Source organism: Pseudomonas sp. NFPP24 (assembly GCF_900112095.1).
Taxonomy (GTDB): Bacteria; Pseudomonadota; Gammaproteobacteria; order Pseudomonadales; family Pseudomonadaceae; genus Aquipseudomonas; species Aquipseudomonas extremorientalis.
Genome location: NZ_FOKD01000003.1, coordinates 55,337 through 110,074, shown reverse-complemented (window position 1 = coordinate 110,074; position 54,738 = coordinate 55,337). Strand labels below are relative to the sequence as shown.

At 61.4% G+C, this 54,738-nt stretch carries 58 protein-coding genes and 1 tRNA gene (2 of these 59 only partly in view); 36 read left to right on the top strand and 23 right to left on the bottom strand.

Features of this window, described 5'->3' with window-relative positions:
- The 4 genes in view from BM026_RS07325 to cysG are tightly spaced (at most 16 nt apart) and all read left to right on the top strand, a layout consistent with a single transcriptional unit that may run on beyond the window.
- Positions 1-902: the 3' portion of a replication-associated recombination protein A gene (locus tag BM026_RS07325; RefSeq protein WP_071491889.1), read on the top strand. It extends 421 nt beyond the left edge of the window; the window shows 902 of its 1,323 coding nt (coding positions 422-1,323); its start codon lies off the left edge, out of view; it ends in the stop codon at positions 900-902.
- Positions 902-1,276 (top strand): fluoride efflux transporter CrcB, encoded by a 375-nt coding sequence (gene crcB, locus BM026_RS07320; RefSeq protein ID WP_071491888.1) that lies wholly within the window; start codon positions 902-904, stop codon positions 1,274-1,276. The genes BM026_RS07325 and crcB overlap by 1 nt, the downstream gene beginning before the upstream one ends.
- 16 nt (positions 1,277-1,292) lie before the next feature.
- Positions 1,293-2,573, top strand: a complete 1,281-nt coding sequence (gene serS / locus BM026_RS07315; RefSeq protein ID WP_093527840.1) for a serine--tRNA ligase — start codon at positions 1,293-1,295, stop codon at positions 2,571-2,573.
- Positions 2,574-3,968, top strand: a complete 1,395-nt coding sequence (gene cysG / locus BM026_RS07310; protein ID WP_093527837.1) for a siroheme synthase CysG — start codon at positions 2,574-2,576, stop codon at positions 3,966-3,968.
- A 105-nt stretch (positions 3,969-4,073) separates the two neighbouring features.
- On the opposite strand, the gene BM026_RS07305 is transcribed toward cysG, so the two are convergent.
- The 6 genes from BM026_RS07305 to tusD all read right to left on the bottom strand — a co-directional run bounded on the left by BM026_RS07305 (position 4,074) and on the right by tusD (position 7,510).
- Positions 4,074-5,069 (bottom strand): glutathione S-transferase family protein, encoded by a 996-nt coding sequence (locus tag BM026_RS07305; protein WP_092245104.1) that lies wholly within the window; start codon positions 5,067-5,069, stop codon positions 4,074-4,076.
- 88 nt (positions 5,070-5,157) lie between these two features.
- Positions 5,158-6,159 (bottom strand): glycosyl transferase family protein, encoded by a 1,002-nt coding sequence (locus BM026_RS07300; RefSeq protein WP_093527834.1) that lies wholly within the window; start codon positions 6,157-6,159, stop codon positions 5,158-5,160.
- On the bottom strand, positions 6,156-6,491 hold the full coding sequence (locus BM026_RS07295) for a TusE/DsrC/DsvC family sulfur relay protein (protein ID WP_093123803.1): 336 nt from the start codon (positions 6,489-6,491) through the stop codon (positions 6,156-6,158). Before BM026_RS07295 ends, BM026_RS07300 begins: the two co-directional genes overlap by 4 nt.
- Positions 6,488-6,766 (bottom strand): sulfurtransferase complex subunit TusB, encoded by a 279-nt coding sequence (gene tusB, locus BM026_RS07290; RefSeq protein ID WP_071491882.1) that lies wholly within the window; start codon positions 6,764-6,766, stop codon positions 6,488-6,490. Before tusB ends, BM026_RS07295 begins: the two co-directional genes overlap by 4 nt.
- Entirely contained in the window at positions 6,766-7,116 is a 351-nt protein-coding gene (tusC, locus tag BM026_RS07285) for a sulfurtransferase complex subunit TusC (RefSeq protein WP_071491881.1), read from the bottom strand. Before tusC ends, tusB begins: the two co-directional genes overlap by 1 nt.
- A 1-nt stretch (position 7,117) precedes the next feature.
- A complete protein-coding gene (gene tusD / locus BM026_RS07280) occupies positions 7,118-7,510 on the bottom strand; it encodes a sulfurtransferase complex subunit TusD (RefSeq protein WP_071491880.1) in 393 nt (130 codons plus the stop codon).
- 157 nt (positions 7,511-7,667) lie between these two features.
- On the opposite strand from tusD, the gene BM026_RS07275 reads away from it, so the two are divergent.
- Positions 7,668-8,831 carry a CaiB/BaiF CoA transferase family protein gene (locus tag BM026_RS07275; protein WP_093527831.1) on the top strand — a complete coding sequence of 388 codons (1,164 nt, stop codon included), beginning with the start codon at positions 7,668-7,670 and terminating at the stop codon, positions 8,829-8,831.
- 91 nt (positions 8,832-8,922) lie between these two features.
- Here BM026_RS07275 and BM026_RS07270 read toward each other — a convergent pair whose 3' ends face one another.
- Positions 8,923-9,417, bottom strand: coding sequence for a SprT family zinc-dependent metalloprotease (locus tag BM026_RS07270; protein WP_071492040.1), 495 nt, complete (start codon positions 9,415-9,417; stop codon positions 8,923-8,925).
- A gap of 127 nt (positions 9,418-9,544) precedes the next feature.
- The gene (locus tag BM026_RS07265) at positions 9,545-10,147 is read right to left on the bottom strand and encodes a Yip1 family protein (protein ID WP_058425452.1); all 603 of its coding nucleotides are present in this window, start codon (positions 10,145-10,147) and stop codon (positions 9,545-9,547) included.
- 270 nt (positions 10,148-10,417) lie between these two features.
- On the opposite strand from BM026_RS07265, the gene ttcA reads away from it, so the two are divergent.
- A complete protein-coding gene (gene ttcA / locus BM026_RS07260; RefSeq protein ID WP_058425451.1) occupies positions 10,418-11,242 on the top strand; it encodes a tRNA 2-thiocytidine(32) synthetase TtcA in 825 nt (274 codons plus the stop codon).
- A 67-nt stretch (positions 11,243-11,309) separates the two neighbouring features.
- On the top strand, positions 11,310-11,981 hold the full coding sequence (locus BM026_RS07255) for a DNA-3-methyladenine glycosylase I (protein WP_071491878.1): 672 nt from the start codon (positions 11,310-11,312) through the stop codon (positions 11,979-11,981).
- 94 nt (positions 11,982-12,075) lie between these two features.
- On the opposite strand, the gene BM026_RS07250 is transcribed toward BM026_RS07255, so the two are convergent.
- The 3 genes from BM026_RS07250 to arsC are packed head-to-tail and all read right to left on the bottom strand — an operon-like array spanning position 12,076 to position 13,431.
- Positions 12,076-12,483, bottom strand: coding sequence for a DUF2069 domain-containing protein (locus tag BM026_RS07250; protein WP_093527828.1), 408 nt, complete (start codon positions 12,481-12,483; stop codon positions 12,076-12,078).
- Complete coding sequence (gene wrbA, locus BM026_RS07245) at positions 12,467-13,081, bottom strand: NAD(P)H:quinone oxidoreductase (protein ID WP_071491876.1); 615 nt, start codon at positions 13,079-13,081, stop codon at positions 12,467-12,469. Before wrbA ends, BM026_RS07250 begins: the two co-directional genes overlap by 17 nt.
- On the bottom strand, positions 13,078-13,431 hold the full coding sequence (arsC, locus tag BM026_RS07240) for an arsenate reductase (glutaredoxin) (RefSeq protein WP_092245120.1): 354 nt from the start codon (positions 13,429-13,431) through the stop codon (positions 13,078-13,080). Before arsC ends, wrbA begins: the two co-directional genes overlap by 4 nt.
- A gap of 115 nt (positions 13,432-13,546) precedes the next feature.
- Here arsC and BM026_RS07235 point away from each other — a divergent pair, with 115 nt between their 5' ends.
- On the top strand, positions 13,547-14,008 hold the full coding sequence (locus BM026_RS07235; RefSeq protein WP_071491874.1) for a TlpA disulfide reductase family protein: 462 nt from the start codon (positions 13,547-13,549) through the stop codon (positions 14,006-14,008).
- Positions 14,009-14,148: 140 nt separating this feature from the next.
- Here BM026_RS07235 and BM026_RS07230 read toward each other — a convergent pair whose 3' ends face one another.
- From BM026_RS07230 to BM026_RS07215, 4 genes are all read right to left on the bottom strand, one after another.
- On the bottom strand, positions 14,149-14,553 hold the full coding sequence (locus BM026_RS07230; RefSeq protein WP_071491873.1) for an META domain-containing protein: 405 nt from the start codon (positions 14,551-14,553) through the stop codon (positions 14,149-14,151).
- A complete protein-coding gene (locus BM026_RS07225) occupies positions 14,550-14,990 on the bottom strand; it encodes a hypothetical protein (protein ID WP_071491872.1) in 441 nt (146 codons plus the stop codon). The genes BM026_RS07230 and BM026_RS07225 overlap by 4 nt, the downstream gene beginning before the upstream one ends.
- Before the next feature lie 71 nt (positions 14,991-15,061).
- The gene (locus BM026_RS07220) at positions 15,062-16,051 is read right to left on the bottom strand and encodes a 2-hydroxyacid dehydrogenase (protein WP_093527825.1); all 990 of its coding nucleotides are present in this window, start codon (positions 16,049-16,051) and stop codon (positions 15,062-15,064) included.
- A gap of 153 nt (positions 16,052-16,204) precedes the next feature.
- Positions 16,205-18,958 carry a response regulator gene (locus BM026_RS07215; protein WP_093527823.1) on the bottom strand — a complete coding sequence of 918 codons (2,754 nt, stop codon included), beginning with the start codon at positions 18,956-18,958 and terminating at the stop codon, positions 16,205-16,207.
- Between the two features lie 205 nt (positions 18,959-19,163).
- Between BM026_RS07215 and BM026_RS07210 the strand changes: the two genes are divergently transcribed.
- The gene (locus BM026_RS07210) at positions 19,164-19,892 is read left to right on the top strand and encodes a response regulator transcription factor (protein WP_093527820.1); all 729 of its coding nucleotides are present in this window, start codon (positions 19,164-19,166) and stop codon (positions 19,890-19,892) included.
- Positions 19,879-21,249 (top strand): sensor histidine kinase, encoded by a 1,371-nt coding sequence (locus BM026_RS07205; protein ID WP_093527817.1) that lies wholly within the window; start codon positions 19,879-19,881, stop codon positions 21,247-21,249. The genes BM026_RS07210 and BM026_RS07205 overlap by 14 nt, the downstream gene beginning before the upstream one ends.
- On the opposite strand, the gene BM026_RS07200 is transcribed toward BM026_RS07205, so the two are convergent.
- The gene (locus BM026_RS07200; RefSeq protein WP_092245135.1) at positions 21,246-21,761 is read right to left on the bottom strand and encodes a DUF2062 domain-containing protein; all 516 of its coding nucleotides are present in this window, start codon (positions 21,759-21,761) and stop codon (positions 21,246-21,248) included. The genes BM026_RS07205 and BM026_RS07200 overlap by 4 nt on opposite strands.
- Before the next feature lie 135 nt (positions 21,762-21,896).
- Here BM026_RS07200 and BM026_RS07195 point away from each other — a divergent pair, with 135 nt between their 5' ends.
- The 8 genes from BM026_RS07195 to murB all read left to right on the top strand — a co-directional run bounded on the left by BM026_RS07195 (position 21,897) and on the right by murB (position 28,728).
- Entirely contained in the window at positions 21,897-24,122 is a 2,226-nt protein-coding gene (locus tag BM026_RS07195; protein ID WP_256575501.1) for a DNA internalization-related competence protein ComEC/Rec2, read from the top strand.
- Between the two features lie 84 nt (positions 24,123-24,206).
- Positions 24,207-24,842, top strand: coding sequence for a MotA/TolQ/ExbB proton channel family protein (locus tag BM026_RS07190; RefSeq protein ID WP_058425437.1), 636 nt, complete (start codon positions 24,207-24,209; stop codon positions 24,840-24,842).
- The gene (locus tag BM026_RS07185) at positions 24,839-25,267 is read left to right on the top strand and encodes an ExbD/TolR family protein (protein WP_058425436.1); all 429 of its coding nucleotides are present in this window, start codon (positions 24,839-24,841) and stop codon (positions 25,265-25,267) included. The genes BM026_RS07190 and BM026_RS07185 overlap by 4 nt, the downstream gene beginning before the upstream one ends.
- Complete coding sequence (gene lpxK, locus BM026_RS07180) at positions 25,267-26,277, top strand: tetraacyldisaccharide 4'-kinase (protein ID WP_093527811.1); 1,011 nt, start codon at positions 25,267-25,269, stop codon at positions 26,275-26,277. The genes BM026_RS07185 and lpxK overlap by 1 nt, the downstream gene beginning before the upstream one ends.
- Positions 26,278-26,301: 24 nt before the next feature.
- Positions 26,302-26,487: a Trm112 family protein gene (locus tag BM026_RS07175; RefSeq protein WP_003174668.1), complete on the top strand. Its 186-nt coding sequence runs from the start codon at positions 26,302-26,304 to the stop codon at positions 26,485-26,487.
- Positions 26,484-27,248, top strand: coding sequence for a 3-deoxy-manno-octulosonate cytidylyltransferase (kdsB, locus tag BM026_RS07170; RefSeq protein ID WP_093527808.1), 765 nt, complete (start codon positions 26,484-26,486; stop codon positions 27,246-27,248). Before BM026_RS07175 ends, kdsB begins: the two co-directional genes overlap by 4 nt.
- Positions 27,248-27,712, top strand: a complete 465-nt coding sequence (locus BM026_RS07165) for a low molecular weight protein-tyrosine-phosphatase (RefSeq protein WP_071491863.1) — start codon at positions 27,248-27,250, stop codon at positions 27,710-27,712. The genes kdsB and BM026_RS07165 overlap by 1 nt, the downstream gene beginning before the upstream one ends.
- Positions 27,709-28,728, top strand: coding sequence for a UDP-N-acetylmuramate dehydrogenase (gene murB, locus BM026_RS07160; RefSeq protein ID WP_092245147.1), 1,020 nt, complete (start codon positions 27,709-27,711; stop codon positions 28,726-28,728). Before BM026_RS07165 ends, murB begins: the two co-directional genes overlap by 4 nt.
- 62 nt (positions 28,729-28,790) lie before the next feature.
- On the opposite strand, the gene BM026_RS07155 is transcribed toward murB, so the two are convergent.
- Entirely contained in the window at positions 28,791-29,462 is a 672-nt protein-coding gene (locus tag BM026_RS07155; RefSeq protein WP_093123758.1) for a Bax inhibitor-1/YccA family protein, read from the bottom strand.
- Between the two features lie 152 nt (positions 29,463-29,614).
- On the opposite strand from BM026_RS07155, the gene BM026_RS07150 reads away from it, so the two are divergent.
- The 8 genes from BM026_RS07150 to BM026_RS07115 all read left to right on the top strand — a co-directional run bounded on the left by BM026_RS07150 (position 29,615) and on the right by BM026_RS07115 (position 37,461).
- Positions 29,615-29,705, top strand: a tRNA-Ser gene (locus BM026_RS07150).
- A 929-nt stretch (positions 29,706-30,634) separates the two neighbouring features.
- Complete coding sequence (locus BM026_RS29325) at positions 30,635-31,201, top strand: hypothetical protein (protein WP_256575500.1); 567 nt, start codon at positions 30,635-30,637, stop codon at positions 31,199-31,201.
- A 510-nt stretch (positions 31,202-31,711) separates the two neighbouring features.
- Positions 31,712-32,029, top strand: a complete 318-nt coding sequence (locus BM026_RS07140; protein ID WP_170856081.1) for a hypothetical protein — start codon at positions 31,712-31,714, stop codon at positions 32,027-32,029.
- Between the two features lie 421 nt (positions 32,030-32,450).
- Positions 32,451-33,200 (top strand): hypothetical protein, encoded by a 750-nt coding sequence (locus BM026_RS07135; protein ID WP_093527805.1) that lies wholly within the window; start codon positions 32,451-32,453, stop codon positions 33,198-33,200.
- Positions 33,201-33,336: 136 nt separating this feature from the next.
- Positions 33,337-33,606, top strand: a complete 270-nt coding sequence (locus tag BM026_RS07130) for a hypothetical protein (protein ID WP_092245155.1) — start codon at positions 33,337-33,339, stop codon at positions 33,604-33,606.
- A gap of 190 nt (positions 33,607-33,796) precedes the next feature.
- Positions 33,797-35,908: a TonB-dependent receptor family protein gene (locus tag BM026_RS07125; protein ID WP_093527802.1), complete on the top strand. Its 2,112-nt coding sequence runs from the start codon at positions 33,797-33,799 to the stop codon at positions 35,906-35,908.
- Between the two features lie 81 nt (positions 35,909-35,989).
- Positions 35,990-36,532 (top strand): sigma-70 family RNA polymerase sigma factor, encoded by a 543-nt coding sequence (locus tag BM026_RS07120; RefSeq protein WP_071491793.1) that lies wholly within the window; start codon positions 35,990-35,992, stop codon positions 36,530-36,532.
- Positions 36,529-37,461 carry a FecR family protein gene (locus tag BM026_RS07115; protein WP_092245161.1) on the top strand — a complete coding sequence of 311 codons (933 nt, stop codon included), beginning with the start codon at positions 36,529-36,531 and terminating at the stop codon, positions 37,459-37,461. The genes BM026_RS07120 and BM026_RS07115 overlap by 4 nt, the downstream gene beginning before the upstream one ends.
- Here BM026_RS07115 and BM026_RS07110 read toward each other — a convergent pair.
- Positions 37,458-39,275 (bottom strand): sigma-54-dependent Fis family transcriptional regulator, encoded by a 1,818-nt coding sequence (locus tag BM026_RS07110; RefSeq protein WP_092245164.1) that lies wholly within the window; start codon positions 39,273-39,275, stop codon positions 37,458-37,460. The genes BM026_RS07115 and BM026_RS07110 overlap by 4 nt on opposite strands.
- 255 nt (positions 39,276-39,530) lie before the next feature.
- Here BM026_RS07110 and BM026_RS07105 point away from each other — a divergent pair, with 255 nt between their 5' ends.
- Genes BM026_RS07105 through BM026_RS07080 form a run of 6 tightly spaced genes read left to right on the top strand, consistent with a single transcriptional unit; the run spans position 39,531 to position 45,454 of the window.
- Positions 39,531-40,625 carry an ABC transporter ATP-binding protein gene (locus BM026_RS07105; RefSeq protein WP_071491790.1) on the top strand — a complete coding sequence of 365 codons (1,095 nt, stop codon included), beginning with the start codon at positions 39,531-39,533 and terminating at the stop codon, positions 40,623-40,625.
- Positions 40,625-41,722 (top strand): ABC transporter ATP-binding protein, encoded by a 1,098-nt coding sequence (locus BM026_RS07100; protein WP_093123738.1) that lies wholly within the window; start codon positions 40,625-40,627, stop codon positions 41,720-41,722. The genes BM026_RS07105 and BM026_RS07100 overlap by 1 nt, the downstream gene beginning before the upstream one ends.
- Positions 41,719-42,585 carry a carbohydrate ABC transporter permease gene (locus tag BM026_RS07095; RefSeq protein WP_010209674.1) on the top strand — a complete coding sequence of 289 codons (867 nt, stop codon included), beginning with the start codon at positions 41,719-41,721 and terminating at the stop codon, positions 42,583-42,585. Before BM026_RS07100 ends, BM026_RS07095 begins: the two co-directional genes overlap by 4 nt.
- A 10-nt stretch (positions 42,586-42,595) precedes the next feature.
- Entirely contained in the window at positions 42,596-43,396 is an 801-nt protein-coding gene (locus BM026_RS07090) for a carbohydrate ABC transporter permease (protein ID WP_071491788.1), read from the top strand.
- A gap of 10 nt (positions 43,397-43,406) precedes the next feature.
- Positions 43,407-43,679 carry a DUF2160 domain-containing protein gene (locus BM026_RS07085; protein WP_003232363.1) on the top strand — a complete coding sequence of 91 codons (273 nt, stop codon included), beginning with the start codon at positions 43,407-43,409 and terminating at the stop codon, positions 43,677-43,679.
- 32 nt (positions 43,680-43,711) lie between these two features.
- Positions 43,712-45,454, top strand: a complete 1,743-nt coding sequence (locus tag BM026_RS07080) for an ABC transporter substrate-binding protein (RefSeq protein ID WP_093512735.1) — start codon at positions 43,712-43,714, stop codon at positions 45,452-45,454.
- A 45-nt stretch (positions 45,455-45,499) separates the two neighbouring features.
- Here BM026_RS07080 and BM026_RS07075 read toward each other — a convergent pair whose 3' ends face one another.
- From BM026_RS07075 to BM026_RS07065, 3 genes are read right to left on the bottom strand one after another with little or no spacing between them, the layout of a single operon-like run.
- Positions 45,500-46,366, bottom strand: a complete 867-nt coding sequence (locus BM026_RS07075; RefSeq protein WP_093512733.1) for an alpha/beta fold hydrolase — start codon at positions 46,364-46,366, stop codon at positions 45,500-45,502.
- Entirely contained in the window at positions 46,363-47,244 is an 882-nt protein-coding gene (locus tag BM026_RS07070; RefSeq protein WP_092245173.1) for a class I SAM-dependent methyltransferase, read from the bottom strand. The genes BM026_RS07075 and BM026_RS07070 overlap by 4 nt, the downstream gene beginning before the upstream one ends.
- Complete coding sequence (locus BM026_RS07065) at positions 47,241-48,482, bottom strand: YcaO-like family protein (protein WP_093512731.1); 1,242 nt, start codon at positions 48,480-48,482, stop codon at positions 47,241-47,243. The genes BM026_RS07070 and BM026_RS07065 overlap by 4 nt, the downstream gene beginning before the upstream one ends.
- 901 nt (positions 48,483-49,383) lie before the next feature.
- On the opposite strand from BM026_RS07065, the gene BM026_RS07060 reads away from it, so the two are divergent.
- The 3 genes from BM026_RS07060 to BM026_RS07050 are packed head-to-tail and all read left to right on the top strand — an operon-like array spanning position 49,384 to position 52,842.
- Entirely contained in the window at positions 49,384-50,763 is a 1,380-nt protein-coding gene (locus BM026_RS07060; protein WP_093527799.1) for an iron-containing redox enzyme family protein, read from the top strand.
- 10 nt (positions 50,764-50,773) lie between these two features.
- Entirely contained in the window at positions 50,774-51,718 is a 945-nt protein-coding gene (locus tag BM026_RS07055; protein WP_092245182.1) for a methyltransferase, read from the top strand.
- A gap of 5 nt (positions 51,719-51,723) precedes the next feature.
- Positions 51,724-52,842, top strand: coding sequence for a carboxylate-amine ligase (locus BM026_RS07050; RefSeq protein WP_093512727.1), 1,119 nt, complete (start codon positions 51,724-51,726; stop codon positions 52,840-52,842).
- 16 nt (positions 52,843-52,858) lie between these two features.
- Here the strand turns inward: BM026_RS07050 and BM026_RS07045 are convergent, their stop codons facing one another.
- Positions 52,859-53,287 (bottom strand): hypothetical protein, encoded by a 429-nt coding sequence (locus BM026_RS07045; RefSeq protein ID WP_093123719.1) that lies wholly within the window; start codon positions 53,285-53,287, stop codon positions 52,859-52,861.
- Positions 53,288-53,450: 163 nt separating this feature from the next.
- On the opposite strand from BM026_RS07045, the gene BM026_RS07040 reads away from it, so the two are divergent.
- A complete protein-coding gene (locus BM026_RS07040) occupies positions 53,451-54,452 on the top strand; it encodes an ABC transporter substrate-binding protein (RefSeq protein ID WP_093527796.1) in 1,002 nt (333 codons plus the stop codon).
- A gap of 23 nt (positions 54,453-54,475) precedes the next feature.
- Here BM026_RS07040 and BM026_RS07035 read toward each other — a convergent pair whose 3' ends face one another.
- A protein-coding gene (locus tag BM026_RS07035) for an MFS transporter (protein ID WP_093123709.1) crosses the window boundary here: on the bottom strand, positions 54,476-54,738 show its 3' end. 988 nt of this gene lie beyond the right edge of the window; the window shows 263 of its 1,251 coding nt (coding positions 989-1,251); its start codon lies off the right edge, out of view; the stop codon is at positions 54,476-54,478.

Genomic DNA, 54,738 nt, shown 5'->3' with positions numbered 1-54,738 from the left:
AAAACCCTTCGTTCGAGCTTAACAACGCCTTGCTGTCGCGGGCGCGGGTCTATGTGCTCAAAAGCCTGGACGAGGCGGCGATGCAGAAGCTGCTGCAGCGCGCCTTGAACGAAGACAAGGGCTTGGGCAAGCGCCAACTGAGCGTGAGCGAAGAGGGCTTCAAGATCCTGCTGACGGCCGCCGATGGCGATGGTCGTCGTTTCCTCAACCTGTTGGAAAACGCCTCCGACCTGGCCGAAGACGGCGGTGAGATTGGCGTCGACCTTCTGCAAAGCTTGCTCGGCGATACGCGCCGCCGCTTCGATAAGGGCGGCGAGGCCTTCTACGACCAGATTTCGGCGCTGCATAAATCCGTGCGCGGTTCCAACCCGGATGGCGCGCTCTACTGGTTCGCACGCATGATCGACGGCGGTTGCGACCCGCTCTACCTCGCTCGCCGCGTGGTGCGCATGGCCAGCGAAGACATCGGCAACGCCGACCCGCGCGCACTGAGCCTGTGCCTGGCGGCATGGGACGTACAGGAACGCCTCGGTAGCCCGGAAGGCGAGTTGGCGGTGGCCCAGGCCATCACCTACCTGGCCTGTGCGCCAAAAAGCAACGCGGTGTACATGGGCTTCAAGTCCGCACTGCGTGCCGCCGCCGAATATGGCTCCCTCGAAGTGCCGATGCACTTGCGCAACGCGCCGACCAAGCTGATGAAGCAGCTGGGTTATGGCGATGAATACCGTTACGCCCACGATGAGCCGGATGCCTACGCGGCCGGTGAAGACTATTTTCCCGATGAGCTTGAACCGTTGCCGCTCTATCAGCCGGTGCCCCGTGGCCTGGAGCTGAAGATCGGCGAAAAGCTCAATCACCTCGCGCAACTCGATCGACTCAGCCCCAGACAGCGGAGAAAGTAGTGTTCAAGACGATTCTTGCCGTGTCCGCAGCCGGCATCGCTGGTACATTATTGCGTTTCGCCACCGGCACCTGGGTCAGCGCCAACTGGCCCAGGCATTTTTACGCGGCGACCCTGGCGGTCAACCTGGTGGGCTGCCTGATCATCGGGCTGTTGTACGGCTGGTTCCTGTTGCGCCCGGAAGTACCGATTGAAATTCGCGCCGGCTTGATTGTCGGCTTTGTAGGCGGTCTGACGACCTTTTCATCCTTTTCACTGGATACGTTGCGCCTGCTGGAAAGCGGGCAGGCCCTGATAGCCTTCGGGTACCTGGGCATCAGCGTATTCGGCGGGCTGCTCGCTACCTGGGCCGGCCTGTCCTTGACCAAACTTTGATAAACGAGAGACCGACATGCTCGATTCCAAACTGTTACGTAGCAACCTTCAGGACGTAGCGGACCGCCTGGCATCCCGTGGCTTTGCCTTGGATGTTGCGCGCATCGAAGCGCTGGAAGAACAGCGCAAGACCGTCCAGACCCGCACCGAAGCACTGCAGGCTGAGCGTAATGCGCGTTCCAAATCCATCGGTCAGGCCAAGCAGCGTGGCGAAGACATCGCACCGTTGATGGCGGATGTCGAGCGCATGGGCACCGAGCTGTCCGAGGCTAAAGTCGAGCTGGAAAAAATCCAGTCCGAGCTGGATTCGATCCTGCTGGGCATCCCCAACATCCCCCACGAATCGGTGCCGATCGGCGCAGACGAAGACGGCAACGTCGAAGTGCGTCGCTGGGGCACGCCGAAGGCCTTTGATTTCGAGATCAAGGACCACGTCGCCCTGGGCGAACTGAGTGGTGGCCTGGATTTCGAAACTGCCGCCAAGATGTCCGGCGCGCGCTTCTCCCTGTTGCGCGGCCCGGTTGCACGCCTGCACCGCGCCCTGGCGCAGTTCATGATCAACCTGCACACCGGCGAGCACGGTTACGAAGAGGCCTACACCCCGTACCTGGTGCAGGCGCCGGCGCTGATGGGCACCAGCCAGCTGCCGAAATTCGAAGAAGACCTGTTCAAGATCAGCCGCGACGGCGAAGCCGACCTGTACCTGATTCCGACCGCCGAAGTGTCGCTGACCAATATCGTCTCCGGCGAGATCCTCGACGCCAGGCAACTGCCGATCAAGTTCGTCGCCCACAGCCCGTGCTTTCGCAGTGAAGCCGGCGCATCGGGCCGCGACACCCGCGGCATGATCCGCCAGCACCAGTTCGACAAGGTCGAGATGGTGCAGATCGTCGAGCCGTCGACCTCGATGGACGCCCTGGAAGGCCTGACCGCCAACGCTGAGCGCGTCCTGCAACTGCTGGAACTGCCGTACCGCGTGCTGGCCCTGTGCACCGGTGACATGGGTTTCAGCGCCGTGAAGACCTACGACCTCGAAGTGTGGGTGCCGAGCCAGGACAAGTACCGCGAGATTTCGTCGTGCTCCAACTGCGGTGATTTCCAGGCCCGTCGCATGCAGGCGCGTTTCCGCAACCCGGAAACCGGCAAGCCGGAGCTGGTGCACACCCTCAACGGTTCCGGCCTGGCCGTAGGCCGTACCCTGGTGGCGGTGCTGGAAAACTACCAGCAGGCTGACGGTTCGATCCGCGTACCGGAAGTGCTCAAGCCTTACATGGCGGGCGTTGAGGTCATTCGCTAAATGGAATTTCTGCCGCTGTTTCATAACCTGCGCGGCAGTCGTGTGCTGGTCGTCGGTGGCGGGGAGATTGCCTTGCGCAAATCCCGGCTGCTGGCCGACGCCGGGGCGGTGCTGCGGGTGGTTGCTCCCCAGATCGAAAACCAGTTGCGTGAACTGGTACTGGGCAGTGGCGGGGAACTGATTCTGCGCGGTTATCAGGAGGCTGACCTCGACAGTTGCACCCTGATCATTGCGGCAACCGACGACGAGCCGCTGAACGCGCAAGTGTCCAGCGATGCCAAGCGCCGTTGCGTACCGGTCAACGTGGTCGATGCGCCTGCCTTGTGCAGCGTGATCTTCCCGGCGATCGTCGACCGTTCGCCCTTGGTGATCGCCGTGTCCAGCGGTGGCGACGCGCCGGTGCTGGCGCGCTTGATCCGCGCCAAGCTGGAAACCTGGATTCCGTCCACTTACGGGCAACTGGCCGGGCTGGCGGCGCGTTTTCGTGCCCAGGTCAAAGGCTTGTATCCGGATGTGCAGCAGCGGCGTGCGTTCTGGGAAGAAGTGTTCCAAGGCCCGATTGCCGACCGCCAGTTGGCCGGTCAGGGCGATGAGGCCGAGCGCTTGCTGATCGAGAAGGTCAACGGCGCGCCGCCTTATGCGCCGGGCGAGGTTTATCTGGTGGGTGCGGGTCCGGGTGATCCCGACCTGCTGACCTTCCGTGCCCTGCGCCTGATGCAGCAAGCCGATGTGGTGTTGTACGACCGCCTGGTGGCGCCCGCGATCCTCGAACTGTGCCGCCGGGATGCCGAGCGTATCTACGTCGGCAAGCGTCGCGCCGACCACGCCGTGCCACAAGACCAGATCAACCAGCAACTGGTGGACCTGGCCAAGCAGGGCAAGCGGGTGTTGCGCCTCAAGGGGGGCGATCCGTTCATCTTTGGTCGTGGTGGCGAAGAGATCGAGGAACTGGCCGCCCATGGCATTCCGTTCCAGGTGGTGCCGGGAATCACGGCAGCCAGCGGTTGCGCGGCATATGCCGGAATTCCGCTGACCCATCGCGACTATGCGCAGTCGGTGCGCTTTATCACCGGGCATTTGAAGGACGGAACCTCGGACCTGCCCTGGCATGACCTGGTGGGCCCCTCGCAGACCCTGGTGTTCTACATGGGCTTGATCGGCTTGCCGATCATCTGTGATCAGTTGATCAAGCACGGGCGTGCGGCGGATACCCCGGCGGCCTTGATCCAGCAGGGCACCACGTCCAACCAGCGCGTGTTCACCGGCACCCTGGCCGACTTGCCACGGATGGTGGCGGAGCATGAAGTGCATGCGCCGACACTGGTGATCGTCGGCGAAGTGGTGGTGTTGCGCGAGAAGCTGAAGTGGTTTGAAGGCGCACAGTCGCAGGTCTGAGCCTTGAAAGCATCGGGGGCAAGCCCCCTCCCACATTGGACTGCATTCCTGTGTGGGAGGGGGCTTGCCCCCGATGAGGCCCTAAAAGCCAGCCAATACGTCGGATCAGTTCCACACGCCTTTGCCAATCAATTGCTTCCGATCGTGCGGTTCATCAAACCCCTGCGACGGCCCCTTCGGCACAATCCCCGTCGGGTTGATCGTGCGATGGCTGGCATAGTAATGCCCCTTGATGTGTTCGAAATCGACCGTCTCGGCCACCCCCGGCCACTGGTACATCTCCCTCAACCAATTCGACAGGTTCGGGTAATCCGCAATCCTGCGCAAATTGCATTTGAAATGGCTGTAGTACACCGCATCAAAGCGAATCAGCGTGGTGAACAGCCGCACATCTGCCTCGGTCAGGTATTCACCGGCCAGGTAGCGATGATCGCTCAAGTGTTGTTCCAGATGACCCAGCTCGGCGAACACATCATCAAACGCACTTTCATACGCTTGCTGTGAGGTGGCGAAGCCTGCGCGGTACACGCCGTTGTTCACCGCCGGGTAAATGCGTTCGTTCAACGCGTCAATGGTCGTGCGCAGCGGCTGGGGGTAGAAGTCCAGGGTGTTGCCGGTCAATTCATTGAAGGCGTCGTTGAACATGCGGATGATCTCCGCCGATTCATTGCTGACGATGCGCTTGAGCTTTTTGTCCCACAGCACCGGCACGGTGACGCGTCCGGTGTAATCGGCGGTATCGGCGGTATAGCGCTGGTGCATGAAGTCGAAATCATCCAGCTTGTCGCCGGTGGAGCCGTGGGCCTTGTCGAAGGTCCAGCCGTTTTCCAGCATCAACCAGCTGACCACGGACACGTCGATCAGGCTTTCCAGGCCCTTGAGCTTGCGCAGGATCAGCGTGCGGTGAGCCCAGGGGCAGGCCAGGGAGACATAGAGGTGGTAGCGGCCGGCCTCGGCTGTGAAGCCGCCTTCGCCACTCGGGCCTGGCGCGCCGTCGGCGGTGACCCAGTGGCGGCGTTGCGCCTGTTCGCGCTGGAACGCGCCGTCCGCGCTACTTTCGTACCACTGGTCTTTCCAGTGCCCTTCGATCAGCAAACCCATGACTGGCTCCTTGGCTAATAAGCGTTGGAGCCCAGTCTAAAGGGATGAGTTCGAACTAAAAGCGCAAAGACCGGGGGTTAATCATCGATTAAATCGATTTGTCCCGTGCGATCCAGTATTGCCGGGCCAGTTCAAAGGCCTGCTCCCGTGGGTGACCCAGGCCACGCAAGGCCAGGGCCATGGTGGCGATCAGTGCCAATTGCGGGTAGCTGTCCTCGATGTCGCCGCGCCACACGGCTTTCAAGTGCTCGGGGTCGAGGGTGGCCGGCTTGACGTGGCGTTGGGCGGAGAGGGCGGGCCATTCTTCGTCCCAGCTTTCGCCGCCGGTGGTGCCGTACAGATGGCTGAGGGTGTCGGGGTTGATCTCGACCTCGCCGCCATCGCCCTTGACCACAATCACATTGTCGCCGAGCAGACCGCTGGCATCGCGGTGCACGCCTTGGTAACCGGGATGGAAAATGCTTTGCAGCCCCAATCGCGCATTCAGCGGATTGAGCAGGCGCGCCAGGGAATGGATGGGCGAGCGCAAGCCAAGGGTGTTGCGCAGGTCGATCATGCGTTGCAACTGCGGCGCCCAGTCACCCAGCGGGATAAAGGTCAGGTTGCCTTTTGCATAGGCAGCCTCGACCTGCTGCCAGTTGCGGCACAAGGGAATCTGCAAACCCCCCAGCAATTGCTCGGTATACAGCCGTCCCGCCGTGTGGGCGCCGCCGCCGTGCATGAGGATGCGCACGCCGTTTTGCGCCAAGCACTTGGCCGCCAGCAGGTACCACGGCAGGTGGCGTTTCTTGCCGGCGTAGGTCGGCCAGTCGACATCCACGTTCAGTGCCGGGGCATCCAGGCGTTCGCGCACGGCTTCGGTGAAACCGGCCAGTTCTTCCGGGCTTTCTTCCTTGTGGCGCAGCAGCATCAGGAAGGCGCCGAGCTGGGTGTCCTCGACTTTTTCGTCGAGCAGCATGCCCATGGCTTCGCGGGCCTCCTCACGGGTGAGGTTGCGCGCACCGCGCTTGCCTTTGCCCAGGATGCGCACGAATGGTGCAAACGGGTGCTCGGCAGGGGTTTGAAGAGTCAGCGGGGCAAAGTCGGTCATAAGCAATTCGTCGGCCTGGGCAGGCCCGCCAGCTTGGCGGCGAGTTTGGCGGGAGTGCCGTTGAACAGTTTGTTGAGGTGCAGGCTGTTGCCTTTTTCCGGGCCCAGCTTCAAGGCGGTGTACTTGATCAGCGGGCGCGTGGCCGGGGACAGCTGGAATTCGCTGTAGAACTGGCGCAAGAGCGTGAGGATTTCCCAATGGTCCGCGGTCAACGCCAGGGGTTCGGCGGCGGCCAGGGCGTTGGCGACTTCCTCGGACCAGGCGTTCAGGTCGACCAGATAGCCGTCCTTGTCCAGTTCCAGGGTGCGTGTGCCTACGGTCAGGGTGTTCATAGCCAGCTGTTGACCTTGTCGTAGTCGAGCGACAACTGCACGAAACCCGGGTAATCGACGCTGTCGGCCCAGTCCGGCAAGGGCAGGTTGCGCGCCTGCATGTCTTCGGCCAGCACAAACACCTTCACGCCTTTGGTTTGCAGCGCCGCGTTGTGCAGCCCATAGGCGCCGTCGCCGCAGAGCAGGATGGCATCATTAACGCCACAGATACGCAGGCAGCTGTCCAGGCGGCTATCGGTAAACGGGGAGTGGGAAACCACATGTAGAGTCGACATCAGAGGGTTATCACCTGGTCGTAACGGTCAATCAACTGGGAGATCGCAGCGCTGTCCAACGGCTGTGCGCTGGCGGGTGTCGTGAGGCCGCGTTCGGCCAGGCTATGATGGCAGGCGAATACCTCGTCGATACCGAACAGGCCCAGCGCCTGCAGGTTGGCGCCGAGGTCCTTCTGCTGCACGGCCTTGGCGTCCTGATGTGGTGCCAGTTGGAACACGCCGTCGTCGAGGAACAGCAGGCCGATGGGCAGATCGAAGGCACCGCCAGCCAGCACGATGTCCAGTGCTTCGCGTGCGCCCGGGCCAGACCAAGGTGCCTGGCGGCTGATCACCAATAGGGATTTGGACATGTCACGGCCCTCCAAAACAGATCAGGCGATCGGCGGCCTGGGCGGCGTCGTGCAATTGCCCCAGGCCCGACAGCTCCCACGGCGCATCGAGGTTGACCGCACTGCGTTGATAACGCATGGCTTCCTCCTCGTTGAGCACGCCGCGACGCAAGGCGGCGGCGATGCACACCACGCTGTCGAGTTGGTGCGCGCTGACAAACTCACGCCATTGGCGAGCGATGTCCTGCTCATCCTGGGGCACAACAACCGAATTGGACGCGCTGTACACGCCGTCCTGGTAGAAAAACAGCCGCACAATCTCATGCCCGCCGGCCAGTGCCGCCCGGGCAAACAGCAGGGCGCGGCGCGAGGAGGGCGCGTGGGCGGCACAAAACACTGCAATCGCAAACTTCATGGAACACTCTGCAAGCAAACGTGGGCCAATGATAAAGCCGCCGCCGCGAAAAAGCCCGCCGTGATCAAAACGGTCACTGTCGGTGACCGTTCCGGCGATTGCCGACCGGCGCAAGGCTGCCTAGTCTGTGGGCATTCAAAACCGAAATGGAGTGCCCATGTCAGGTCCCTTGGCGTCCCTCAAAGTGCTGGATTTTTCCACCTTGCTGCCTGGCCCGTTTGCGTCGCTGATGCTGGCAGACATGGGCGCCGAGGTGCTGCGTATCGATTCACCCACGCGCATGGACCTGTTGCGCGTACTGCCACCCCACGACCAGGGCACGTCGGCCAGCCACGCCTACCTCAACCGCAACAAGCGCAGCCTGGCGCTGGACCTCAAGCAGGCCGAGGCGCTGGAGATCGTACGGGCGCTGGTCAAGGAATACGACATCCTGCTTGAACAATTCCGCCCTGGGGTGATGGAGCGACTGGGGTTGGGGTATGAGGCATTGAAGGCGATCAACCCCCGGCTGATTTATGTATCGATCACCGGTTATGGCCAGACTGGCCCGTATAGGGACCGCGCCGGGCACGACATCAATTACCTGGCGTTGGCCGGGGTGGCCAGCTACACCGGGCGCCGGGACAGCGGCCCGTTGCCACTGGGCGTACAACTGGCGGATGTGGGCGGCGGGTCGCTGCATGCGGTAGTGGGGCTGCTCGCAGCGGTCATCGCCCGGCAGCAGAGCGGGGTAGGCCAGTACCTGGATGTGAGCATGACCGACTGCTCGTTCAGCCTGAACGCCATGGCGGGTGCGGGCTTCCTGGCGTGCGATGTCGAGCCTGAACGCGAAAGCCATGTGCTGAACGGTGGCAGTTTTTACGATTATTACCGCTCGCGGGATGGGCGTTGGATGTCGGTCGGCAGTCTGGAGCCTGGGTTTATGCAGCAACTCTGTGACGCGCTGGGACGGCCGGAGTTGGCGGCGCTGGGCCTGTCGCCCACACTCAAGCAGGCGCTGCAGGTTGAATTCGAGAAACGTAGCTTTGATGAGTTGTGTGAGTTGTTTGCCGGGGTGGATGCGTGTGTGGAGCCGGTGTTGAGCCTGAGTGAAGCGGTGCAACATCCGCAGTTAAGGGCGCGGGCGTTGGTCAGTCAGGTGCCCAGGGGGGATGGCTCGAGCCAGGCGCAGATTGCCTGCCCGTTGAAGTTCTCGGAGGGGTTGCCAGCGCCCAGGCATATAGGCGCTGCTGTGGGGGCGCACAGTGATGAGGTGCTGGCGGAGTTGGGGTTCAGTGTTCAGCGCATACAGGATCTGCGGCGGACCAAGGTAGTAGGGTGACTGGACCGACGCAATCGGGAGCAAGCTCCCTCCCACACTCGATAGGCGGCGTGGTCAACAGGTGGGAGGGGGCTTGCCCCCGATGAGGCCCTCATTCCACCCGGGTTTCACCGGTAAACACCAGCGTCTGCCGGCACCGCCTGCACAAATACCTTCGGCCCTGAGCCACCATGCCATGGCGCTGGGGCGAGAACGGAAAGTCACTGTCCGCGCACGGGCACTTGTAGATATAGCGGGTCACCTGGCGGCGCTTCACGGCATAGGTGTGGCAACGGTCCGGCGGCAGTTCGTAGACCCCGCGCATGATCAATTGCCATTCCTCGCCATGGGGCTGGATGCGTTCACCAAACAACTGGTGGGCAATCAGGTGCGCCACTTCATGGGCTACGGTCTGCTTGAGGAAATGTTGGCTGTTTTCTCGGTACAACTGTGGGTTGAAGCGCAGCAGGTTCTCGTGCAAATGCGCGACACCGGCCTTCTGGCCCCGCAGCTTGAGGCTGACCTGGGGACGTTTGAAGCTTCGTTTGAAAAAGGATTCGGCTAGCAGGAAACAATCTTCGACGCGGGTATTGAGTTGCTCGGGCATGCTGTACATATCTCCAGAGACGCCCAGTATGCCGCAAAGCTGGGTGTTTCCGAATCTGTCAGGCGCCGAATGGTCATGCATGATGCACAAAGCCACCTTGCGGTGGCTTTGCCCACGGTTCATCTGCTCAGTTGGTATAGATCGGGCCTACGCCCAAGCCCCAGACAATCACGGTAAAGGCCATGATCGCCACCAGCACCACCAGCCCCACGGCCAGTATGGAACTGGAAAACAGGAAGCCTTCATCCGGATCAATGTTCATAAAGGTCGGCACACCTACATAAAGCAGGTACACCGTGTAGCAGATGGCCGCCGTGCCTACCACCATGCCCAGCCACATATGTGGATAGAGCGCCGCCAGCCCGCCGATGAACAGTGGCGTGGCGGTGTAGGTGGCAAACGCCACGCAGCGGGCCATGCTCGGGTTGGCGTCATAGGTACGCGCCATCCAGTGAATGAATGCACCCATCACCGCCACGCCGGCGAGCATCGCGGCGTAGGACATGATGGTCATCCACAGTGCGCTTTCCTGGGTCAGCATCACTGGCGCGCGGTTGCCGATGACCCAGCCGACCTGGGTGGTACCGATAAACGCGGAAACGGCGGGAATCGCCGCGAGAATCAGGGTGTGAGTGAGGTACATGTGGCCGATGCTTTCTTCTTTATCGCCACGGATTTCCCGCCATTCCTGGTCGGGATGGGTAAAAAGCCCCACGACGTGATGGATCATGCCAGTCACTCCTGTCGTTATTGCCATCGCCCCCCATCGGAGCGCCCACGGGCCAAATGGCCTCAAAGGTCCTGGATAGCTGTGCGACCTCTTGTCGCAGTATAGGAAGGGATGACCGGAATAACTGTAGGGCCTTTAGAGCAAATTGCGCTGTAAACGTTGGGGTTAATCGCAGATTGGAATGCAGCCCCCTCCCACATTGGAACTCGGTGATTCTTATCGGTAAAATGCTGGGCTTTTCGTCACACACCTCCAGCGGATCCAAGCGCCATGGGCACTCTTACGGTCAACCAGAACAAACTGCAAAAACGCCTGCGTCGCCTGGCCGGTGAAGCGGTCGCCGATTTCAATATGATCGAGGACGGCGACAAGGTCATGGTCTGCCTCTCCGGCGGCAAAGACAGCTACACCATGCTCGACGTGCTGTTGCACCTGCAAAAGGTCGCACCGATCAAGTTCGAGATCGTCGCCGTCAACATGGACCAGAAACAACCGGGCTTCCCTGAGCATGTGCTGCCGGCCTACCTCAAGGAACTGGGCATCGAGTACCACATCGTCGAGAAAGACACCTACTCGGTGGTCAAGGAACTGATCCCGGAAGGCAAGACCACCTGCTCGCTGTGTTCGCGCCTGCGCCGTGGCACGCTGTACACCTTCGCCGATGAGATTGGCGCGACCAAGATGGCCCTGGGGCATCATCGCGACGATATCGTCGAGACCTTCTTCCTCAATATGTTCTTCAACGGCTCGCTCAAGGCCATGCCGCCCAAGCTGCGTGCCGATGACGGGCGCAACGTGGTGATCCGCCCGCTGGCGTATTGCAACGAGAAAGACATCCAGGCTTACTCCGACTTCAAGCAATTTCCGATCATCCCGTGCAACCTGTGTGGCTCCCAGGAGAACCTGCAGCGCCAGGTGGTCAAGGAAATGCTGCTGGACTGGGAGCGCAAGACCCCGGGCCGCACCGAAAGCATCTTCCGCAGCCTGCAGAACGTGATCCCCTCACAGTTGGCCGACCGCAACCTGTTCGACTTCACCAGCCTGAAAATCGATGAGACCGCCGCGTCGCGCTTCGTCAATGTTGTGAACCTCTGAGCCCATTCAAGGCTCTGACACACGGCGCTCGCGGGCGCCGTTTTCCATTCAATTGCCAGGAGAGGGCATGCGCGATTACAAGTGGCTGCACGAATATTGTCTGAACCGCTTCGGTTCGGCAGCCGAGCTGGAAGCCCACCTGCCTGTGCCCAAGACTGCGGCGCAATTACGCAAGATCAGTGATGATCGCTACCTGTCGACCCTGGCGTTGCGCGTGTTTCGTGCAGGCTTGAAGCACAGCGTGGTGGACGCCAAGTGGCCGGCGTTCGAAAAGGTGTTTTTCGGCTTCGACCCGGAAAAAGTCGTACTGATGGGCGCCGAGCACCTGGAGCGGCTGATGCAGGACACCAGCATCATCCGCCACCTGGGCAAGCTCAAGAGCGTGCCGCGCAATGCGCAGATGATCCTGGATATCGAGCAGGAGAAGGGCAGCTTCGGCGCGTTTATCGCCGATTGGCCGGTGACCGACATTGTCGGCCTGTGGAAGTACCTGAGCAAACACGGCCACCAGCTCGGCGGGTTGTCAGCGCCGCGCTTTTTACGCATGGTCGGCAAGGATACCTTTGTGCCGAGTTATGACGTGGTGGCGGCGTTGAACGCGCAGAAGATCGTCGACAAGGCGCCGACCAGCCTGCGCGACCTGGCGACGGTGCAGGGCGCGTTCAACCAGTGGCACGCCGAGAGTGGACGGCCGATGTGCCAGTTGTCGATGATGTTGGCGTACACCGTCAACCATTGAGGCCGGGGTGATGCCATCGGGGGCAAGCCCCCTCCCACATTGGATAGGCGGCGCGGTAAAAGTGTGGGAGGGGGCTTGCCCCCGATGAGGGGCTTCAGGCCGCTGCCAACCGCCGGTTCAACTGATGCCGCCAGCGCACATACAACATTGCCGTGCAAAACACCGCCAGGCTCGCCAGCATCTCCAGCACCCCGAACCACTGCCGGTTCGGGTCATACGCCGCCAGCGCGCCCTTGATGAAATACAGGTTCACCACAAAGCACATCCATGAGTGCCCGCGCGCGCTGCCCAGCAGCATGCCTGGCGCCAGCACCAGCAAGGGCACCAGTTCGATCAGCAGGATCACCCACGGCCGTGCGCCGTGCAGATCAGCAACGAACAGGTAGTACACGCACAGCAACCCCACCAGGCCAAAAAACGCCAGCAGGCTCAGCGCGCGAGCAATTCTCACCCGTGGCTCCAACCACGCCTGGGGCGGCAGGACCTTAGGCTTCCTGGCCACGACCGCCCTCCAGCAGGGTGGCGGTGTTCGCCAGGCGTAGCCCCAGGGCGCGGCACAGGGCGATCTCATGCTGGTCGAGCATGCGCTTGCCGTCCGGCCCGGCGTGATGGCTGGCACCATAGGGAGTGCCGCCGCCCTGGGTATCGAGCAAGGCCTGTTCGCTGTAGGGCAGGCCGGTGATCAGCATGCCGTGGTGCAGCAACGGTAGCAGCATCGACATCAGCGTGGTTTCCTGGCCGCCGTGCAGGCTGGCCGTGGAGGTAAACACCCCGGCCGGCTTGCCGACGAGGGCGCCGGTGAGCCACAGGTTGCTGGTACCGTCGATGAAGTACTTGAGCGGCGCGGCCATGTTGCCGAAGCGGGTCGGGCTGCCCAGGGCCAGGCCGGAGCAGTGTTTCAGGTCGTCGAGGCTGGCATACAGCGCGCCTTCCTCCGGAATGCTCGGTGCCACGGCTTCGCACTCGGTGGAGATCGCCGGCACGGTGCGCAAGCGTGCTTCCATCCCGCCTTGCTCGATGCCCCGGGCAATCTGCCGGGCCATTTCGCTCACCGAGCCATTGCGGCTGTAATACAGCACCAGCACATACGGCGACGTCACGGCAGGATCTCCAGTACGTTTTCCGGCGGCCGGCCGATGACGGCTTTGTCGGCGGTTTCCAGGATCGGGCGTTCCATCAATTTCGGGTGATCGGCAATGGCGGCGATCAACTGGGCTTCGCTGAGGCTGGCGTCGGCCAGGTTCAGGGTTTTGTATTCATCTTCGCCGGTGCGCAGCAGTTGGCGCGCGCTGATACCCAGCTTGCCGAGCAGCGCCTTGAGTTGCGCGGCGTCCAGCGGGGTTTCCAGGTAGCGTACGACGGTGGGGGTGAGGCCACGGGCCTCCAGCAGTTCCAGCGCACCGCGGGATTTCGAGCAGCGCGGGTTGTGATAAAGCGTCAGATCGGTCATGTGCGGGTCGCATCTTGCGTAAGGTGGCGGGTATTCTACCCGTGCAGCGACCTGTCCTTAAACCGTAAGAGGCGATAGGCCGCAGCCAACGTTCATTTTTGCGAAGGATTACCCCATGACAAGGCGACTGATCGGTGCATTGGCGATCATCACAACCCTGCTGCTCAGCGGCTGCGGTAACGATTACGGCGTTGACCAATTTGGCAAGAAGGTGGCGTCCGAACGCTTGGACAAGCAGTGGCTGGTGGTCAATTACTGGGCCGAATGGTGTGGTCCGTGCCGCACGGAAATCCCCGAGCTCAATGCCTTGGCCGAACAGTTGAAGGCGCAGAACGTGGGCGTGTTCGGGGTCAACTTCGACAATGTCCAGGGCGAAGAGCTGAAAGCCGCCAGCGACAAGCTGGGCATCAAGTTCACGGTGCTGGCGCAGAACCCGGAAGAGATTTTCGATATTCCACGCAGCGAAGCGTTGCCGGTGACCTACATCATCGATGACAAGGGCAAGGTGCGCGAGACGTTAATGGGCGAGCAGACGGCGGAAGGCGTGCTGGCCAGGCTCAAGGCCTTGCGCGGCTAGGGGCTACCCGGAATCAAATGTGGGAGGGGGCTTGCCCCCGATAGCTGTGTGTCAGTCACTCCATCAGTTGACTGTTACACCGCCATCGGGGGCAAGCCCCCTCCCACATTTAGCTTCCATCAATCCATGGATTGGGAAAATCAGCCTTCTTCGAGCCACAATCGTATCGGTTTGCCCTCGGCCGGCCAGAACCGGGTCTGCTCGATCGGCGAGATATCCCAGCGCTGCACGCCTTGCAGGGCCTGGAAGAAGCGGTGTTCCTGTTCCATCAACGCTTCGGCGCAGAGTTTGCGGGTGCTGCCGATCTGGCCGAAGCTGAGCTTTTCACCGTCGACGGTGTAGGGCGCGAACCAATGGTTGCAGCCGCCGTTGCCATAGGCGCGACCATCGGCGCCGAGGGTGACGGTCAGGTGCGCGTAATCCATCAGCGGCCGCTCGCCAATCCATTCCACCACGTAGCTGTGATCCTGTTTGAGCTTGACCGCGTCGCCGGCACAGCCGGTCAGGCCCGCCCCGAGGGCGGCGAGCAGAAACAGGCCTCTCATTGCGCAGCCTTCTGGCATTTCGGGCAGCGGTGCTTGTCGCCCTCGCTGGTCCAGCCCAACTCGGCGATCCGCGCATTGGCGGCCGGTTGCAGCGGTTCTTTGGTCAGCTTGGTTTCCACCGCAAACTCGAAGTCCAACACGGCGTCGCAGCTGTCGCAGTTGACCTTCCAGGTGTGAATCTCCAACTCCCCGAACTTCGGCCCCTGGGCCATGGCGACCCACTGGCCCGCCGGGCGGATGGAGTAGCGCGCGTCACCTTCGACGGTGAGGCGCATCGACAGGGTTTTACTGCCGCGCAGGGAGACGATCAGAACGTCGCCATGCTTGATCGAGCCACCGTTGCCGGTGACCTGGTAACGGCCCGGCACCAGGGCGCGGCATTCGATCAGGGTGTGTTGCGGGCTCAGCAAACTGAAGCGGAAATCGTGTTCGGCCATGGATCCTCCAAATAGGCGCGGCATCCTATCACGGGTGCTGGCTCATCATGAGCCTGGTATGTAACCGCTGATCATCCTTCGACGAGGTTCTGTGCCCGGCCATCGGCCCAGGCGGCAATGTTGGCCAACGTCGTGCCGGCGATGGCGGCCAGGGCCTCGCGGGTCAGAAACGCCTGGTGGGCAGTGATGATCACGTTAGGGAAGGTCAGCAGGCGTGCGAGCACGTCGTCCTGCAAGGGCAGATCAGAGCGGTCCTCGAAAAACAACTGCGCTTCTTCCTCATAGACATCCAGACCGAGGTAGCCGAGCTGGCCGTCCTTGAGCGCCTTGATCAGCGCCGGGGTGTCGACCAGCCCACCGCGACCGGTGTTGATCAGCATCGCACCCGGTTGCATCTGCGCCAGGGAGCGGGCGTTGATCAGGTGTTTGCTGTCGGCGGTGAGCGGGCAGTGCAGGCTGATGATCTGCGCCTGGGCCAGCAGTTCGGGCAGGCTCACGTAGTGCGCGCCCTGGGCCTGGATCTGCGGGTTGGGGAAGGGGTCGTAGGCCAGCAGCCGGCAACCGAAGCCGGCCATGATATTGGCGAAGGTGGCGCCGATCTGTCCGGTGCCGACCACGCCGACGGTCTTGCCCACCAGGTCGAAACCGGTGAGGCCATGCAGGCTGAAATCGCCGTCGCGGGTACGGTTGCAGGCGCGGGGCAGGCGGCGGTTGAGGGCGAGGATCAGCGCGACGGCGTGTTCGGCCACCGCATGGGGCGAGTAGGCCGGTACGCGCACGATGGTCAGGCCCAGGCGCTTGGCGGCGGCCAGGTCCACATGGTTGTAGCCCGCCGAGCGCAGGGCGATCAACCGCGTGCCGCCCTTGGCCAACTGCTCCAGCACCGGGGCGCTGAGGTCATCGTTGATAAAGGCGCAGACTACCTCGTGATGTTCGGCCAAGGCCACGGTGTCGAGGTTGAGCCGGGCGGGCTGGAATTGCAGCTCCAGGCCTACGGGCAACGGTTCGCCGAGAAAGCTGTCGCGGTCGTAGGTTTGGCTGCTGAATAGAATCACGCGCATCAAAAGGCTCCCCGCAATTAATCAGTTGGAAACGCTGGACAACTGTGGGAGGGGGCTTGCCCCCGATTAGGGTGTGTCAGCTACAGATGCTTCGACTGATACGACGCTATCGGGGCAAGCCCCCTCCCACAGCTGATCGGCGTCAAAGTCTCTTCAGGCGCTGACCCGCGCCTCGCTGGCCAGCCGTGCAATCGCCATGTCCAGTTCGTCCAGCGCATGCATGGCCTTGGCGTCATCCTGCTTGAGCAGGGTTTCGGCACGGTGGCAGGCGGCGCGCAGTTGCGGTACGCCACAGTAACGGGTGGCGCCGTGCAGACGATGCACCCGTTCAATCAGGGCGTTGTTGTCGTTGGCGTCACGGGCAATGGTGATGGCGAGTCGGTCGGCTTCCAGGGAGGCAAGCAACATGGCGAGCATGTCTGCTGCCAAATCAGCCTTGCCGGCCGCCAGGCGCAGGCCTTCCTCGTGATCGAGCACCGGAAATTGCACGCCAGGGCCGAGGTTGTCGGTCGCGCGTTCCGGCCCCTGATTGCGCAGGGCCAGGCCGGTCCATTTCAACACCACCTGGGCCAGTTGGCGTTCGCTGATGGGTTTGGTCAGGTAGTCGTCCATGCCGCTTTGCAGCAAGGCGCGTTTTTCGTTGGCCATGGCGTGGGCGGTGAGGGCGACTACCGGCAATGGCGTGCCGCTGCGTTCGCTTTCCCACTGGCGGATCGCCTCGGTGCTTTGGCGGCCGTCCATGCCGGGCATTTGCACATCCATCAGCACCAGGTCGAAGGTGTCCTGCTTCACCGCGTCGATGGCCGCATAACCGCTTTCCACGGCGCGTACCCGGGCGCCCATGTCTTCCAGCAGGGTCTGGACCAGCAACAGGTTCGCCGGGTTGTCATCCACACACAGTACACGCGGTGCCCGGCTGGACAAGGGTTCGCCGGGTTCGCTGCGCGTGGGGCGCGGGCTGATCAGGTCGGACAAGGCACGCCGCAATTTGCGCGTACAGGCCGGCTTGGCCTGCAATTGGCTATTGGGATTGGGTACGGACTGATTGAACAGCATCTGTTCGGTGGTGGGGCACAGCACCAGCACTTTGCAGCCCAGGTGTTCGAGGTCCCACAGGTGCTGGTTGAGGCGCTCGGGCGGGATGTCGTTGGCAGTAACCCCAAGGACCGCAAGGTCAATGGCTTGCTCGGTCTGGTGGGCACTGGTAATGCCGTTGGTCAGGCTTTCCAGGCTGGTGAACGGCGTGACTTCCAGGCCGCAGTCTTCCAGTTGGTGTTGCAGCGCCTGGCGTGCCAGTTCGTGGTTTTCCAGCAAGGCGACACGATGGCCCAGCAGGGGCGCCGACGGCAGATCTTCCACGTCGTCGCGGGTCTTGGGCAGGTTGAGGCTGATCCAGAACTCCGAGCCTTCGCCCGGCGTGCTGTCGACGCCGATTTCGCCGCCCATCTGTTCGATCAGGCGCTTGGAAATCACCAGGCCCAAGCCCGTGCCGCCGGGTTGGCGCGACAGCGAGTTGTCGGCCTGGCTGAAGGCCTGGAACAGGGCACGCACGTCCTGGTTGGACAGGCCGATGCCGGTGTCCTGCACGCTGATGCGCAATTGCACGCTGTCTTCCTGCTCGTCCTCGATCATCGCTCGCGCCACGATGGTGCCTTCGCGGGTGAACTTGATCGCGTTGCTGATCAGGTTGGTGAGGATCTGCTTGAGGCGCAGCGGGTCGCCGACCAATGCCAGCGGCGTGTCGCGGTAGACCAGGCTGACCAGTTCGAGCTGTTTGGCATGGGCGGCGGGGGCGAGGATGGTCAGGGTGTCTTGCAGCAAGTCCCGCAGGTTGAACGGAATGCTGTCGAGGACCAGCTTGCCGGCTTCGATTTTCGAGAAGTCGAGGATCTCGTTGATGATGCCCAGCAGGTTGTCGGCGGATTTTTCGATGGTGCCCAGGTAGTCGAGTTGACGCGGGGTCAGCTCGCTCTTTTGCAGCAAGTGGGTAAACCCCAGGATGCCGTTGAGCGGCGTGCGGATCTCATGGCTCATGTTGGCCAGGAACTCCGACTTGATGCGACTGGCCTCCAGCGCCTCCTTGCGCGCCAGGTCCAGCTCGATGTTCTGGATCTCGATGGTTTCCAGGTTCTGGCGTACGTCTTCGGTGGCCTGGTCGATGCTGTGTTGCAGTTCTTCCTGGGCGTTCTGCAGGGTCTCGGCCATGCGGTTGATGCCAGAGGCGAGCTGGTCCAGTTCCTGGCTGCCCAGGGGCGGCAGGCGGGTTTCCAGGTTGCCGTCCTTGAGCTGGGCCACGGCTTGCTTGATCTGGCCGATCGGCGCGTTGATGGTGCGGCTGATGCGCAGGGCCAGTGCCGCGGTGCAGATCAGGCCGATGGCGATCAGCAGCAGGCTGGCGAACAGGCTGCGGTAGCCACGCAGCAACATGCCATTGTGGGACAGTTCCACCTCGACCCAGCCCAGCAGGCGGTCGGCTTCATCCGGGATCAGGTCGCCGGCGAGGTTGCGATGGCGGCCAAACACAGGCAGCAGGTAGCGCGTGGCGTCATTGCCGGTGCGTTGCAACAGGTGTGAGCTGTTGCCGATGGGTGCCTGGTTGAGCATGGTCGGGCCGGCGTGGGCGAGGGTCGCACGGTCCGGGCTGAGGAACGACACGGTGCGCACGTCCGGCTGCTCCAGGGACTGGGTGGCGATGCGCTCCAGCAGGTCGGTGTTGCGTGCACTCAAGGCGGGCGCCACCAGTGGCGCCAACTGCTCGGCGATCATTTCGCCACGTTGCAGCAACTGGGTCTGCAGTTCCGACAACTGCATCCAGGTGAAATAGCCGCCCAGCAACGAAGCCATCAGGCTGGTCGGTAATAAGGTCAGCAACAGTACGCGGCCTTTTATCCCCATTCTTGTCAGCACGCCACTCTCCTGCTACCACATTGATATCGATGATTCACACGGGCATCCGGCCCGCGCCACCTGCGCAGTGTAGCCATTTGCGCAGCGTGGAATCTTGCAAATTAATGACATACGGCAATCTTCGCGCCATTCGGCGCCCGGTGGCGATTGCCCGTGGCGGGGTAATCTTGAATAATCAGCCATTGAGAATGACTTGCAGATACTAATGAATCCCGCAGCAATTGGCCTACCCAGTATCCTGACTATTGAAGATGACCCCGTGCTGGGCGCTTATGTCCATGAGCACCTGGGCCGCTGTGGTTTCCACGTGACCTGGTGCCAGAATGGCCAGCAGGGCCTGCAGATGGCGCGCGAGCAGGCCTTTGACGTGGTGTTGATGGATATCCTGTTGCCGGGGATGGACGGCCTGTCGATCCTCACTCATCTGCGCCAGAGCCGTTCGATCCCGGTGATCCTGATGTCTGCACTGGGCGCCGAAGCCGATCGCATCAGTGGTTTTCGCCTGGGGGCCGATGACTATCTGCCCAAGCCGTTCAGCATGATCGAGCTGCGCGTACGCATCGAAGCCATCCTGCGCCGGGTGGCCCTCGACCGCCGTCCGCTGCCGATCTCGGCGCCGGTGCACGACGATGCCCGCACCCTGCGTTTCGATGATGAACGGTGTGATGTCTTCCATCTTGACCACTGGGCCGGCTTGACCCGCAGCGAATTCCGCCTGCTGGAAACCCTGCATCGCAACAGCGAAGAAGTCCTCAGCAAACCTTTCCTGTACCAGCATGTGCTGCAACGCGGTTATGCGCCCCATGACCGCAGCCTCGACATGCATATCAGCCAGATCCGCCGCAAGCTCAAGGCGATCAACTACACCGAGCGCGAAGTGCGCACGGTGTGGGGCAAGGGCTATGTGCTGAGCGGTCACGATGACGGGCTTTGAACGCCCCTTGAAACGGCTGCCAGGCCGGCACTCGTTATTCTGGAAGCTGGCCTGCCTGCTGATCGCCTTTTGCTTGCTGATGATCTGGCTCAGTTGGTCCTGGGGCCGCTACATGGAGCAGAAGAACGCCTACCTGTCCGATGAGGCGCGAGGCACCTTGAGTGGTTATGCGGTCGCGGCTGAGCAGGCGTGGAGTCGCGATGGCAGTGTCGGCGTCGACGCTTGGCTGCAGGCGATGGGCAAGCGTGAAAGTACCTGGATAGGCGTGATCGGCAATGACCTGCAATCGTTGAGCAGCATCCCGCTGAGCGACAACGAAAGCCAGCGACTGACCTTTCTGCGTGGGTTGGATTGGCCGGTGAGCCGGCATGTCAAAGGCCTGCCATGGCTGAAGATCCCGTTTCCGACCGACCCCCATGCGGGGTCGCTGGTGATCGAGTTACCCCAGCGCTTTATGCCGGGGCGCTACCAACTGTTCTGGCGAGTGGTGACCAACGGGGTGATTCCCGGCCTGTTTACCCTGTTGCTGTGCATCGGCCTGTATCGGCTGCTGATCATGCCCCTCAATCAACTGCGCGAGCAGGCCAATGCCTGGCGCGCCGATCAGTTGAATACGCGGTTGTCCCACGACGCTACCAGTCGCCAGGATGAGTTGGGCGAACTGGGGCGAGCGTTCGACCATATGTCCGAGCGTTTGCAGGGCACCGTGGTGTTGCAGCAACAGTTGCTGCGAGACATGTCCCATGAGCTGCGCACCCCGCTGAGTCGACTGCGAGTGGCCTGTGACAGTGAGCAAGACCTGACGCAGTTGCGCGAGCGGCTCGGCCGTGAAATCGACGCGATGCAACGCCTGGTGGAAGACAGCCTGCAACTGGCCTGGCTCGACACCGAACGGGCGCCGCTGCCCCAGGAAGCTATCCAGCTTCAAGCGCTGTGGGACATGTTGCGCGAAAACGCCTGCTATGAGAGCGACTGGCCAGCGTCGCGGCTGCCATGCCTGCTGGGGGTGGACTGCTGGGTGCGAGGCAACCTGAATGCGTTGGCCCAGGCTTTGGAAAACATCTTGCGCAACGCTATCCGCCATTCACCGTCGGGCGGTGTGGTCAGCCTGGACGGGCGTCGCGAAGGTGATGGTTGGCATGTCTGGCTGGAGGATCAGGGCGGCGGGATCGATGAAGGGGATCTGGAACGGATCTTCGCGCCTTTTACTCGCCTGGACGGTTCACGCCCCGGCGATGGCGGCTTCGGACTGGGCCTGAGCATCGCCCGCAACGCCGTGCAGCGCCAGGACGGCAGCCTGTGGGCGGAAAATACCGGGCAAGGCCTGCGCGTGCACCTGCGCTTGCGGGCCTGCTAAGCGCGACGCTGTTTGCGCTTTTTCCACTGGTGGCCCACCCACCAGCGCCAGTAGCCCATGGTCAGGCAATAGGCGAGCGCGCCCAGCACCAGCCCCAACACCACTGAACCCAGCAGGAACGGCTGCCACAAAGTGCTCAGTTGGCCACTGATCCATTCCCAGGTCAGATCGTCGGGCAGGCTGCGCGGTGGCACGTTCATCAGCCAGGCGCCGGTCATGTAGGTGCAGATAAAGACCACCGGCATGGTGATCGGGTTGGTCAGCCACACCAGGCTGACAGCGATGGGCATGTTGCCGCGCACGGTGATCGCCAGGACCGCAGCTAACAGCATCTGCAAGGGGATTGGGATAAACGCGGCGAACAAACCCACGGCCATTGCGCGTGCGACCGAGTGTCGGTTCAGGTGCCAGAGGTTCGGGTCATGCAGCAACGTGCCGAGAAACTGTAATGACTTATGTTCCCTGATACTCGTGGGATCGGGCATGTACCGTTTGAATAAGCGCCGGGGCATAAGGGATCCAGGTCAGTTCGAGGGGCAAGTATGCCCGCATTCTATAAACAGAAAATTCAGACTTTGTGACAAAACATCATAGGCCGCCCTGGGCATCCGGCTAAGACTGAGTGGATCACTTGAAAAGGATGATTCATGAAGACAGGGATGTGCGCGTTTGCGCTGGGGCTACTGGCCCTGCGTTTTTTGCCGGCGTTGCCGCCTATGGGATGGCTGGTTGCCTGGCCGGTGCTGGCGTTGATGTTGTTGCCGTTTCGTACCTACCCAGTGGCCTTTTTCCTGCTGGGGCTGAGTTGGGCATGCCTCAGCGCGCAGTGGGCGCTGGATGATCGTCTGATGCCTGCGCTGGACGGCCAGACGCGCTGGCTGGAGGGCCGGGTGATCGGGTTGCCGCGACAGACGGGCGAAGGTGTGCGCTTCGAATTGGCCGATAGCCGGTCGCGCAATGCCCGCTTACCCAAACGCATCCGCGTGTCCTGGCGTGGCGGGCCGCCGGTGCGCAGCGGTGAACGTTGGCGCCTGGCGGTTACCCTCAAGCGTCCGACCGGGTTGCTGAATTTCCACGGGTTTGATCAGGAAGCCTGGCTGTTGGCCCAACGCATCGGCGCCACGGGCTCGGTCAAGGATGGCGAGCGCCTGGCGCCAGCCCGCAATGCCTGGCGCGACAGCGTGCGTCAGCGCCTGCTGGCCGTGGATGCCCAAGGCCGGGAAGCAGGCCTGGTTGCCCTGGTACTGGGCGACGGCTCAGGGTTGGCCGCTGCCGACTGGCACGTGTTGCAGGACACGGGCACCGTGCATCTGCTGGTCATTTCCGGCCAGCACATCGGTTTGCTGGCGGGTTTGATCTATGGGCTGATCGCCGGGTTGGCCCGCTACGGTTGCTGGCCGCGAACCTGGCCGTGGTTGCCCTGGGCGTGTGGCCTGGCGTTCAGCGCTGCGTTGGGCTACGGCTGGCTCGCAGGGTTTGGCGTGCCGGTGCAACGGGCTTGTGTGATGGTCGGGTTGGTGTTGGTGTGGCGGCTGCGCTTCCGGCATCTGGGGCTGTGGTGGCCGTTGCTGCTGGCGCTCAACGGGGTGCTGGTGCTGGAGCCGTTGGCCAGTTTGCAGCCCGGGTTCTGGTTGTCGTTTGCGGCGGTGGCGGTGCTGATTCTGGCGTTTGGTGGGCGGTTGGGGCCGTGGAGCCTGTGGCAGGCATGGACCCGACCGCAGTGGCTGATTGCCATTGGGCTGTTTCCGGTGTTGTTGGTATTGGGACTGCCCATCAGCCTGAGCGCACCGCTGGCCAACCTCGTGGCTGTGCCGTGGATCAGCCTGGTGGTGTTGCCGCTGGCGCTATCGGGGACCGCATTGCTGCCATTGCCATTTATTGGCGAAGGTCTTCTGTGGCTGGCGGGCGGCGCTCTGGATGGTTTGTTCAGGGGGCTGGCGTGGCTCGCCGGACACATGCCGGCCTGGATCCCGGCGCAAGTACCATTGGGTTACTGGCTGGTGAGTCTGCTGGGTGCCGTGTTGCTACTGCTGCCCAAGGGCGTGCCGTTTCGCGTATTAGGCTGGCCGATGCTGTTGCTGGCGGTGTTCCCTCCGCGAGAACTGGTGCCCCACGGGCAGATGGAGGTGGTGCAGTTGGACGTGGGGCAGGGGCAGTCGCTGATTCTGCGCACGCGCCACCATGCATTGCTTTACGACGCCGGACCGCGTACCGGAACCTTTGATCTGGGCGCGCGCGTGGTGCTGCCGTCGTTACGAAAACTCGGGGTGAGGGCATTGGACCTGATGCTGCTCAGCCACGCCGATGCGGATCATGCCGGCGGCGCGGCGGCGATTGCCAAGGGCATACCGATCAAGCGCGTGGTGGGCGGGGAAACCGATGGGCTGCCGGCATTTATCGGTACGCAACCTTGCGTCAGCGGCGAGCGATGGACCTGGGACGGGGTAACGTTCGAACTCTGGCAGTGGCCTGGCGCCATCAATGGTAACGCAAAGTCCTGCGTGTTGCAGGTGCAGGCCAATGGCGAGCGCCTGTTGCTGACCGGCGACATCGACCGCGAAGCCGAACAGGCCATGCTCGCGTCGCCTCTGGCGGTGCCCACCGAGTGGCTGCAGGCGCCCCACCATGGCAGTCGCAGCTCTTCGTCCTGGGCGTTTGTCGAGCGGCTCTCCCCCCGTAATGTGCTGATCTCGCGGGGGCGCGGCAATGCGTTCGGCCATCCCCATCCGCAGGTGCTGGAACGTTACCAACGGCTCGGCAGCCAAGTGTATGACAGCGCCGAGCAGGGGGCCGTGCGTGTGCAGCTGGGAGCATTCGCGCCACCGGTCGTTGCGCGCAGTCAACGCAGGTTCTGGCGCGAGCGCTTACCCTAGGGGTTCAAGGCCTCGGCGGATGGGGGTCTGTGGCCGACGCACCTATATGGTAAAGTGGCGCACTTTTTCGAGGGGACATTCACTGTGTGGGAATTGGTCAAATCCGGCGGCTGGATGATGTTGCCGATCATCATGAGCTCCATCGCCGCACTCGGCATCGTCGCCGAACGCCTGTGGACCCTGCGCGCCAGCCGCGTGACCCCCGAGCATCTGCTGGGGCAGGTCTGGGGCTGGATCAAGAACAAGCAACTGGACAAGGAAAAGCTCAAGGAACTGCGCGCCAACTCCCCGTTGGGTGAGATCCTTGCCGCAGGCCTGGCCAATTCCAAGCATGGTCGCGAGATCATGAAGGAGTGCATCGAAGAGGCCGCCGCCCGCGTCATTCATGAACTGGAGCGCTACATCAACGCCCTCGGCACCATCGCCGCCATGGCGCCATTGCTCGGCTTGCTCGGCACGGTGTTGGGCATGATCGACATTTTCAGTTCGTTCATGGGCTCCGGCATGACCACCAACGCGGCCGTGCTGGCCGGTGGTATCTCCAAGGCACTGATCACTACGGCGGCCGGCCTGATGGTGGGTATTCCTTCGGTGTTCTTCCACCGTTTCCTGCAACGCCGCATTGATGAGCTGGTGGTGGGCATGGAGCAGGAAGCCATCAAGTTGGTGGAAGTGGTGCAGGGCGACCGCGACGTGGATCTGGTTGGGGGCAAAGCGTGAAGTTTCGCCGCAAGCAACGGGAAAATGTCGATATCAACCTCGCGTCGCTGATCGACGTGGTGTTTATCCTGCTGCTGTTTTTTGTCGTCACCACGACTTTCACCCGGCAAACCGAGCTGCGCGTCGACCTGCCGGAAGCCGTGAGCGGTTCGCCGGCCGAAGACCAGCAAGTCAAGCAACTGGACATCGCCATCAGCGCCGACGGGGTGTTTTCGGTGAATAACCAATTGCTGGAGAAAAACGACCTTGCCAGCTTGATGGAAGCCTTGCAGAAAGAGTCCGGCGGCGACACGCAGTTGCCGCTGTCCATCAGTGCCGATGGCAAGACCCAGCACCAGGCTGTGATCACCGCGATGGACGCTGCCGGCAAGCTCGGTTTCAGCCACTTGCGCATGAGTACCGTCGAGGCGGCGAGCCAACCCTGATGGCCATGTCCGATCGTTTGCTCAAGGCCTGGTACGAGGGCCATCCGGCACTTTCGCTACTGCGGCCGCTGGAGTCCCTGTATCGCCGGGTGGTGCAGCGCAAGCGCGCACGGTTCCTGGCGGGAGAGGGTGATATTTACCAATCGCCGGTGCCGGTGGTGGTGGTCGGTAATATTACCGTGGGCGGCACCGGCAAGACGCCGTTGATCCTGTGGTTGATCGAACACTGTCGGCGCAGCGGCTTGCGTGTGGGTGTGGTCAGTCGCGGTTATGGCGCCAAGCCACCACAGTTGCCGTGGCGGGTCGAAGCCAGCCACAGCGCCGAGGTGGCGGGTGACGAACCGTTATTGATCGTGCAGCGCTGCGGCGTACCTTTGATGATCGATCCCGATCGCAGCCGTGCGGTCAAGGCGCTGCTGGCCAGCGACACTCTGGACCTGATCCTCTCCGACGACGGCCTGCAGCATTACCGCCTGGCCCGCGACCTTGAACTGGTGCTGATCGATGCCGCCCGTGGCCTGGGCAACCGTCGCTGCCTGCCGGCGGGGCCGCTGCGCGAACCGGTGGAGCGTTTGCAGAGTGTCGATGCGTTGCTGTACAACGGCGCCGCCGACGACCGCGAGGACGGCTTTGCCTTTCGTTTGCAGCCTACTGCACTGGTCAACCTGCAAACCGGCGAGCGTCGGCCAGTGGATCATTTTGCGGCGGGCCAGCAGGTGCATGCGGTCGCCGGCATCGGCAACCCGCAACGTTTCTTCAATACCCTTGAAACGCTACACTGGCAGCCGATACCCCATGGGTTTGCCGACCACGCGACTTACAGTGCTGAGGTCCTGAGTTTTACGCCGTCATTGCCGCTGGTCATGACCGAGAAGGACGCGGTGAAGTGCCGCGCCTTCGCCCAGCCCGACTGGTGGTACCTTGCGGTGGATGCGCTGCCGTCGCCGGCGTTCGTCGCCTGGTTCGACACGCAGCTGATGCGTCTGTTGCCTGCCCGTCTTTTGCCTTAAACCGCTTTTTTCCAGGAAACACTCATGGACACCAAACTGCTCGACATCCTCGCTTGCCCGATCTGCAAAGGCCCGCTCAAGCTCAGCGCCGACAAAACCGAGCTGATCAGCAAAGGCGCCGGCCTGGCGTACCCGATCCGTGATGGCATCCCGGTGATGCTGGAAAGCGAAGCCCGTACCCTGACCACCGATGAGCGCCTGGATAAATGACCACCGCCTTTACCGTTGTCATTCCCTCCCGCTATGCGTCGACCCGCCTGCCGGGCAAACCGCTGCAACTGATCGGCAACAAGCCGATGATCCAGCTGGTGTGGGAGCAGGCCTGCAAAAGCAGCGCCGAGCGCGTAGTGGTGGCCACCGATGACCCACGCATCATCGAGGCCTGCAAAGGCTTCGGCGCCGAGGCGGTGCTGACGCGTGAAGACCACAACTCCGGCACCGACCGCCTGGCTGAAGTGGCCACAAAGCTCGGCCTGGCGCCCGACGCCATCGTGGTCAACGTGCAAGGTGACGAACCGTTGATCCCGCCCGGCGTTATCGACCAGGTGGCCGCCAACCTGGCCGCCCATGGCGAAGCGCGCATGGCGACCCTGGCTGAGCCGATCGAAGACGTCGAGACCCTGTTCAATCCGAATGTGGTCAAGGTGGTCAGCGATGTCAACGGCCTGGCGCTGACGTTCAGCCGTTCGACCCTGCCGTGGGCACGCGATGCGTTTGCCAAGCAACCGGATGTAATGCCGGAAGGCGTGCCGTATCGCCGTCACATCGGCATTTATGCCTACCGCGCCGGTTTCCTGCATGACTTCGTCAGTTGGGGCCCGTGCTGGCTGGAAAACACCGAATCCCTGGAGCAACTGCGGGCGCTGTGGCACGGCGTGCGCATCCACGTGGGCGATGCACTGGAAGCGCCGCCGGCTGGTGTCGACACTCCCGAAGACCTTGAGCGCGTCCGTCGCCTGCTGGGGGCCTGATGGAGGTTTTGTTTGTCTGCCTGGGCAATATCTGCCGCTCGCCCACCGCAGAAGGCGTGCTGCGCCACAAACTGCGCGAAGCGGGGCTGACTGGGCAGGTCGATGTCGCGTCCGCCGGCACCGGTGAGTGGCATGTCGGCAACCCGCCGGACCAACGCAGCCAACGTGCGGCGTTGGCCCGCGGCTACGATCTGTCGGCCCAGCGTGCCCGGCAGGTCTCCCGCGCCGACTTTGCGCGCTATGACCTGATCCTGGCCATGGATCACAGCAACCTGCGCAACCTCAAGGCGATGCAGCCGGGGCAGGGCAAGGCGGAGCTGGACCTGTTCCTGCGCCGTTACGATGCCGAAGTGGACGAAGTGCCAGATCCGTACTACGAAGGTGAACAAGGCTTCGAACGGGTCCTGGACCTGATCGAACAGGCCTGTGATTTATTGGTGATCGAATTGAAGGGGCGGTTATGACCTTGCAGGTGCTTGCGCAGGTATCGCTCAAGCCATTCAACAGTTTTGGCATTGATGTGCATGCCCAGCTGTTCGCCGAGGCCCACAGCGACAGCGATGTGCGTGAGGCCCTCACCTATTCCACCGCACACAATGTGCCGTTGCTGGTGATCGGCGGCGGTAGCAACCTGTTGCTGACCCAGGACATTCCGGCGCTGGTGCTGCGCATGGCCACCCAGGGCATTCGTGTGCTGCACGACGACGGCCTGCACGTGGTGGTCGAGGCCGAGGCGGGCGAAGCCTGGCACCCCTTCGTGCTGTGGACCCTGGACCAAGGTTTCTGTGGCCTGGAAAACCTCAGCCTGATCCCCGGCACCGTCGGCGCCGCGCCCATGCAGAACATCGGTGCCTACGGTGTCGAGATCAAGGATGTATTCGCTGGCCTGACCGCCCTGGACCGCCGCACCGGCGAACTGCGCGACTTCAGCCTGGAAGAATGCAACTTTGCCTACCGTGACAGCCTGTTCAAGCACGAGACCGGGCGCTGGCTGATCCTGCGCGTGCGCTTCGCCCTCAGCCGCGCCAGCCACCTGAAACTCGACTACGGCCCGGTGCAGCAGCGCCTGGCGGCGCAGGGGATCACCGAGGCGACGCCGAGCGACGTCAGCCGTGCCATCTGCAGCATTCGCCGTGAAAAACTGCCGGATCCGGCGGAGCTTGGCAATGCCGGCAGCTTCTTCAAGAACCCGTTGGTCTCCCAGGTGCTGGCGGCTGAGCTGCAGGCGCTGTATCCGGACCTGGTGGCCTACCCGCAACCTGACGGGCAGATGAAACTCGCGGCCGGCTGGTTGATCGACAAGGCGGGCTGGAAGGGCTTCCGTGAGGGAGACGCCGGCGTGCACAAACTGCAGGCGCTGGTGCTGGTCAACTATGGCGCCGCCTCGGGGCATGACATTGCCAACCTGGCCCGCCGCATTCAGCGAGACATTCTGGAGCGCTTCAAGGTCGATCTGGAAATGGAACCCAACCAGTACTGATCTTCTGAAAACAAAAATGCCCCGCATCTTTCGATGCGGGGCATTTTTATTGAGGCAAGTAATCAGTCATCGCGGCTCATGATGCCGAAGATCTGCAACAGGCTGATGAACAGGTTGTAGATCGATACATACAGGCTGATGGTCGCCATGATGTAGTTACGTTCACCACCGTGGATGATCGCGCTGGTCTGGAACAGGATGCACACCGAGGAGAACAGCACGAAACCTGCGCTGATCGCCAGTTGCAGCCCGCTGATCTGGAAGAACATGCCCGCAACCACTGCCGCCAGCAACACGAAGAAACCAACGGTGATGAAACCACCCAGGAAGCTCATGTCCTTGCGGGAGATCAGCACATAGGCCGACAGACCACCAAACACCAGCGCCGTCATGGCAAACGCCGAGCTGACCACTTCCGCGCCGCCGGCCATGCCGAGGTAACGGTTGAGGATCGGGCCGAGGATAAAGCCCATGAAGCCGGTCAGGGCAAATGCCGACACTAGGCCCCACGCAGAGTCGCGCAGTTTGTTGGTGAGGAAGAACAGGCCATAGAAGCCGATCAGCACCACAAAGATATTCGGGTAGCCAACGCGCATCTGCTGGGCCACGAACGCCATCACGCCGCTGAATGCGAGGGTCAGGGCGAGCAAGCCATAGGTGTTGCGCAACACGCGGCTGACTTCAAGCTGCTCAGCCTGCGCGTTACCATTCACTGCGTAATTCTGTTCGCGCATGGCGACACTCCTTCAGTTTTGAAACGTTCAGTCGCAAAGATCATAACAGACGCTCTGTAACAAGCTATGGCGAGAGTTTGACAGTGTGTTTCATTCGGGTATTATGGCGCCCGCTGAGACGGGATAGGCTACTATAATCCTGTGATGCACAAGGGAAATTGGCAGAGTGGTTGAATGCACCGGTCTTGAAAACCGGCGGACGTTAATAGCGTCTCCAGGGTTCGAATCCCTGGTTTCCCGCCAAGATTCAAACGAAAGCCCCGCGAATGCGGGGCTTTTGTGTTTCTGGGGTTTGGTGCGGCTACCCCGCTTCAAGCCTGATCGTTTCCGCATCATTCAGGCGGTTTGCGATTGGGGCAGGTGCAGTAGTCACGACCTCCTTCTTGTGTGTGTATCGCTGACGCTAGCGCGCTCGCGAACGTTTTTTCGACGAGTGACGTGTCTAGATCAATGGTTCCGTGAGTATTGGGGTTGTCACCTCGAGCTTCGGCGTCTACCCTGAAAATGTATGGATTGTTACGAATAATTTCGGAGGCGCCAGTTTTTGAGGCGCGATACTTCAGGACGAGGAACGAAACATGTTTTCACACGAGGGTCCCGCAATAGAGCTGTTGCTGTTCGTTTTTGGTCTGGCTGGCGTACTGCTCGTCGCTTGGTTTATTCATCATCAATACGAACGTAAAAACGGGAAGGGCGTTAAAAAACAACAAAATCGTAGCGAGGGTCGCTCAACCTAAGGTCCTTTCGGCTATATCCATTCGAGCCAGTCGTTTCCGGCTGGCTTTCAATGACTACTCCTCTACAGAACAGATCCAGCGATGATTGTGCCGATATGGCGCACGGATGAAATGGACGTCTGAAACCATCTTCATCCCGCGTCCCTGAAGCGCTTGGGTCAGTTGTACGAGTGTCTCTGCTTGGATAGTCATTGCTGTCACCTCATCAGATTTACTGCGTTCATAATTCCTGACCGGACGGACAACTGACTAATTCAAATTTTCTACAGCGCTGATTGATGTATGAATCACATTGGGGGTGAACTGCGTGTACCATTCCTGCCAAGCTTTTCCTCGTCATCTCTTTGATTTTTTACTACTATTGTTCACCTGCGCACTCAAGGAAGAGCGGCTGAGCGCCTTGAGTCTGGTAGAAAATGTACGCTCGATCATGGATTGAGTGATGACTTTTACCCAGAACCTAACGACTCAGCCAACCCCAAATACCTCTTGGTGAAACCGATGAATAAAATGTGTGGCATCGTTGTAGTGGTAGGTCTTGCTCTCTCGGGATGCGCTACGAAAAACCCAGAAAAACCTAAAGAGACTCCCCCTCCAGCCGTCGTCCATGAAGCACCCGCTGAAGCCGCGCCTTCGACACCACCAGAAAATTTCACTGTGCGATATGAGGCTGCACCTGCGAACCCACGTCCTGTAGCCCCAATCAATGTCTCCCAGGAGGCTGCTCAGGAAGAATCTGAAACAAACTTGAACCAGAATCGCGCCGAGCAATGCCGTAAAGAGCTCGATGTTCTAAGGGTGTACAACAAGGCGTCTTACGATAAATACGAGGCGCAATACCAGGCCATTGCTGCCAAGACGGCCAAGTACATGGAAGTCAAAGACTCGTTGGGTCCTGATTTGAACTACATGGTCATGCCGGCCTATCAATTTCAAATTCGTGAGTTCTGCTTCCGGGTCAAGACCCGTTTGACGGAGCTTGTGCTTCGCCAAGCCAAATAATCGTTCCACGTCAGGGTGAGTCTTTTGCCAGTTGAAACGCTGAAAAAGATGTTCATTTCTGGTTGATTTGCCCAGGACTACAAAAGCCAATGCCCCGACACGTCGGGGCATTGGCTTTTAATCGGCGCGCGCGGTGTTGATCAGTCGCAAACCGCTGCCTCCTCACCCGGTACATCTCCCCACCCGCATGGCTCAACAGGGCATCGGCATCCAGCTCATCCTCCCCGGAAAAAAGACCACGCCGATACTGCAGCCGGTTGTCCAAGACACCTGCCCAAACGTATGATCAGGCCGGGCGTCCTCTACGGTCGCCGGGACTCACCCCCTTTTCAAGGACACGAGCATGCAAAAGCACTTCGGCAATTCAGGCCTGTTCAAGGCTGCTTCGTATCGTTGCAACAAAACCCTCGGCAATGGCATCGCCCGCTGGGAGTTGAACAACAGTGCGTTGAATACGAAGGAGTTTTTGATATGTCCAAAGAACTACTCGGAGTTTCTGCTCTAGGGTTGATGGTCCTTGGTGAATTTTGTGCAATCTACAGCGAGGTAATCACCGCCCGGCTGGCTCAGGCGGGCGACGGTTCATGGCAGGCGTTCGTCATGCCGGTGGTGGTGATGTGTTTTGCCGGGCTTTGCCTGCTGGGAGCTTACTGGCTGGGGTATCGGGCGGTCGGTGATATCTGGGTGGTGACAGTCGTTTCCATCACCTCGTTATTGCTGCTGGAGCCTGTGGTGATCTGGGCGCTGTTCCAGGAAATGCCCGGGCGAGGTGCCCTGATCGGGTTTTGCCTGGGGGCTCTGGGCATGCTGGCCACGGTCTTGCTGTAGTTGCACGTTCTGGCCCGGCCAATGGGTGTCGGGCCAGATGCTGAGGGTGTTGCAGGCAATACCTTCCTGCGCCGCAGCCGCGGCTGAATTTGAAGTCGGTGACACGTTGTTCAGCAAAAAAGCTGAGCTACCGAAAGCAGGCAAATCATTTGAACAACCATTTGCGCCCGAATTGGATGTTTCATTGCCGTCACCTCCTATACAGCTGCTTATGAGCAAATGCGCAAAAAACACACGCAGCTATTGCTCTCAGTATAGGCCCTGAAACGAATCCTTCACGATTGCGCCGATTCACCTGCCCGGTGGTCTCTGCTTACAACTATCTGCCTGGATCCACTGCACTTTTTTGGATTTCTCCGCTCTATCCTTTTCCCAGCCCTGCCGATTTCCCGCGTGGGCAGATGAATCAGATCGGGTGCCGATGGATTGCACATTTTCTCGTTTCAACCTTCAACGCGGTTGCCAGCCCTTGCTGCTCGCCGCTGTGTTGATGCTCTGCGCCAGCGGTTGCAGCCAGCAACAGGGGCGGGATATCGCCAAGCAGTTCAGCAACGGCAAACCCGATGAGTTTTTCCAGACCAGTGTCGACCGCATGGCCACGCTGGGCATGCGCGACAACCTGCAAAGCCTGTATCTGCTGATGAACAAGCTCTATTTGCGCAACCCCAGCCAGTGGCGTCAGTCGGGTTATCCAGATGCGGTCAGCGCTGCGCGAGAGATCCGCCAGGCCATCGAGCAACGTCGATCGCTGCCGGCCCTGGATGATCGCCGCGACTTGGCGGCGCTGAGTTATTCCCTGAGTCCGGAGTTCAAAGGCGATCGTGTCGGCGCGTTTATCTACGCCATCGGCAGCATGATCGTGACCGCCCACGGTGGGCGTACTGAGTTCTACATCACCGATTCGATCAACCCGCAGTTTGTCAGCAACGCCGCGCGCAATATCGAGAAGGCCACCTGGCTGCTGAGCAAGCGCCAGGATGCCAATGGCGTGCTGCTGTTGTTCTCCAACGAGATATCGGAGGAGGGCAGCAACCTCAGCTTCGCGGTGGAGTTCGGCAAGATCGTTGCGCGCCTCGACCTGCTGACCCAGATGCTCGACGAGCGCTACCGGCGCATCGGTCTCAATTACGCGCAGAGCTTGTTGCTGATGAATTTTCTGCCGGTGCAATAAAGCTCGGCTTCCTCGGGTGATTGGTACGGTGTTTCGTTTTCCCTTGTAGGAAGAGGCCTATCTTGTACCTCGATGGTTGAAACACCCTGTACTCATCAATAGCCTCGGATTTTTCCGAAAGCTTGAGGCCTCTACCATGGGTAAGCAAAAGACGGTTTGGCCCACTGATCGCGAAATACGTTTGCGTTTTATCCTTTTTGCCGTGATCGATGCGGCGAGTGTCCAAGGCGTTTCTGCCGAGGTGTTGCTGCCAGCGCACAAGTTATTGCGGGACTCGCCGACCGAGGCGCAATTATTGGAAGCGCTGGACAAAATCCTCAGTGCGGATGAAATGTATGGATTCCGGTTTGCTCCGGGATCAGAAGCAGATGAACTGATGCAAACCTGGCTGATACCCTCCCATTGAGGATTGACACTGCAACTGTGGCGAGCGGGACAAGCCCGCTCGCCACTTCCAGCTGCTCTGCCACCCTCGTGCAGCGAATAGTCTTGGTCCGACGTTGGTGTGGGAAGGGTCTGGTCCGTTAATAAGGAGTGACCTGGCGGGCGCCCCTGTCTTCCCACCAGGTGCCCCCCGAATTCCAAGGACCTGCCCGATGCTGCTGCGCCAACCTCCGCTCTTGTTTGCCGCCCTGACCTTAAGCTCACTGGTGCACGCCGAAGACCTGCAATTGGCCCCGGTCGAAGTCACCGGCAGCCAAGCCAGCGACGGTGAAGTGGCCCAGGCGCAACTCAAGAGCGTGCCCGGCGGCACCAACTATATCGACATGAACAGCGTGCAGCAGGGAAGGGTGAGCACCAACGAAGACGTGTTCAAGTATCAGGCCGGAGTGTATGCCAAGGCGGCCAACAACGAAGGGGTGAAACTCTCGATTCGTGGTTCGGGCCTGAACCGCAGCCCCGGTGCCCATGCCTCCGGCTTGTATGAAATGTTCGATGGCCTGCCACTCACCGGCCCCGGCGGCACGCCTTATGAGCTGAAAGATCCCTTGTGGCAAAGCCGGGTCGAAGTGCTGCGCGGCGCCAACGGTTTTGATCAGGGCGCGTTGGCCTTGGGCGGCGCGGTCAACTATGTGACCCGCACGGGCTACGATGCACCCAAGCTGCAACTACGTTACGAAGCGGGCAGCAAAGGCTACGCCCAGCGCGAGATCAGCTCGGGCCAGGTATTGGGGGATGCCGACTACTACATCAGCCTCACCGATTCCGAATCCGACGGCTACCAGCGCCAGAGCGCTGCCACCGGCAAAGGCGTGGCCGCTAACTTCGGCTACCGCTTCAACCCGGACCTGGAAACCCGCTTCTACTTCCGTTACCGCGAAACCACCAACGACACCCCAGGCAAACTCACGCGCAGCCAGATCAGCCACGACCCGCGTGCGGCCAACAGCCTCAACGCCGCCCGGGATTCCAAGCGCCTGCAACCGGGCTCCACCTGGATCGCCAACAAGACCTCCCTGCAATTGGACGACAACGCGCGGGTCGAAGTCGGGCTGGCTTACCACGACTACCCGATGGACTTGCGCGAAGGCACCAACCGCCTGAAAGTCGCCTACACCGATATCAGCAGCACCCTCAATTACATCCGCCAGGACACGCTGTTCGGCCATGACAGTAAAACCACTGTCGGCCTGCGCACCACCCAGGCGATGCCCAATAACGGCGCTTCGGAGTACGTGCGCACGCCTGCCGGCAATACCGCAACCTACGCACCCGGCACCAAGACCCGCGACTACAGCTACCTGGGCTCCGACACCGTGTTGCATATCGGCAACGACCTGGAACTGGTGCCTGACCTGTGGCTGACCACTGGCCTGGCGGCGATCTATACCCGCCGCGAGACCCAGGTCACCTACCCTGAAGGCCAGGCGCCGCTCAGCCAGCACGACTGGGACTACGCACCACGCATCGGCCTGCGCTACGACTTCACCCCACAATTGCAGGTGTACGGCAACCTGAGCCGCTCGGTCGAGCCGCCGCATGCGTGGTCGATGATCTGGGGTTCCAACAAATACTTTACCGGTGGTCCGGCCAAAGGCCTGGCACGGGAGGGCGTGAGCCTGAAAAACCAGACCGCCACCACCCTGGAGATCGGCGGGCGCGGTGAGGCCTGGCTCGGCCAGTGGGACCTGGCCCTGTACCGCTCCGAAGTGCGCCACGAATTGCTCAGCGTGGAAACCCAGGCGCAAACCTCTACCAGCAATGCCATCATCGCCGAGTCCAACGCCAGCCCCACCGTACACCAGGGTGTGGAACTGAGCCTGCTCAGCCCGTTGTGGGACGGCGGCCGCAACGGCCGGATTGCGCTGCGCCAGGCCTACACCTTCAGCGACTTCCATTACCGCGACGATGACCGCTTCGGCGACAACACCTTGCCCGGCATCCCCAGGCACTACTATCAGGCGCAATTGCGCTACAGCCATCCGACGGGTTTCTACACCAGCCTCAACACCGAGTATTCCTCACGGGTGGCGGTGGACTACGCCAATTCCTACTACGCCGCGTCCTACACCCTGCTCGGCGCCACGTTCGGCTACGACGCGCCCAAGCAGGACTGGCAAGCCTGGGTCGACCTGCGCAACCTGACCAACCGTCGTTACGCCAATACCGTGACGCCGGGTTATGACGACAAGGGGTTGGATGTAGCGCGTTCTACGCCGGCGGATGGCCGTGGCATCTACACCGGCGTGTCCTGGAGCTGGCGTTAAAGACAGGCCCTTGCCCCAAGCGGGTTTTACTGGCATTGTTCGCGCAATTGGTAACTCTTCCCATTTGAGATCTTTTTGCGCATGCATGACATTCCGGCCGCGCTGGGCGACTCCGTTCGCCAGCAGACCCTCACGGCGATGTACAGCGAGCACCACGGCTGGTTGCACGGCTGGCTGCGCAAGAAACTCGGGTGTTCCCAGCAGGCCGCCGACCTGGCCCATGACGCGTTTATCCGCGTCCTGATGCTGGCCGAGCCGCAGAGTATCAAGGAGCCTCGCGCTTTTCTGGCCACCACGGCTGGTCGGTTGTTGATCGACAGTGCCCGTCGCCGTCGTATCGAAAAAGCCTACATGGAAGCCCTGGTGATCCAGTGCGAAGACGCCGACATGCCCGACCCGGCTGCGATTCATGTGGCCTTGCAAGCCCTGGAGCGTATCGCAGAGATGCTCGCCGGCTTGCCTTTCAAAGCCCGCGAAGCATTCCTGTTGAGCCGCCTCGACGGGCTGACCTACAGCGAAATCGCCCTGCGCCTGGACGTTTCCTCCAGCACCGTCAAAAACTACATTTCCAGCGCCCTGGTGCATTGCTACCACAGCCTGCACCCGGCAGACCCGCTGGCATGAGTTCCGAGCAGATCATCCAGCAAGCCGCACAGTGGCTGACTCGCCTGCACGACGAAGGCGTGACCGACGCCGACCGCCAGGCGTTCAACACCTGGCGCCAGGCCGACCCGCGCCACGCCGTGGCCATCGAGCGCATGAGTGCGTTATGGGGCAGCCTCGATGCCTTGCCCGCCAAGCCAGCGCGCATTGCCCTGAACCGCGCCTTCACCCCGCGACGCCCACGTGGCGCGCAGGTGGTGGGTGTGCTCGGCCTGGTTCTGTGCGGCTGGCTGGGCCTGCAACACTTGCCGGTGTGGATGGCCGACCAACGTACCGGTGTCGGTGAGCGTCGGCAGATCGCCCTCGAAGATGGCAGCCAGTTGCAGCTCAACAGCAACTCGGCGGTGGATGTGCAGTTCGACGGTCATCAACGGGTGATCGAACTGCTGCAAGGCGAGCTCTGGGTCGAGGTGGCGAAGGATGCGCAACGGCCGTTCGTGGTTCGCACCGACCAGGGCACGGCCACTGCGTTGGGCACGCGTTATCTGGTCAAGCGCGCGGCAGACGGCACCACGGTGGTCACGGTGATCGAGTCCACGGTCGCGATCAAAGGCGATGCCGGCGATGGGGTCAAGGTCACGGCCGGCCAGCGTTCGGTGCTCGACCACGGCCGCGCCCAGCCGCCGCAAGCCATCGGTGACAGCGATCCCGACGCCTGGACCCGCGGCCTGCTCAAGGTCAACGACCAACCCTTGAGCGAGGTCTTGCAAACCCTCGCCAGCTACCGCCACGGCTTGCTGCGTTTCGACCCCCAGGCCCTGCAAAACCTGCGGGTGTCCGGGGTGTTCAAGCTGGACGACACGTCGGCGGCGTTGTCGTCACTGGCCGATAACCTGCCGATCCAGGTGGAGTACTTCACCGACCTGCTGGTGGTGGTCAAGCCGCGCTAGCCTTCGTTCTGGCGCAGGCGTTTGTACAGGGTATTGCGGCTCACCCCCAGCTCTCGTGCCAGATGGGAGATATTGCCGCCGGCAGCTTTCAAGCGCTGGTTCAGGTCGATGCTGTCATCCAGGTACTCACTGGCGGGCGGCGGCGCCGCGACGTTCAAATCCACGAAGAAATCGTCCGGCAGGTGCTCTGCACGGATCGGCTGTTCCTCGGCCATGGCCAGCGCCACCTGCAACACACTGCTCACCTGGCGCAAATTCCCCGGCCACGGGTGCCGCTCGAACAGCGCCAGTACTTCGGCGCTCAGGCCCGCCCATTGTGTCGGCTCGCGGTGTTGCTGCCACAGTTGCTGGAACAGCGCCCGCTTGTCGGTGCGCTCGCGTAACGGCGGCAGTTCCAGGGTCAGGCCACCGATGCGGTAGTACAAATCCTCACGGAAACGCCCAGCCTGTACCAGATCCCGCAGTGCACGGTTGGTGGCCGAGATGATGCGCAAATCCACCGGGAACAACTCGCTGCTGCCTACCGGTTGCACGCAACGCTCCTGCAACACCCGTAGCAAGCGGGCCTGGGTGGGCAGCGGCATATCACCGATCTCGTCGAGAAACAGCGTGCCCTTGTCGGCCTTGCGGATCAGGCCGATGCTGCCTTTCTGGTTGGCGCCGGTGAACGCGCCCTTTTCATAGCCGAACAGCTCCGATTCCACCAATTCGGCGGGAATCGCCGCGCAGTTCACCGCGATAAATGCCTTCTGGCTGCGCGAGCTGGCGTGGTGCAGGGCTTTGACGAACACCTCCTTGCCCACGCCGGTTTCGCCGTGAATCAGCAGCGGAATGTCTTTTTCCAGCAGGCGCTCGGCCTGGCGCACGGCTTTCTCGACGCGCGCGTCGCCGAAATGCAAAGTCTTGAGGCCAATCGGCGCAGGCTTCGATGGCGCCGGCTCGGTGAACACGCGCGCCTGCACCGGCATCTGCCTGGGACGCTTCAACAAGCACTGGAAGCGATTGCGTCCCGCCGCTTGCAGGGAGAAGGGCAGGCCTTCCGGTTGGTTCAACAGTTCCAGCAACGATACCTTGAACAGGCTGTCGATCATCACCCGCGACAGGCTGATGCCCAGCAGGTTGTCGGCACGTCGATTGGCCGACAGCACCTGGCCGCTTTCATCAAAGATCAGCAGGCCGGCCCACTGGCTGTCGAGGTTGCTCAGCCCGGTGTTGAAGGTCAGCTGGAAATGTTCGCCGCGAAACAGGTTGAGGATCAGCCGGTTCTCCACGGTCTGGCTCATCATCTTGACCATGCCCAGGGTGTGGGAGGGCGGCAGGTAGCTGTCGCTGGACACATCCAGCACCGCGATGATCTCGCGCTGGGCGTCGAAGATCGGCGCCGCCGAGCCGGTCATGAAGCGGTTGGCCTTGAGAAAGTGTTCATCGTGTTCGATATGCACCGCCTGGGCGCAGGCCAACGCGGTGCCGATGGCATTGGTGCCGCTGGAACGCTCCATCCAGCTGGCGCCGGGGTTGAAACCACGGGCCAGCTTGGGCTCGATAAAGCGCTGGGTGCCCCAACTGGTCAGCACCTGGCCCTGGTTGTCGGCCAGCATGATCAGGCAGTTGGAATTGCTCAGGATGTTCTCGTAGTAGGGCAGCACTTCCTGGTGGGTGGTCTGCACCAGCGAATGCTGGCTCTCCAGCAATTGGCTGATGCCCTCAGCGGGGAGCTGGTCGAAGCTGGGCGTGCTCTGATGGTCCAGGCCAAAGGCGCGGCAACGGCGCCAGGATTCCTGGATAAGGGTGTCGTGAGCCAGTGGTTCGGCCATGGGGTGACCTTCGTTTTTATTGTTATGGGGTCTTGCGCAACGGACTGCTGGAAATCATTCCACTGTATTGGTCGTCAGAGTGTTGTTCAGAACTGTTCATTGTCAAGGCCCTGACTGTTCAGTTGTTCAGCCAAATTGTTCACTCCTGAACATCGCTTTCAGCTGATTTCCTTGCACATCAACCACTTGTCGTTTTGGCACGAAACTCGCTCTGTCACCTGGCCAGATTCATTCCAATAATAAAAAGGTCGTGTCATGTCATTGACCCTGGAACATGTCTCCCGCGTTGTCGAAGGCCAGACCTGGATCGACGACGCCAACCTGCGTTTCGAAGCCGGTTCCTTCAACGTCTTGCTCGGTCGCACGCTGTCCGGCAAGACCAGCCTGATGCGCCTGATGGCCGGCCTGGACAAGCCCGACAGCGGCCGCATCCTGATGAACGGCGTGGATGTCACACAAAAACCGGTGCGGCTGCGCAACGTGTCGATGGTGTATCAGCAGTTCATCAACTACCCGACCATGACCGTGTTCGAAAACATCGCCTCGCCGTTGCGCCAGGCGGGTGTGTCCAGCGAGCTGATCCAGAGCAAGGTGCTGGAAACCGCCAGGATGCTGCGCATCGAAAAATTCCTCCAGCGTCACCCCCTGGAACTCTCCGGCGGCCAGCAGCAGCGCACGGCCATGGCCCGCGCACTGGTCAAGGATGCCGAACTGATCCTGTTCGATGAGCCGCTGGTGAACCTGGACTACAAACTTCGCGAAGAGCTGCGTCAGGAAATGCGCGAACTGTTCGCCGCACGCCATACCATCGCGATCTACGCCACCACCGAGCCCAACGAAGCCCTGGCCCTGGGCGGCACCACGACCATCCTCCACGAAGGCCGGGTGATCCAGAGCGGCAAGGCGGCCGAGGTGTATCACCAGCCGCAGACTGTGCTGGCCGCGGAGTTGTTTTCCGAGCCGCCGATCAACCTGATGCCGGGGCGCATCAGTGGCAATGAAGTGAGCTTCGCCAATTTCGTGCACTTCCCACTCAACGTCGACCTGCGTCCCATCGGCGAAGGCGAGTTCCGGTTCGGCGTACGCCCCAGCCACATCAGCCTGGTGCCGAGCAACGATGACGACCTGGAGCTGGCGGTCACCGTGGAAGTCGCCGAGATCAGCGGTTCGGAAACTTTCCTGCACGTGCGCAGCGAACATTTCCTGCTGGTGCTGCACCTGCCGGGGGTGCACGAGTACGACGTCGACGCGCCGATCCGCGTGTATATCCCCACCCATAAACTGTTTGTGTTCGATGGCCAGGGCCGTTTGGTCCAGGCTCCCGGACGCCGTGTCGCGAGGGTTGCCTGATGGCCGAGATCCATTTGCAGAACCTGGCGCACAGCTACAGCCCTGCGCCGAAAGGGCCTGAAGACTACGCTATCCGAGCAATGAACCACGTGTGGGAGCAGGGCGGGGCCTACGCCTTGCTCGGGCCGTCGGGCTGCGGCAAGTCGACGTTGCTCAACATCATCTCCGGCCTGCTCAGCCCGTCCGAAGGCCAGGTGCTGTTCGACACTCAAGTGGTCAACGACCTCACCCCGGAAAAACGCAACATCGCCCAGGTGTTCCAGTTCCCGGTGGTGTACGACACCATGACGGTGTTCGACAACCTGGCATTCCCGCTGCGCAACCAGGGCATGGCCGAGGCGAAAATTCACAGCAAGGTGCAGGAAATTGCCGAAGTCCTCGACCTGCAAAACCTGCTGACCAAAAAGGCGCGCAACCTCACCGCCGACGAAAAACAGAAAGTCTCCATGGGCCGTGGCCTAGTGCGCGACGACGTATCGGCGATCCTGTTCGATGAACCGCTGACGGTGATCGACCCGCACCTCAAGTGGAAACTGCGGCGCAAACTCAAGCAGATCCACGAGCAATTCAACATCACCATGGTCTATGTGACCCACGATCAACTGGAGGCCTCGACCTTCGCCGACAAGATCGCAGTGATGTACGGCGGGCAGATCGTGCAGTTCGGCACGCCGCGTGACCTGTTCGAACGGCCGAGCCACACCTTTGTCGGCTATTTCATCGGCAGCCCAGGGATGAATCTGATCGAGGTGCAAGCCGAGGCGGGCGGGGTGCGCTTTGCCGAGATTCATTTGCCCTTGTCCGAGGCGTTGCAGCAACGTATTGCCAACACCGACTACAAGAAGCTGCAGGTCGGCATCCGCCCGGAATTCATCCACGTATGGGACGAGTACAACCCTGACGCCCTGCAGGCCGATGTCACACATCTTGAAGACCTTGGCACCTACAAGATCGTCACCCTCAACCTCGACGGCGCGCTGCTCAAGGTGCGCCTGGCCGAAGACAAGCCCGTGCCGGAAGGCAAGGCGTCCATCAGCTTTCCGGCGCAATGGCTGATGGTGTATGCCGACGACTACCTGCTGGAGGTGCAGCCATGAACAAGGTGCAGAACAACAAGGCCTGGTGGCTGGTGTTGCCGGTGTTCCTGCTGGTGGCGTTCAGTGCGGTGATCCCGATGATGACCGTGGTCAATTACTCGGTGCAGGACATCTTCGACCAGTCCAGCCGCTACTTCGTCGGTGCCGACTGGTACAAGCAGGTGCTGCTCGACCCGCGCCTGCATGACTCGTTGCTGCGTCAGTTCATCTACTCGGCCTGTGTGCTGCTGATCGAAATCCCGCTGGGCATCGCCATTGCCCTGACCATGCCGACCAAGGGCCGCTGGTCGTCGCTGGTGCTGATCATCCTGGCCATTCCGTTGCTGATCCCGTGGAACGTGGTGGGCACCATCTGGCAGATTTTCGGTCGCGCCGACATCGGCCTGTTGGGTTACAGCCTCAATGCCCTGGGCATTAGTTACAACTACGCCGCCAACACCATGGACGCCTGGGTCACGGTGTTGGTCATGGACGTATGGCACTGGACCTCACTGGTGGCGCTGCTCTGCTATTCGGGGTTGCGGGCGATTCCGGACGTGTACTACCAGGCTGCACGGATTGATCGTGCATCGCCCTGGGCGGTATTCCGACATATCCAGTTGCCGAAGATGAAAAGCGTGCTGCTGATCGCGGTGATGCTGCGGTTCATGGACAGTTTTATGATCTACACCGAGCCGTTCGTGCTTACGGGCGGTGGGCCGGGGAACGCCACTACCTTCTTGAGTCAGACGCTGACCCAGATGGCCGTAGGCCAATTCGACCTGGGCCCGGCTGCGGCGTTTTCCCTGGTGTACTTCCTGATCATCCTGTTGGTGTCCTGGCTGTTCTACACCGCCATGACCCACTCCGACGCCAACCGCTGAGGCCGCCAACATGAACAAGAGAAAGCTGATACCGCTACTGATCTACATCCTGTTCCTGCTGGTGCCGATCTACTGGCTGCTGAACATGTCCTTCAAGAGCAACACCGAAATCCTCGGCGGGCTGACGCTGTTTCCGCAGGACTTCACCCTGGCCAACTACAAGGTGATCTTCACTGACCCGAGCTGGTACACCGGTTACCTCAACTCGCTGTACTACGTGAGCCTGAACACGGTGATCTCCCTGAGTGTGGCGCTGCCGGCGGCCTACGCGTTTTCGCGCTACCGCTTCCTCGGTGACAAGCACCTGTTTTTCTGGCTGCTGACCAACCGCATGGCGCCACCGGCGGTGTTTCTGCTGCCATTCTTCCAGTTGTACTCGTCGATTGGGTTGTTCGACACGCACATCGCCGTGGCCCTGGCCCACTGCCTGTTCAACGTGCCGTTGGCGGTGTGGATCCTGGAGGGTTTCATGTCCGGCGTGCCCAAGGAAATCGACGAAACCGCCTACATCGACGGCTACTCGTTTCCGAAGTTTTTCGTGAAGATTTTTATCCCGTTGATTGGCTCCGGCATCGGTGTGACGGCGTTTTTCTGCTTCATGTTTTCCTGGGTCGAGCTGCTGCTGGCGCGCACCCTGACCTCGGTCAACGCCAAGCCGATTGCGGCAGTGATGACGCGCACGGTGTCGGCATCGGGTATCGATTGGGGCGTGCTGGCGGCGGCGGGGGTGTTGACTATCCTGCCCGGCATGCTGGTGATCTGGTTTGTTCGCAACCACGTGGCCAAGGGCTTTGCCCTGGGCCGGGTCTGAGGAGTCGATGATGGAATGGATGGCCTGGACCACCCCCACCGCGCTGTTCTTTGGCGGCATAGCCCTGATCCTCGCGGGCATGACCACCTGGGAGCTGCGTTCGCCGAGTATCCCCCGGCGGGGCTTTTTGCCAATCAGCACCACCCGTGGTGATCGTTTGTTTATCGGTCTTCTCGGCAGCGCCTACCTGCATTTGCTGGTGATCGGCGTTACCGACTGGAGCATCTGGGTAGCGTCCGCGCTCTCCCTGGTATGGCTGTTGAGTGTGATGCGTTGGGGCTGATGCCCTTATGAATAAACAACCAGGAGGTCTCTATGTTGAATAAGAACAATAAGCTGCGACATAGCATTTCATTGGCCGCCGTACTGGCTATGAGCGGTTTGAGCGCTTCGGCCTGGGCCGATGCGTACGAAGATGCCGCGAAAAAATGGATCGGCAGCGAGTTCAAACCGTCCACCCTCACGGCCGACCAGCAGTTGGCGGAATTGAAGTGGTTTATCAAGGCCGCCGAACCGTTCCGTGGGATGAAGATCAACGTGGTGTCGGAAACCCTCACCACCCACGAGTACGAGTCCAAGGTGCTGGCCAAGGCCTTCACGGAAATCACCGGGATCAAGCTGACCCACGACCTGTTGCAGGAAGGCGACGTGGTGGAGAAGCTGCAGACCCAGATGCAGTCCGACAAGAACATCTACGACGGCTGGGTCAACGACTCGGACCTGATCGGCACGCACTTTCGCTACGGCAAGACCGAATCCATCACCGACCTGATGGCCAACGAAGGCAAGGATTTCACCTCGCCGACCCTGGATATCAAGGACTTTATCGGCATTTCCTTTACCACCGCGCCGGACGGCAAGATCTATCAGTTGCCCGACCAGCAGTTTGCCAACCTCTACTGGTTCCGCGCCGACTGGTTCGAGCGTCCGGAGCTGAAAGCCAAGTTCAAGGAAAAATACGGCTACGACCTCGGCGTACCGGTGAACTGGTCGGCCTATGAAGACATCGCCAAGTTCTTCAGCGAAGACGTCAAGGAAATCGACGGCAAGCGCGTGTATGGGCACATGGACTACGGCAAGAAAGACCCGTCCCTGGGCTGGCGCTTCACCGATGCCTGGTTCTCCATGGCCGGTGGCGGCGACAAGGGCCTGCCCAACGGCCTGCCGGTGGACGAGTGGGGCATTCGCGTGGAGGACTGCCATCCGGTGGGCTCCAGCGTCACCCGTGGCGGCGACACCAACGGCCCGGCCGCAGTGTTTGCTACGCAGAAATACGTGGACTGGATGAAAGCCTACGCGCCGCCGGAAGCGGCGGGCATGACGTTCTCCGAATCCGGCCCGGTGCCGTCCCAAGGCAACATCGCCCAGCAGATCTTCTGGTACACCGCGTTTACCGCCGACATGACCAAACCGGGCTTGCCGGTGGTGAATGCCGACGGCACGCCGAAATGGCGTATGGCGCCGTCGCCGGTGGGACCTTACTGGGAAAAGGGCATGAAGAAGGGCTATCAGGACGTAGGCTCCTGGACCTTCCTCAAGTCGACGCCTGAGAAACAGAAACTCGCGGCCTGGCTCTACGCGCAGTTCGTGACCTCGAAAACCGTGTCGCTGAAGAAAACCATCGTTGGCCTCACGCCGATCCGTGAGTCCGACATCAACTCCCAGGCCATGACCGACATGGCGCCGAAACTCGGTGGCCTGGTGGAGTTCTACCGCAGCCCGGCCCGCGTCGAGTGGACCCCGACCGGCACCAACGTGCCGGACTACCCACGCCTGGCGCAACTGTGGTGGGGCAACATCGCCAGGGCTGCCAGCGGCGAGCAAACCCCGCAACAGGCGCTGGACAACCTGGCCAAGGAACAGGACGCGATCATGACGCGCCTGGAACGCTCCAAGGTGCAACCGGTGTGTGGCCCGAAAATGAACCCCGAGCGTGACGCGCAATACTGGTTCGACCAGCCGGGTGCGCCGAAGCCGAAACTGGCCAACGAGAAACCGAAAGGCGAGACCGTGGCCTACGGCGACCTGCTCAAGCAGTGGGAGGCTGCGCGCAAGTAATAGCGGTCAGTGGAGGAGGGCATTACGGCACGCTTGCGTGCCGTTTTACGGTCCCCTGTTTGTCGCCATCAGGCTTTGCTCAATCCCACTCACCAGTACGGGATCGAAGGCGTCATGCCCGGCGCGAAACAGCCTGCATTTCAACAATGCCCGCTGACGCAACCAACGCAGGCTCGACAACCCGACAGGGTCATGGATGCCCTGTATCACTTGGCAGCTACAGCGCAGCATCAGCCCTTGATCCTGTTCGTGAAAAAAATAGCCGGCACGATGGTAGTGCACTTCCAGGCGAATCGCGCGCACGGCGACATCGTCGATAAAGTGCTCCAGGGCGGCCTTGTCCATGCGTTGGCGATTCAGGTGCAGCGCCGCGCCGACCCACGCCAGCGCCGCCTGGCGCTGCAGCTGCCGGCAAGGTTGGTCGAGGTCCTCGCACACCTGCTCGAACGACGTGAACGCCTTGGCGCTCAAGTACCGAGTCACGGCGTGGTGGTAGATCACCAGATTCTCCGGGCTGGGGACGAACAGCGATGCCAGTACCAACCGGTGTACGTGCGATGGACGCTGCCAGGCATACTTCAACGCCAGCCAACTGCCCCAGGAAACCCCGAGCACAGTGATTTGGGCAAAACCGAAATGCTCGCGTAGCGTCTCAATGTCGTCGATGATCCGTTCCGTTTCGTTGCCTAGCCGCTCACCGTGAGGGGTTGAGCGCCCGCCACCGCGCTGGTCGAACAGCACGATATCGAAGTGCTCCAGGTTGAAAAACGCCAGGTGATCACGGCTGGAGCAGCCGCCTGGTCCACCGTGCAGGAAGAACACCGGCTCGGCGCCTTCCCGACCGTGTCGCTCCCAGTACAACTGGTGGTTATCGGATACCGGCAAGTAACCGCTGCTTTGAAGGTGCGTCATGCAGAAGGACGGGTGAGCTGGTAGAACTGGAACAATTCAAGCTGGCCCGGCCGGGCCGCGATACAGGCTTCCAGGGTGATGCCCAGTGTTTGTGCAACCCAGCGAACTGCCGGCAGCACGGGCGTATGGCCAAATACCAGGGCCACGCCGCCTGGCTTGAGGCTTCCGAGCAACGTGCGCAGCAAGGTGTCGGCATCATGCCGGGTGACCACTTCGGCATTGAGGAAGCGCAGGATCAATGCATCACAGGCAGGGCTTTCGCGTGCGGCGTCCGCTTGCCTGAAACGTACGGGCAAGCCGGCGTGGCGCTGCGCTGCATAGCGGACCATCGAAACCGAAAGGTCCGAGCCCAGGCACAGGCAGCGGGGGAGTGCCTGGGCCAGATGAGCGATCAACTCGCCGGTTGAGCACGCCGGGTCATGGATCAGCGCTCCCGGCTTGAGGCGTTCGCGCAGTACGGCGACACAGCGTTCGCGAAAGTGCGCTTCATCAATGTTCAACTGCGCGGCACGCGCATCGTCGCACTCCCAGAAGTCTGGCGGGCAGATGAACTCCTCGGCGTGCGGCCCCAGTGGTGGGTAGGGAAAGCACACTTCGCTGTGGGCATTGCGTCGGGCTTCGATAAATGCATGATGCTTGGCCGCGGCTGTCGTGGCTTGATAAAACAACGCAACACCTTCATTGCTCCAGTGTTGCTCGGTGAGCGGGCCCAGCAGCATGGCCGGGTGCAAGATGCTGCTCAGGCGGCGTTGCCCCTGGTGGGCGGGCAACGGTCTGTTGCGGCCAGCCCAGCGAACGCTTCCGGTATCCAGTACAAACAGCCGAGCCAGCCCGAACCCCAGCGGCTCCAGATGGCGTTGCAAGGACGCGGCGCTCATCGCGAGACACCCAGCGGCTCACCGCGCAGGCGCCGGCCGCGTTGTTGCGGCACCACGATATTGCCGGTAGAGACCAGGAAAAACCGTTCCAGCCCAGGGATCACTACCTGCACGAGCGTAGTACCGAGCCGGCTTTGAAACAGGTTGCATACACCGGGTGTCAGGTTGTGGCGGGCCATGTCGTCCACCAGACGGGTGATCTGCTCGCCGAGATCCGATAGGGGCTCGTGCTCGTGCAGTAGCACCCACTCGACAGGTTGCGCCATCAGGTGTTCCGGGGAGAATTGCAGGCAGCGTTGCAGGCGCGCGAATGGGGCAAGATGCCGCTGGGCATTGAGCAAGTGGCGGCTCAAGAGCGGTTCGGCCGCCAGCGCCTGCAGTTGTGCAAGTTCTGCCAGCGCACGCCAGGCCGCATGAGTGGGCGTCAGGGAGGTGCCGCTGCCGTACACCACGGGCGTTGTCGAAGGCGTATTGATGAACGCCAGGCAGGTGGTCGTACAGAACTCACGGCTGATGTCCAGCACAACCACTTCGGCGTTGAACTGCTGACGCAGTGCATCCAGCACGCTCCTGGACTCGGGATCGAGGCTGTGTGGCTCGACCCGGCGCAGGCCGGATGGGTGCTGATAGTAAAAGTGTTCCAGCAGAAACAGAGACAGGGCATCCCGTTCAATATTTTCATTCAAGGCATGGAGCAATGCCTCGTCGCGGGTGGCGCCGATGGCGGTTCCGCTGTTGCTCGAATAACGGCGCAGCGCGCGCAGGTCAGTCGGATCGTCGTGCAGCGGTTGTTCGCAGTAGCGCGGGCAGGTCAACGCCAGTGGGTAGGAAAACCACTGATCATCCACCAGGCTGCGGTAGGTGCGGCAGACGATGGCGTCTTCTTGTTGTACGGCCAGCAATGCCAGTGCGCCGTCATCCTCAAAGCGTGAGTGACTGGCAAAGTAACCGGACGACTGGCGATGAAGGGGCGATGCATGCAGGTCGTCGCTCAGATAATGTTCCAGTGCTTCATAGAGGGCGCCGACGCGTGCCGCTTCCAGGTGGCCCTTGCCTGCACCGCGTGCGACTTCGGTTGACTGCGCGTCGTACAGGCAGGCCTGCACGCAAAGCGCTTCTTCACCCACGGTGCGCAGGTGTGAGCGCAACTTGAGCGCCTTCAGCTGGGAGAGAATTTGTTGGTGTGCATGCTCCAGGGACTGGCTGCGTTCAGGGGCGATGGCGTGGGTGGTGTGCATGACGATGACTCCCGGAAGGAGGAGAGGCAGCGCCTCTCCCCGACTCACTTACTCGGCTTCCAGCTCGGCTTTTTCCGTGTCAGTGAGTTGCAGCGCCTCGATGAAGTCGTCCGTATGCTCCTGCTCCAGTTGTTCCATCTCGGCGATTTTGTTTGCGTTCAAGCTAGCCATGTATCCCATATCTGAACCTCTTTTGTTGTTTGATTGGGTGGAGTCGCGTGCTCTCGATGAGCACGGCTAGAACCTATAAAAAATGGGGACTGTCAGGCAAATGTGAGCAACTGTTGCGAAGACCACGGCGCGGGGCGGTGGAAACAAATCCATTCACTCCAATTGTTGACCATTGCCGAAAGGGGGGGATGCCCAAAAACCACGGGCTGCGCCTGCGGTGATAGCCATCGTCCAACGATGCGCCCATTAGGGCGTTGCCGTGGGGAGCTGCTGGATATTCTTTCGGGCGCGTTGGGCTTTTCGCGATGTTGAAACGGTGGTGAGCGCCCAGGGAGGTGATCGTCGTCGGGGTACTACAGAACCTGTCGACATCGTTTACAAAAAAACCGATGCGGCATGCCCGGTTCCTGCATACAGCCTTTACTGGCTGTTACGCCGCTGGCGTTTGTAATCGCCTGGAGTCCGCGCCGTATCCCGCGCCGGTGGTAGCCTTTGCGCCCGGCTGAACGCTCTGGTGGAGGCGCAGCATGTGCCGCAAAGTGACCCCACCGTGGCGGGAGGCATTCAAGACCGTACCGCTCCTGACCGTCGATCCGCCCCTCTTCAACCCCGATTGAATTTTCCGCACACCACGATGCTCTTCACTTTAGAAGCGTGTGGTACTGAGCGCTCTTGCGGGGCCTCCTTGTCGGGAGGCCTGGTTGTATCGGACTTTGTGGAAACTGCCATCATGACGCTTCTTACCGCGTTGTCGGGCCAGCCGGCCTCCATCACCCCTTCAGCTCCTGGCCAGTACCAGGGGATTTATCAGCAGCTCTATGGTGAAGCCCAGGGCGCTGAACGGGCGGCGCGGGAGTTCCTGCAAGCGCAGTTGGCGCAGGTGCAGGACCGCCCCGGCGACTTGCCCCCGGTGCCCGAGGAACTGCCCGCCTGGGTCGAGCAGCGTTGCGCGCAGGTGGCCCAGGCCTATGCCGATTACCTTGAACAACGCCAACAAGGTCGGCCACGTCGCTATTTCCAGAACAAGGCCCATGCGCTGTATTTCCTGCAACACGTAGCCCCGACCAAACAGGTCGACGGCGCTTGGCTCAATGGCCTGCTGCGCCACTGGCTGGACCCCCGCTTTGACGGTCTGCTCACCACGTATCTTGAGGAACTGGGCGATGGTATAGCTGCACAGAACCATGTGGTGATCTACCGCAAACTGCTCAGCGAGCACGATGCCGACAGCGAAGCCGGCCTTGAAGACGCGCATTACCTGCAGGGCGCCCTGCAAATGGCCTTGGGCCTGTGCGCGCAGGACTTTCTGCCCGAGATCATCGGCTTCAACCTGGGCTACGAACAGTTGCCCCTGCACCTGTTGATCACCGCCTACGAGTTGAGCGAACTGGGCATCGATCCGTATTACTTCACCCTGCACGTGACCATCGACAACGCCAGCAGCGGCCACGCCTGCAAGGCAGCGCAGTCGGTACTGAGCCTGCTGCCGCTGGGCGAGGGCAGGGCGGATTTCTACCGCCGGGTGGCCGAGGGGTACCGCCTCAACGACCTGGGCCCGGGAACCACCGCGATTATCAGCGGTTTCAACCTGCAGTACGAAGTGGTCGCGATGCTCGAGCGCAAGCGCAGCTTCGGCCAACACATGCACTCGGACTATTGCCGCTTCGAAGGCAAGACCGTCAACCAGTGGCTGGGTCAGCCGGGGCAGATCGGCGCCTTTCTCCAGGCACTGGAAGACAAGGGCTGGATCAAGCGCAACCAGGACCCGGCCGAAAGTCGATTCTGGCAACTGATCGAGGGCGCGGGCGCGGCGATGTTCGGCGTGTTCAGCGGCTATGAAAAACAGATGCTGCACGATTGGATCGCCGGCGACTGGATCAGTGACAAACGTGTGCCGCCCGTGCGGCCCGGGCGCGGCAGCCGGTTTTCCCGCGAGCAGCAACGCCCGACGGACCCGGACACCCAGGCGCTGGTTGATTCATTGTGCAACCTGTCCGATCAACAGCAGCTCAACGCACTGATCCCGTGGATGTCGGCGCGACGCCATTGCACGCCCGCCGGGTTGTACGCGACCCGCCGCTTTATTCAATTGCGCGCGCGATTGCGCTAAGGAACTTCCCATGTTTGCACAACACCTGGCCGATCGCGCCCTGTTGAACCTGGGCCGCGGGTTGAAGCAGCGCGGCTACCGTTTCATCACCCCGACTCCCTTGACCCACGAACGCGTCTATCAACGTCGGGCTGCCTCCCAGGCATCGGACCTTCGCGACGTATTCGGCTGGTCGATGCCGTTTGACCGCGACCTGGTGCCCGACACCTTCCGCGAGGATCTGCAACAAGCCGATCTCGTCGAACCGCATGGCGCGCTGTGGCGCAGCGCGGTGCGTTGGTCCAGCCTGGACGATCTTCTGTTTGCGCATTCCGCATACCCCACCACTGAACCGGATGCCGTGTTCTTCGGCCCCGACAGCTACCGCTTCGCCCAGGTGATCGAAGCCCATCTGCAACAGCGCTTCGAACCGCTCAAGCGCGCCGTGGATATCGGCTGCGGCGCGGGTGTGGGGGCACTGGTGATCGGCCGCGCTCGACATGACGCGCAGGTGTTGGCGGTGGATATCAACCCGCGCGCCCTGCGCATGACCGCCGTGAATGCCGAGCTGGCCGGGCTGAGCAATGTCAGCGCCTACCACAGCGATGTGCTGGCAAGCGTGGAGGGCGAGTTCGATTTGATCGTGGCCAACCCGCCGTACATGAATGATGACCGTCAACGCGCCTATCGCCACGGTGGCGGTGCATTGGGTGAGCAGTTGTCGGTGCGCATCGCCGGCGAATCCCTGGGTCGCCTGGCCCTTGGCGGCAGCCTGGTGCTGTATACCGGTGTGGCGATAGTCGCGGGCGAGGACCCGTTCCTGGCGGCGGTCAAGCCATTGCTCGGCAGCGATGCGTTCGGCTGGACCTACCGTGAACTGGACCCTGACGTATTTGGCGAAGAGTTGGATAAGCCGGGCTACGAGCGGGTAGAGCGGATTGCGGTGGTCGCGCTCACCGTCACCCGTCTGCGCTGAAGGTCATGCTCACTTTCGGTATCGAAGAGGAATACTTCATCACCGACCTGCACACGCGGCACATGGTCGGCGAACCGTCGGCGGCGGTGCTGGCGGCCTGCCGGCAGGCGATTGGCCCGGGCTTCGCCCTCGAGATGTTCCAGGGCCAGATTGAGGTGGCATCCCCGGTGTTCAAGGCCAGCAGTGAGGCGGCGGATTACCTGGCCACCGTGCGCCACAACCTCGCCCGCTCCTTGGGCGCATTCGGTCTCGGTGTGGTCTGTGCCGGCAGCCATCCCTTGGCGGCATGGCGCGAGCAAACGGCCACCGACCGCGTGCATTTCCAGCAATTGTTCGAAGACATCCAGTACGTCGCGCGTCGCAGTGTGCTCTGTGGGTTGCACGTGCATGTCGAGGTGCCGGCCGGAATCGACCGCATCGCGGTGATGAATCAGGTCTCGCCCTGGTTGCCGTTATTGCTGCTCCTCAGTTGCTCGTCACCGTTCTGGGAGGGCGCACCCACAGGGTTCATGAGCTATCGCCAGGCCGCGTGCGATGAGTGGCCACGCATGGGCGTTCCCGAGCACTTCACCGATTGGTCGGCGTACTTGCGCTATTTGGCATTGCTGCAGCGCGTCGGTGCGATCAAGTCCGATGGCAACGGGTGGTGGGGCATTCGGCCTGCGGCGCGTTATCCCACCCTGGAACTGCGCATGACCGATGCCTGCCCCAGGCTGGCGGATGCGTTGGTGCTCGCCACCTTATTTCGGGTAATGGTCACTCATGCCTGTGCCCTGGAACATCCCGGCGCCGGGTTCACCGCCGAGGCGCGCTGGCTTCTCAAGGAGAATCGCTGGCAGGCCAAGCGCTACGGTGCTGCGGGCAGCTTTGCGCTGGATGACCAGGGGACGATGGGCACTGCTGAACAGTGGCTGCTAGAGGCGCAACGCATCTTCGCGGCCACCGCCGGGGCCATGGGCGAGCCTCAGGTGTTTGATGACCTGCATAGGTTGCTGGCGTCAGGCAACAGCGCCGTCGATCAATTGCGCTGCCATGCCGACGCCCGGGCCTCGGGCGCCGATGAGCACGTGTGTCTGCAGCAAGTGGTCGACCGCCTGCTGGCCCAGAGTCGCGCAGCCCATTGACCTACTGCGCGAGCAATCAGGCCGCTTGTGGCTGCAGATGCAGTGCACCGTCGACATCCTTGACCAACCCACTGGCCAAAAACAGCGGTACCAACCGCTTGTGCAACTGCGGCTCGACAAACTCCTTCACCGTATCCAGCGCCAGCACACCGCTCAGCGGCAATTCGGCCTTGGTGTACGACAACCAGGCTTTCTTCAACACCTGCAACACATCGCTGCCCGCCGTGGTGGCGAAACGGCGCTGGGTGGGTTTGCCGTCGAAGGTGAAGCTGTGCTGGAACGCATAGCCGTTTTCATCGCCGTTACCATCGGTGCAGCGGATGCAGCTGCACGGGCCGTCGCCGAACGCGCTGCGCAGGTAGGCGTTGAAGTCCACCACGGGTTTGAGTGACAGGCGCTTATCCACCTCGAACAGGTCCCCGGTCATTTTTTCGTCAGTGTTCAACGTCCATTTCCTCGCTGGTTCGGCAGTTTTTCAAAGCGCCGCACAATAGCAGCCGGGGGCTGGTTTGTGGGCCATTTGCATAACAATAGATCCCGATATTCTTTTCCACTCTTAAAAATCGTCGCTAGGCTCCATCACCTTCTTAAAAACGCGGCAGACTCCCATGACTTTCAAGCGCTCCTCCCTGACCCTCTTGGCGGCTGCGACAGCCATGATCAGTATCGGCGCCCAGGCCGAAGGCAAGATCAGCATCGCCCAGCAATTCGGCATCGGCTACCTGATCCTCGACGTGGTGCGCGACCAGCATCTGATCGAAAAACACGGCAAGGAACAGGGCCTGGATATCCAGGTGGAGTGGAACAGCATTTCCGGCGCCACCGCGATGAACGAATCGCTGCTGGCCGGTGCGCTCGACGTGGTTTCCGCTGGCGTGCCGCCGATGCTGACCCTGTGGGACCGCACCAAGGGCAAGCAGAACGTCAAGGCCATCGCCTCCCTGGGCTCGATGCCCAACTACCTGCTGACCAACAACCCCAACGTGAAGACCCTCAAGGACTTCAGCGAAAAAGACCGCATCGCCGTGCCCGCCGCCGGTGTGGGTTTCCAGTCGCGCACCTTGCAGATCGAGACCGCCAAGCAGTTCGGCGATGCCAACTTCAAGAAGTTCGACGACATCTCCATCAGCCTGGCCCATCCCGATGCGACCGCCGCGTTGATTGCCGGGGGATCGGAGATCAACGCGCACTTCTCCAGCCCGCCGTTCCAGTATCAGGAACTGCTGAACCCTAACGTGCACAAGGTGCTCAGTTCCTACGACATCCTCGGTGGGCCGGCCACGTTCAACGTGCTCTACACCACGCAGAAATTCCACGACGAAAACCCCAAGACCTACAAGGCGTTCTATGACGCATTGGCCGAAGCCGAGACGATCATCAAGGCTGACAAGCCAGCGGCAGCCAAGGCGTATATCCGCGTAGAGCAGTCGAAGTTGCCGTTGGACCTGGTGCAGAAAATCGTCCAAGACCCGGAAATCGACTTCACCATCGTGCCGCAGCGTACCTACATCTACGCCGAGAAATTGCAGGCACTGGGCGTGCTGAAAAACAAGGCCGCCAGTTGGAAGGACTACTTCTTCGAAGAGGCCCATGGCGGCAATGGCAGTTGAGAGGCCCAAGTTCAAGCGCGAGCTCAGTAAGCGGTCGTTCTGCAGGTGGGCAGGGCTGCGCCGCGATAGAAGGACAGAATTGCCAGCAGTTGAACGGTGACGGCCACCACCACCACGGCAACAATCGCCTCTTGCGGATCGACAAATGCCGCGCGTATAAGGCCGAAGCCGGCGGGTGCGAAAGCGTAGATGGCCTGGCTGAGGGCAACCATCAGAGCGATGACCTTCGCGGTATTCTCGTGGCTGAACTCGGTTTGCGCGATCAACGGTGGCAGCGATGTGGCGT

What these genes read in the sequence shown, in the direction of transcription:
- BM026_RS07065 (WP_093512731.1), bottom strand. Translation starts at nt 48,482, where the DNA reads ATGCACACCACCCACGCCATCGCCCCTGAACGCAGCCAGTCCCTGGAG.
- BM026_RS07130 (WP_092245155.1), top strand. Translation starts at nt 33,337, where the DNA reads ATGGGTAAGCAAAAGACGGTTTGGCCCACTGATCGCGAAATACGTTTG.
- BM026_RS07195 (WP_256575501.1), top strand. Translation starts at nt 21,897, where the DNA reads ATGAAGACAGGGATGTGCGCGTTTGCGCTGGGGCTACTGGCCCTGCGT.
- BM026_RS07270 (WP_071492040.1), bottom strand. Translation starts at nt 9,417, where the DNA reads ATGCCCGAGCAACTCAATACCCGCGTCGAAGATTGTTTCCTGCTAGCC.
- BM026_RS07205 (WP_093527817.1), top strand. Translation starts at nt 19,879, where the DNA reads ATGACGGGCTTTGAACGCCCCTTGAAACGGCTGCCAGGCCGGCACTCG.
- serS (WP_093527840.1), top strand. Translation starts at nt 1,293, where the DNA reads ATGCTCGATTCCAAACTGTTACGTAGCAACCTTCAGGACGTAGCGGAC.
- BM026_RS07225 (WP_071491872.1), bottom strand. Translation starts at nt 14,990, where the DNA reads ATGGCCGAACACGATTTCCGCTTCAGTTTGCTGAGCCCGCAACACACC.
- BM026_RS07210 (WP_093527820.1), top strand. Translation starts at nt 19,164, where the DNA reads ATGAATCCCGCAGCAATTGGCCTACCCAGTATCCTGACTATTGAAGAT.
- tusD (WP_071491880.1), bottom strand. Translation starts at nt 7,510, where the DNA reads ATGAAGTTTGCGATTGCAGTGTTTTGTGCCGCCCACGCGCCCTCCTCG.
- ttcA (WP_058425451.1), top strand. Translation starts at nt 10,418, where the DNA reads ATGGGCACTCTTACGGTCAACCAGAACAAACTGCAAAAACGCCTGCGT.
- BM026_RS07055 (WP_092245182.1), top strand. Translation starts at nt 50,774, where the DNA reads ATGTTTGCACAACACCTGGCCGATCGCGCCCTGTTGAACCTGGGCCGC.
- BM026_RS07070 (WP_092245173.1), bottom strand. Translation starts at nt 47,244, where the DNA reads ATGAGCGCCGCGTCCTTGCAACGCCATCTGGAGCCGCTGGGGTTCGGG.
- BM026_RS07305 (WP_092245104.1), bottom strand. Translation starts at nt 5,069, where the DNA reads ATGGGTTTGCTGATCGAAGGGCACTGGAAAGACCAGTGGTACGAAAGT.
- BM026_RS07095 (WP_010209674.1), top strand. Translation starts at nt 41,719, where the DNA reads ATGAACAAGGTGCAGAACAACAAGGCCTGGTGGCTGGTGTTGCCGGTG.
- BM026_RS07040 (WP_093527796.1), top strand. Translation starts at nt 53,451, where the DNA reads ATGACTTTCAAGCGCTCCTCCCTGACCCTCTTGGCGGCTGCGACAGCC.
- BM026_RS07155 (WP_093123758.1), bottom strand. Translation starts at nt 29,462, where the DNA reads ATGCGCGAACAGAATTACGCAGTGAATGGTAACGCGCAGGCTGAGCAG.
- tusC (WP_071491881.1), bottom strand. Translation starts at nt 7,116, where the DNA reads ATGTCCAAATCCCTATTGGTGATCAGCCGCCAGGCACCTTGGTCTGGC.
- BM026_RS07105 (WP_071491790.1), top strand. Translation starts at nt 39,531, where the DNA reads ATGTCATTGACCCTGGAACATGTCTCCCGCGTTGTCGAAGGCCAGACC.
- BM026_RS07090 (WP_071491788.1), top strand. Translation starts at nt 42,596, where the DNA reads ATGAACAAGAGAAAGCTGATACCGCTACTGATCTACATCCTGTTCCTG.
- BM026_RS07085 (WP_003232363.1), top strand. Translation starts at nt 43,407, where the DNA reads ATGGAATGGATGGCCTGGACCACCCCCACCGCGCTGTTCTTTGGCGGC.
- BM026_RS07295 (WP_093123803.1), bottom strand. Translation starts at nt 6,491, where the DNA reads ATGAACACCCTGACCGTAGGCACACGCACCCTGGAACTGGACAAGGAC.
- BM026_RS07110 (WP_092245164.1), bottom strand. Translation starts at nt 39,275, where the DNA reads ATGGCCGAACCACTGGCTCACGACACCCTTATCCAGGAATCCTGGCGC.
- BM026_RS07255 (WP_071491878.1), top strand. Translation starts at nt 11,310, where the DNA reads ATGCGCGATTACAAGTGGCTGCACGAATATTGTCTGAACCGCTTCGGT.
- BM026_RS07275 (WP_093527831.1), top strand. Translation starts at nt 7,668, where the DNA reads ATGTCAGGTCCCTTGGCGTCCCTCAAAGTGCTGGATTTTTCCACCTTG.
- BM026_RS07300 (WP_093527834.1), bottom strand. Translation starts at nt 6,159, where the DNA reads ATGACCGACTTTGCCCCGCTGACTCTTCAAACCCCTGCCGAGCACCCG.
- BM026_RS07175 (WP_003174668.1), top strand. Translation starts at nt 26,302, where the DNA reads ATGGACACCAAACTGCTCGACATCCTCGCTTGCCCGATCTGCAAAGGC.
- arsC (WP_092245120.1), bottom strand. Translation starts at nt 13,431, where the DNA reads ATGACCGATCTGACGCTTTATCACAACCCGCGCTGCTCGAAATCCCGC.
- BM026_RS07100 (WP_093123738.1), top strand. Translation starts at nt 40,625, where the DNA reads ATGGCCGAGATCCATTTGCAGAACCTGGCGCACAGCTACAGCCCTGCG.
- tusB (WP_071491882.1), bottom strand. Translation starts at nt 6,766, where the DNA reads ATGTCGACTCTACATGTGGTTTCCCACTCCCCGTTTACCGATAGCCGC.
- BM026_RS07165 (WP_071491863.1), top strand. Translation starts at nt 27,248, where the DNA reads ATGGAGGTTTTGTTTGTCTGCCTGGGCAATATCTGCCGCTCGCCCACC.
- BM026_RS07235 (WP_071491874.1), top strand. Translation starts at nt 13,547, where the DNA reads ATGACAAGGCGACTGATCGGTGCATTGGCGATCATCACAACCCTGCTG.
- BM026_RS07200 (WP_092245135.1), bottom strand. Translation starts at nt 21,761, where the DNA reads ATGCCCCGGCGCTTATTCAAACGGTACATGCCCGATCCCACGAGTATC.
- BM026_RS07120 (WP_071491793.1), top strand. Translation starts at nt 35,990, where the DNA reads ATGCATGACATTCCGGCCGCGCTGGGCGACTCCGTTCGCCAGCAGACC.
- BM026_RS07080 (WP_093512735.1), top strand. Translation starts at nt 43,712, where the DNA reads ATGTTGAATAAGAACAATAAGCTGCGACATAGCATTTCATTGGCCGCC.
- kdsB (WP_093527808.1), top strand. Translation starts at nt 26,484, where the DNA reads ATGACCACCGCCTTTACCGTTGTCATTCCCTCCCGCTATGCGTCGACC.
- BM026_RS07125 (WP_093527802.1), top strand. Translation starts at nt 33,797, where the DNA reads ATGCTGCTGCGCCAACCTCCGCTCTTGTTTGCCGCCCTGACCTTAAGC.
- BM026_RS07265 (WP_058425452.1), bottom strand. Translation starts at nt 10,147, where the DNA reads ATGATCCATCACGTCGTGGGGCTTTTTACCCATCCCGACCAGGAATGG.
- BM026_RS07075 (WP_093512733.1), bottom strand. Translation starts at nt 46,366, where the DNA reads ATGACGCACCTTCAAAGCAGCGGTTACTTGCCGGTATCCGATAACCAC.
- BM026_RS07050 (WP_093512727.1), top strand. Translation starts at nt 51,724, where the DNA reads ATGCTCACTTTCGGTATCGAAGAGGAATACTTCATCACCGACCTGCAC.
- BM026_RS07220 (WP_093527825.1), bottom strand. Translation starts at nt 16,051, where the DNA reads ATGCGCGTGATTCTATTCAGCAGCCAAACCTACGACCGCGACAGCTTT.
- BM026_RS07135 (WP_093527805.1), top strand. Translation starts at nt 32,451, where the DNA reads ATGGATTGCACATTTTCTCGTTTCAACCTTCAACGCGGTTGCCAGCCC.
- BM026_RS07230 (WP_071491873.1), bottom strand. Translation starts at nt 14,553, where the DNA reads ATGAGAGGCCTGTTTCTGCTCGCCGCCCTCGGGGCGGGCCTGACCGGC.
- murB (WP_092245147.1), top strand. Translation starts at nt 27,709, where the DNA reads ATGACCTTGCAGGTGCTTGCGCAGGTATCGCTCAAGCCATTCAACAGT.
- BM026_RS07060 (WP_093527799.1), top strand. Translation starts at nt 49,384, where the DNA reads ATGACGCTTCTTACCGCGTTGTCGGGCCAGCCGGCCTCCATCACCCCT.
- BM026_RS07115 (WP_092245161.1), top strand. Translation starts at nt 36,529, where the DNA reads ATGAGTTCCGAGCAGATCATCCAGCAAGCCGCACAGTGGCTGACTCGC.
- BM026_RS07140 (WP_170856081.1), top strand. Translation starts at nt 31,712, where the DNA reads ATGGTCCTTGGTGAATTTTGTGCAATCTACAGCGAGGTAATCACCGCC.
- lpxK (WP_093527811.1), top strand. Translation starts at nt 25,267, where the DNA reads ATGGCCATGTCCGATCGTTTGCTCAAGGCCTGGTACGAGGGCCATCCG.
- cysG (WP_093527837.1), top strand. Translation starts at nt 2,574, where the DNA reads ATGGAATTTCTGCCGCTGTTTCATAACCTGCGCGGCAGTCGTGTGCTG.